The organism is Faecalibacterium sp. OF03-6AC (assembly GCF_003478175.1).
GTDB classification, from domain to species: Bacteria; Bacillota; Clostridia; order Oscillospirales; family Ruminococcaceae; genus Faecalibacterium; species Faecalibacterium taiwanense.
In genome coordinates this window covers 1-57,167 of sequence record NZ_QUEN01000008.1, presented here as the reverse complement: position 1 = coordinate 57,167, position 57,167 = coordinate 1, and the positions used below count along the sequence as shown (strand labels likewise).

50 protein-coding genes and 1 riboswitch are annotated in these 57,167 nt (G+C 59.1%); of the genes, 34 read left to right on the top strand and 16 right to left on the bottom strand.

Annotation, left to right across the window (positions count from 1 at the left end; all coding sequences use genetic code 11):
* Window positions 1-32: 32 nt before the first annotated feature.
* From DXA66_RS10175 to DXA66_RS10160, 4 genes are all read right to left on the bottom strand, one after another.
* Entirely contained in the window at window positions 33-872 is an 840-nt protein-coding gene (locus DXA66_RS10175; RefSeq protein WP_097777430.1) for a DUF5685 family protein, read from the bottom strand.
* A gap of 6 nt (window positions 873-878) precedes the next feature.
* Window positions 879-1,274, bottom strand: a complete 396-nt coding sequence (locus DXA66_RS10170; RefSeq protein WP_005944061.1) for a hypothetical protein — start codon at window positions 1,272-1,274, stop codon at window positions 879-881.
* Window positions 1,275-1,400: 126 nt separating this feature from the next.
* Window positions 1,401-3,788, bottom strand: a complete 2,388-nt coding sequence (locus tag DXA66_RS10165; RefSeq protein WP_118528663.1) for a glycoside hydrolase family 2 TIM barrel-domain containing protein — start codon at window positions 3,786-3,788, stop codon at window positions 1,401-1,403.
* A gap of 197 nt (window positions 3,789-3,985) precedes the next feature.
* A complete protein-coding gene (locus DXA66_RS10160; protein ID WP_005944067.1) occupies window positions 3,986-4,606 on the bottom strand; it encodes a flavodoxin family protein in 621 nt (206 codons plus the stop codon).
* A gap of 188 nt (window positions 4,607-4,794) precedes the next feature.
* On the opposite strand from DXA66_RS10160, the gene rsmD reads away from it, so the two are divergent.
* The 11 genes from rsmD (at window position 4,795) to DXA66_RS10105 (ending at window position 18,429) form a co-directional block, all read left to right on the top strand.
* Window positions 4,795-5,382 (top strand): 16S rRNA (guanine(966)-N(2))-methyltransferase RsmD, encoded by a 588-nt coding sequence (rsmD, locus tag DXA66_RS10155; RefSeq protein ID WP_118528661.1) that lies wholly within the window; start codon window positions 4,795-4,797, stop codon window positions 5,380-5,382.
* The gene (locus tag DXA66_RS10150; RefSeq protein ID WP_005944071.1) at window positions 5,379-5,840 is read left to right on the top strand and encodes a hypothetical protein; all 462 of its coding nucleotides are present in this window, start codon (window positions 5,379-5,381) and stop codon (window positions 5,838-5,840) included. The genes rsmD and DXA66_RS10150 overlap by 4 nt, the downstream gene beginning before the upstream one ends.
* A gap of 239 nt (window positions 5,841-6,079) precedes the next feature.
* Window positions 6,080-7,045 carry a 16S rRNA (cytosine(1402)-N(4))-methyltransferase RsmH gene (gene rsmH / locus DXA66_RS10145; RefSeq protein ID WP_118528659.1) on the top strand — a complete coding sequence of 322 codons (966 nt, stop codon included), beginning with the start codon at window positions 6,080-6,082 and terminating at the stop codon, window positions 7,043-7,045.
* A gap of 36 nt (window positions 7,046-7,081) precedes the next feature.
* Window positions 7,082-7,561, top strand: a complete 480-nt coding sequence (locus DXA66_RS10140) for a hypothetical protein (protein WP_005944079.1) — start codon at window positions 7,082-7,084, stop codon at window positions 7,559-7,561.
* Window positions 7,562-7,688: 127 nt separating this feature from the next.
* Window positions 7,689-10,172 (top strand): penicillin-binding protein 2, encoded by a 2,484-nt coding sequence (locus DXA66_RS10135; RefSeq protein WP_118528657.1) that lies wholly within the window; start codon window positions 7,689-7,691, stop codon window positions 10,170-10,172.
* 187 nt (window positions 10,173-10,359) lie between these two features.
* Complete coding sequence (murF, locus tag DXA66_RS10130; protein ID WP_118528655.1) at window positions 10,360-11,742, top strand: UDP-N-acetylmuramoyl-tripeptide--D-alanyl-D-alanine ligase; 1,383 nt, start codon at window positions 10,360-10,362, stop codon at window positions 11,740-11,742.
* 29 nt (window positions 11,743-11,771) lie between these two features.
* Window positions 11,772-12,782 (top strand): glycosyl transferase family 4, encoded by a 1,011-nt coding sequence (locus tag DXA66_RS10125; RefSeq protein ID WP_118528653.1) that lies wholly within the window; start codon window positions 11,772-11,774, stop codon window positions 12,780-12,782.
* Window positions 12,783-12,814: 32 nt separating this feature from the next.
* Window positions 12,815-14,143, top strand: a complete 1,329-nt coding sequence (locus DXA66_RS10120; RefSeq protein ID WP_118528651.1) for an FtsW/RodA/SpoVE family cell cycle protein — start codon at window positions 12,815-12,817, stop codon at window positions 14,141-14,143.
* 80 nt (window positions 14,144-14,223) lie between these two features.
* Window positions 14,224-15,348, top strand: a complete 1,125-nt coding sequence (gene murG, locus DXA66_RS10115) for an undecaprenyldiphospho-muramoylpentapeptide beta-N-acetylglucosaminyltransferase (RefSeq protein WP_118528649.1) — start codon at window positions 14,224-14,226, stop codon at window positions 15,346-15,348.
* Window positions 15,349-15,381: 33 nt separating this feature from the next.
* Window positions 15,382-16,923, top strand: coding sequence for a cell division protein FtsQ/DivIB (locus tag DXA66_RS10110; protein ID WP_118528647.1), 1,542 nt, complete (start codon window positions 15,382-15,384; stop codon window positions 16,921-16,923).
* 27 nt (window positions 16,924-16,950) lie between these two features.
* Window positions 16,951-18,429 carry a UDP-N-acetylmuramoyl-L-alanyl-D-glutamate--2,6-diaminopimelate ligase gene (locus DXA66_RS10105; RefSeq protein WP_097777439.1) on the top strand — a complete coding sequence of 493 codons (1,479 nt, stop codon included), beginning with the start codon at window positions 16,951-16,953 and terminating at the stop codon, window positions 18,427-18,429.
* Window positions 18,430-18,487: 58 nt separating this feature from the next.
* Here the strand turns inward: DXA66_RS10105 and DXA66_RS10100 are convergent, their stop codons facing one another.
* The 4 genes from DXA66_RS10100 to serC all read right to left on the bottom strand — a co-directional run bounded on the left by DXA66_RS10100 (window position 18,488) and on the right by serC (window position 23,723).
* Window positions 18,488-20,590, bottom strand: coding sequence for a heavy metal translocating P-type ATPase (locus DXA66_RS10100; RefSeq protein ID WP_187119397.1), 2,103 nt, complete (start codon window positions 20,588-20,590; stop codon window positions 18,488-18,490).
* 144 nt (window positions 20,591-20,734) lie between these two features.
* Window positions 20,735-21,016, bottom strand: coding sequence for a DUF6110 family protein (locus DXA66_RS10095; protein ID WP_005944105.1), 282 nt, complete (start codon window positions 21,014-21,016; stop codon window positions 20,735-20,737).
* Window positions 21,017-21,464: 448 nt separating this feature from the next.
* The gene (locus DXA66_RS10090) at window positions 21,465-22,625 is read right to left on the bottom strand and encodes a phosphoglycerate dehydrogenase (protein WP_118528645.1); all 1,161 of its coding nucleotides are present in this window, start codon (window positions 22,623-22,625) and stop codon (window positions 21,465-21,467) included.
* Between the two features lie 15 nt (window positions 22,626-22,640).
* Window positions 22,641-23,723, bottom strand: coding sequence for a 3-phosphoserine/phosphohydroxythreonine transaminase (serC, locus tag DXA66_RS10085; RefSeq protein WP_118528761.1), 1,083 nt, complete (start codon window positions 23,721-23,723; stop codon window positions 22,641-22,643).
* A gap of 330 nt (window positions 23,724-24,053) precedes the next feature.
* On the opposite strand from serC, the gene DXA66_RS10080 reads away from it, so the two are divergent.
* The 3 genes from DXA66_RS10080 (at window position 24,054) to DXA66_RS10070 (ending at window position 26,312) form a co-directional block, all read left to right on the top strand.
* Window positions 24,054-24,476 (top strand): BlaI/MecI/CopY family transcriptional regulator, encoded by a 423-nt coding sequence (locus DXA66_RS10080; protein ID WP_118528643.1) that lies wholly within the window; start codon window positions 24,054-24,056, stop codon window positions 24,474-24,476.
* Window positions 24,477-24,491: 15 nt separating this feature from the next.
* Window positions 24,492-25,652 (top strand): 23S rRNA (uracil(1939)-C(5))-methyltransferase RlmD, encoded by a 1,161-nt coding sequence (rlmD, locus tag DXA66_RS10075; RefSeq protein WP_118528641.1) that lies wholly within the window; start codon window positions 24,492-24,494, stop codon window positions 25,650-25,652.
* 144 nt (window positions 25,653-25,796) lie between these two features.
* Window positions 25,797-26,312: a hypothetical protein gene (locus DXA66_RS10070; RefSeq protein ID WP_118528639.1), complete on the top strand. Its 516-nt coding sequence runs from the start codon at window positions 25,797-25,799 to the stop codon at window positions 26,310-26,312.
* A 58-nt stretch (window positions 26,313-26,370) separates the two neighbouring features.
* On the opposite strand, the gene DXA66_RS10065 is transcribed toward DXA66_RS10070, so the two are convergent.
* The 4 genes from DXA66_RS10065 to DXA66_RS10055 all read right to left on the bottom strand — a co-directional run bounded on the left by DXA66_RS10065 (window position 26,371) and on the right by DXA66_RS10055 (window position 30,588).
* Entirely contained in the window at window positions 26,371-27,252 is an 882-nt protein-coding gene (locus DXA66_RS10065; RefSeq protein ID WP_005944142.1) for an aldose 1-epimerase, read from the bottom strand.
* 3 nt (window positions 27,253-27,255) lie between these two features.
* Window positions 27,256-27,420 (bottom strand): hypothetical protein, encoded by a 165-nt coding sequence (locus DXA66_RS14420; protein ID WP_005944144.1) that lies wholly within the window; start codon window positions 27,418-27,420, stop codon window positions 27,256-27,258.
* A 77-nt stretch (window positions 27,421-27,497) separates the two neighbouring features.
* On the bottom strand, window positions 27,498-28,988 hold the full coding sequence (locus DXA66_RS10060) for a UxaA family hydrolase (protein WP_005944146.1): 1,491 nt from the start codon (window positions 28,986-28,988) through the stop codon (window positions 27,498-27,500).
* 85 nt (window positions 28,989-29,073) lie between these two features.
* Window positions 29,074-30,588: a tagaturonate reductase gene (locus DXA66_RS10055; protein WP_118528637.1), complete on the bottom strand. Its 1,515-nt coding sequence runs from the start codon at window positions 30,586-30,588 to the stop codon at window positions 29,074-29,076.
* Window positions 30,589-30,915: 327 nt separating this feature from the next.
* Here DXA66_RS10055 and uxaC point away from each other — a divergent pair, with 327 nt between their 5' ends.
* Window positions 30,916-32,349, top strand: a complete 1,434-nt coding sequence (gene uxaC / locus DXA66_RS10050; protein ID WP_118528635.1) for a glucuronate isomerase — start codon at window positions 30,916-30,918, stop codon at window positions 32,347-32,349.
* A gap of 90 nt (window positions 32,350-32,439) precedes the next feature.
* On the opposite strand, the gene DXA66_RS10045 is transcribed toward uxaC, so the two are convergent.
* Together DXA66_RS10045 and DXA66_RS10040 are read right to left on the bottom strand one after the other, a co-directional pair.
* Window positions 32,440-33,114: a hypothetical protein gene (locus DXA66_RS10045; protein ID WP_243089087.1), complete on the bottom strand. Its 675-nt coding sequence runs from the start codon at window positions 33,112-33,114 to the stop codon at window positions 32,440-32,442.
* Between the two features lie 151 nt (window positions 33,115-33,265).
* Entirely contained in the window at window positions 33,266-34,957 is a 1,692-nt protein-coding gene (locus tag DXA66_RS10040) for a M3 family oligoendopeptidase (RefSeq protein WP_118528631.1), read from the bottom strand.
* Between the two features lie 202 nt (window positions 34,958-35,159).
* Window positions 35,160-35,255: riboswitch (THF riboswitch) on the top strand.
* 155 nt (window positions 35,256-35,410) lie between these two features.
* Here DXA66_RS10040 and DXA66_RS10035 point away from each other — a divergent pair.
* The gene (locus DXA66_RS10035) at window positions 35,411-35,923 is read left to right on the top strand and encodes a folate family ECF transporter S component (RefSeq protein WP_118528629.1); all 513 of its coding nucleotides are present in this window, start codon (window positions 35,411-35,413) and stop codon (window positions 35,921-35,923) included.
* Window positions 35,924-35,937: 14 nt separating this feature from the next.
* Window positions 35,938-37,212: a folylpolyglutamate synthase/dihydrofolate synthase family protein gene (locus DXA66_RS10030; protein ID WP_118528627.1), complete on the top strand. Its 1,275-nt coding sequence runs from the start codon at window positions 35,938-35,940 to the stop codon at window positions 37,210-37,212.
* A gap of 141 nt (window positions 37,213-37,353) precedes the next feature.
* Here the strand turns inward: DXA66_RS10030 and DXA66_RS10025 are convergent, their stop codons facing one another.
* The gene (locus tag DXA66_RS10025) at window positions 37,354-37,827 is read right to left on the bottom strand and encodes a hypothetical protein (protein ID WP_118528625.1); all 474 of its coding nucleotides are present in this window, start codon (window positions 37,825-37,827) and stop codon (window positions 37,354-37,356) included.
* 334 nt (window positions 37,828-38,161) lie between these two features.
* Between DXA66_RS10025 and DXA66_RS10020 the strand changes: the two genes are divergently transcribed.
* From DXA66_RS10020 to DXA66_RS10000, 5 genes are all read left to right on the top strand, one after another.
* Entirely contained in the window at window positions 38,162-39,538 is a 1,377-nt protein-coding gene (locus DXA66_RS10020) for an MATE family efflux transporter (protein ID WP_118528623.1), read from the top strand.
* 19 nt (window positions 39,539-39,557) lie between these two features.
* Window positions 39,558-40,310 carry an exodeoxyribonuclease III gene (locus DXA66_RS10015; RefSeq protein ID WP_118528621.1) on the top strand — a complete coding sequence of 251 codons (753 nt, stop codon included), beginning with the start codon at window positions 39,558-39,560 and terminating at the stop codon, window positions 40,308-40,310.
* Window positions 40,311-40,360: 50 nt separating this feature from the next.
* Window positions 40,361-40,846, top strand: a complete 486-nt coding sequence (locus DXA66_RS10010) for a small multi-drug export protein (protein WP_118528619.1) — start codon at window positions 40,361-40,363, stop codon at window positions 40,844-40,846.
* Window positions 40,847-40,975: 129 nt separating this feature from the next.
* Window positions 40,976-42,364, top strand: coding sequence for a Sapep family Mn(2+)-dependent dipeptidase (locus DXA66_RS10005; RefSeq protein ID WP_118528617.1), 1,389 nt, complete (start codon window positions 40,976-40,978; stop codon window positions 42,362-42,364).
* An 8-nt stretch (window positions 42,365-42,372) separates the two neighbouring features.
* On the top strand, window positions 42,373-42,807 hold the full coding sequence (locus tag DXA66_RS10000) for a DUF3842 family protein (RefSeq protein WP_118528759.1): 435 nt from the start codon (window positions 42,373-42,375) through the stop codon (window positions 42,805-42,807).
* Window positions 42,808-43,114: 307 nt separating this feature from the next.
* Here the strand turns inward: DXA66_RS10000 and epsC are convergent, their stop codons facing one another.
* A complete protein-coding gene (epsC, locus tag DXA66_RS09995) occupies window positions 43,115-43,786 on the bottom strand; it encodes a serine O-acetyltransferase EpsC (RefSeq protein ID WP_005944190.1) in 672 nt (223 codons plus the stop codon).
* Between the two features lie 495 nt (window positions 43,787-44,281).
* On the opposite strand from epsC, the gene DXA66_RS09990 reads away from it, so the two are divergent.
* From DXA66_RS09990 to DXA66_RS09935, 12 genes are all read left to right on the top strand, one after another.
* The gene (locus tag DXA66_RS09990; protein WP_118528615.1) at window positions 44,282-45,472 is read left to right on the top strand and encodes a dihydroorotase family protein; all 1,191 of its coding nucleotides are present in this window, start codon (window positions 44,282-44,284) and stop codon (window positions 45,470-45,472) included.
* A 57-nt stretch (window positions 45,473-45,529) separates the two neighbouring features.
* On the top strand, window positions 45,530-46,396 hold the full coding sequence (gene pyrF, locus DXA66_RS09985) for an orotidine-5'-phosphate decarboxylase (RefSeq protein ID WP_097774360.1): 867 nt from the start codon (window positions 45,530-45,532) through the stop codon (window positions 46,394-46,396).
* Complete coding sequence (locus DXA66_RS09980) at window positions 46,377-47,150, top strand: dihydroorotate dehydrogenase electron transfer subunit (protein ID WP_005944199.1); 774 nt, start codon at window positions 46,377-46,379, stop codon at window positions 47,148-47,150. Before pyrF ends, DXA66_RS09980 begins: the two co-directional genes overlap by 20 nt.
* Complete coding sequence (locus DXA66_RS09975) at window positions 47,150-48,076, top strand: dihydroorotate dehydrogenase (protein WP_118528613.1); 927 nt, start codon at window positions 47,150-47,152, stop codon at window positions 48,074-48,076. The genes DXA66_RS09980 and DXA66_RS09975 overlap by 1 nt, the downstream gene beginning before the upstream one ends.
* A gap of 134 nt (window positions 48,077-48,210) precedes the next feature.
* Window positions 48,211-48,804, top strand: coding sequence for an orotate phosphoribosyltransferase (gene pyrE, locus DXA66_RS09970; protein ID WP_118528611.1), 594 nt, complete (start codon window positions 48,211-48,213; stop codon window positions 48,802-48,804).
* A 21-nt stretch (window positions 48,805-48,825) separates the two neighbouring features.
* Window positions 48,826-49,935, top strand: coding sequence for a carbamoyl phosphate synthase small subunit (locus DXA66_RS09965; RefSeq protein ID WP_118528609.1), 1,110 nt, complete (start codon window positions 48,826-48,828; stop codon window positions 49,933-49,935).
* A gap of 1 nt (window position 49,936) precedes the next feature.
* A complete protein-coding gene (gene carB / locus DXA66_RS09960) occupies window positions 49,937-53,188 on the top strand; it encodes a carbamoyl-phosphate synthase large subunit (RefSeq protein ID WP_118528607.1) in 3,252 nt (1,083 codons plus the stop codon).
* A 219-nt stretch (window positions 53,189-53,407) separates the two neighbouring features.
* Window positions 53,408-53,710 (top strand): HU family DNA-binding protein, encoded by a 303-nt coding sequence (locus DXA66_RS09955; RefSeq protein ID WP_118528605.1) that lies wholly within the window; start codon window positions 53,408-53,410, stop codon window positions 53,708-53,710.
* A 126-nt stretch (window positions 53,711-53,836) separates the two neighbouring features.
* Window positions 53,837-55,024, top strand: coding sequence for a DEAD/DEAH box helicase (locus tag DXA66_RS09950; protein WP_005944218.1), 1,188 nt, complete (start codon window positions 53,837-53,839; stop codon window positions 55,022-55,024).
* 214 nt (window positions 55,025-55,238) lie between these two features.
* Window positions 55,239-55,892 carry a MerR family transcriptional regulator gene (locus DXA66_RS09945; RefSeq protein ID WP_005944220.1) on the top strand — a complete coding sequence of 218 codons (654 nt, stop codon included), beginning with the start codon at window positions 55,239-55,241 and terminating at the stop codon, window positions 55,890-55,892.
* On the top strand, window positions 55,873-56,184 hold the full coding sequence (locus DXA66_RS09940) for a heavy metal-binding domain-containing protein (RefSeq protein ID WP_005944222.1): 312 nt from the start codon (window positions 55,873-55,875) through the stop codon (window positions 56,182-56,184). The genes DXA66_RS09945 and DXA66_RS09940 overlap by 20 nt, the downstream gene beginning before the upstream one ends.
* Window positions 56,181-57,071 (top strand): CPBP family intramembrane glutamic endopeptidase, encoded by an 891-nt coding sequence (locus tag DXA66_RS09935; RefSeq protein WP_118528603.1) that lies wholly within the window; start codon window positions 56,181-56,183, stop codon window positions 57,069-57,071. Before DXA66_RS09940 ends, DXA66_RS09935 begins: the two co-directional genes overlap by 4 nt.
* The last annotated feature ends 96 nt before the right edge of the window (window positions 57,072-57,167 follow it).

Below are 57,167 nucleotides of genomic sequence, written 5' to 3'. Positions count from 1 at the left end.
TTGCCGTGGAAAAATCAAGACAAAGCCGCCATTCAGCCACGGCTGCGGGCCTGCTTGGCTGTTTTGCAGTTGTATTTGAGCCATACGCCGGAGTAAAGGATGTTGCGCAGCAGGTCTGCGTCCTCCACGCAGGGCAGGCGTTCAAAGCTCTGGGCACACTGCGCCAGCAGCAGCTCAAAGATCTCTTTCATCTCTTCCTCATAGCCGGGCTGCTGACTGAGTGCTTTCAGCGGATTGTAGGCCCCCTTGCGCTGGTCGTGCTCCAGATCGTCATAGGCATCCAGCAGGTAGATGAACTTGCCCAGATGGAAGCCGATGCTGCGCAGCTCCGGTGACCAGTGATCCTGTCGGTAGTCGAACAGCTCTGCCATCAGCTCGCCAAAGCAGCCGGACACGGCATCCAGATCTTCGCTCCCGGCAGCTTCATATTCTGCCAGCCTGTCCAGACAGGTGCGGATGGCGCTGCACTGACGGGGCCAGCGGCTCTCGGCAGCCTGCTTACAGCCGGTAAGCAGCTTTTCATATCCAAGGCCCAGCAGGCTGCGGTCGTCCTTCCACTTATCCTCGGCGTTGTAGTAGTGCAAGGCTACGCTCAGATCTGCACAGTAATCGGTGGGGGAGGCCGCCCGCCATTCCACACCGCCCAAGGGGTGGATGGGGCACCGGTCGTGGCCGGAAGAAGCTTCGGTCTCGCCCTCATACAGGCTGCACAGCAGCAGGTTCAGGAAGGTGAGGTCATAGCTCAGCGTAAAGCGGCCCCGCAGGCCGTGCAGTGCGTCGATGCGGCGGCACAGCCCGCAGTAGGCGGTGCGGTAGCGCTTTTGTGCTTCGTCCGAAAGCGCGGCCTGATTGGGCACAACATAACCAAACATGGCTGCTCAGCTCTTTTTGATGAACTGGGTGCCGCAGCGCGGGCAGGAGATCTGGATGCGGCCGCGGCCACGGGGCACACGCAGCTTCTGGCGGCACTTGGGGCAGCGGTAGTAGTGGTAGAGCTTGCGGTTGGCCCACTGATCCTTCAGACCGCGGAACTTACGGTCTACGCGGTCCTTCAGGGCATAGTACTGGTAGTTCTCCTCCGTGCGCTTGGAAATGTTGCGGCTGAGCGAGCGGTAGTAGCACAGCACCAGCAGCACCAGACCCAGCCATGTGAACAGGCTGAAGCGGGTGAGCAGCGAGATCAGCAGCAGCACGATGGACGCGATGCTCAAAAACTGGTTCAGGCCATCGGTACCGTAGCGGCCGATCATAAACTGACGGAATTTTTCTCTCATAACTCCTGCATCCTTTGTTTTGGAATCAAAGCGGGCGCGCCCGCCGTTATTTTACAGTTCTTAGGATACCAGTCAACCATGATGAAATTTTGAACAGAGTGCAAATCTATCATGAAGGGACGGAAATTAAGCTTCCCGGCAACGGATGGTCACCACGGCATCGGTATCCAGCGCACCCTCCATGCGACAGTGCAGCACGGCACGGCCCGCTTCGCCGGTGGTGGCAAGGTAGGTGCCCGCCATGCCGCCGCGCAGCGGCACCACGCTGGGACCAATGATCTTCAGCGGGCCGTCCACGCTCAGCTGAACGGCTTCGCCGCAGTAGGGCAGCAGGCTGCCGTTCTGGTCGATGGCGCGCAGGCTGACAGCGGCGCAGTCCCAGGTGGGGCCGTCGGTGAGGATGGGGTTGTGCACGGTGCATTCCAGCCGGACGCTCTGCACCGGTTCCCGCACCACGGTGCGCACGGCGCGGCCATGCCACACGGCTTCAAAACGGTAGGCTGCGCACGGTGTGCCAAGCACGCCGATGTATTTGTAATACATGCGGGCTACCTCATTCCAGCTCAGCCGCAGCGAAAGCATCCGCGCCTTGGAAAGCGGCGAAAGCTCCATGGCATCCCGGCGCATCTCGTTCAGGATAGCGGCTGTCATCTGGGCGGAGGCCTGGTCCATGCCCTCGTACTTTTCCAACAAAGAACCTACAAAATCGTTGATTTCAATGGGCGGATGCGTCATGGCGGCAAAACGGCCGTGCCGGTCAGGCGTGAACTCGGCAATGTAGTCGTTGCCGCGGTACAGCCGCACGCTTTCGGCGTTGGTGAACACCCAGCAGGCCGTGGGAACGCCGCCGGGCAGGTCGCCCAGTGCCATGCCGGAAGAGACTTCCAGCACGATGTCCGAGGGGGAACGCGGCGTTTTCTGGCTTGCATATACCGCCGCCGAAAGCTTCGGGTTGCGGAACATATCCATCACACCGTGGTAGCAGATGCGGTCGCCGCTGCCAAATTCCCGGTGGGTGTTGTAATCAGCCATGCACCAGCCAAAGCTGCCGGCCACACCCTGCTGCGCAATGGAATCGTTGATCCCGGCGGCATAGCGCAGAGCCTGCACCAGCCGGTGGGTCTCGTCGTCAAAGGGCTTGGTGGGCAGCTGCTGCCCGCCGAATTCGCTGATGAGGTAGCCCTTGCGGGGATCGGAAGTCACCGCGGCGCGGGCTTCGCAGGCGGCACCGCGCCCACGGTAAGAGTAATCGTTGTAGGCGTAAACATCCTCCAGCAGCTGGCTCTTGCGGTGGTTCCGCGCGCCTGCCGTGGGGCGGGTGGGGTCCAGCCGGTGGATGGCCTCGTTGGTGCGCTTATAAAACGCTTCGTCGTCGGCGCTGCCGTTCACACGGGCACCCCACAAAAAGATGCTGGGGTGGTTGCGGCACTGGCACACCATCTCGCGGCAGTTCTGCAGGGCCTGCGCCTTCCAGCTCTCGTCGCCGATGTACCGCCAGCCGGGCATCTCGGTGAACACCAGCAGGCCCAGCTCATCGCAGGCATCCAGAAACGCCGGGCTCTGGGGGGAATGGCTGGTGCGCACTGCGTTGCAGCCAAGGTCTTTTTTCAGGATCTGAGCATCCAGCCGCTGGATGCTGTCCGGCATGGCATAGCCCTGATAGGCGTAGCTCTGGTGGCGGTTCAAGCCCCGCAGCTCCACGCGCTGACCGTTCAGGTACAGCCCACCCGCCACGAACTGCACGGTGCGGAAACCGAAGCGGATGGTCTTTTCGTCCAGCACACGGTCCGGCAGACCGGCAGAGCCGGGGCGGATCAGCTGTACGGTGAGGGCGTACAGGGTGGGATGCTCGATGCTCCACGGGTGCACACCGTTCAGCACGCCGGTGATGGGCAGGGAAAGCTCGCCGCTGTAGGCGGCGCGGCTGCCGGAAGGGCTGCGGATCTCGGCCTGCAGTGTGCAGCCTACCGTCTCACCCACGGTGGAGGTATAGATGCGGAAATCGCCCTCGGCCTTTGCCTCGATGAACACATCCCGCAGGTAAGCGGGCTCCTTGATGTCCAGACTGACGGCACGGTAGATGCCGCCGTAGGTCAGGTGGTCGATCTGCCCGCCAAAGGGCGGAATGTTCAAATCTTCGCGGCTGTCGCAGCGCACAGCCACCACGTTTTTCTGGCCCAGATGCAAAGCGCTGGTCAGATCTACCGTGAAGGCGGTGTAGCCGCAGGCGTGGTGGAACAGCCGCCGCCCGTTGCAGAACACGGTCGCGTCATGGGCAACGGCACCAAAGGTGAGCAGAACAGTGCGGCCTGCCCACTCTCTGGGTGCAAAAAACTCCCGCCGGTAGCCGCACAGGCACTGGTATTCATTTTCGTTGCAGTAATTGTAGGGCAGCACCCGCACAGTGTGGGGGATGCGCACCGGTTCCAGTTCCAGTCCGCACTCCGGCCGCACCAGTGCCGGGTCGAACCGGGGCGTGAACAGCCAGCCTTCGTTCCAATCGTAGTGTTCCATACAAGGGTCTCCATCCTGCTAAAATCACTTTACATCTTATAGTAACACAAACTTATGAACGAAAAAAGAAGCGGAAGGCGCTTTGAAAAAGGTTTTTTGCTGTTTTTGGCACGAAATGGCGTGGACTGCAAAGAAAAAGAGGCTCAGAGCAGCTTACGGACTGTTCTGAGCCTCTGGATCAGAAATTGATTTTCCAATCAGCGGATAAAATTGGTCATGGGGCGCTTGGGGTTCTGCGGGTGTTCAAAGCCAGCGGCCCTGCCTGCTTCGATGCAGTGCAGCAGCCATGCCATGTTGCGGCCCAGCTCCTGCATTACGGCGCAGCCCTCGGCATCCTGCAGCACCTGCTCGGCATTGGAGCCGTGCACCATGGCCCAGTAGGAGCCGTTCACCAGCGGCATGTGGAAGAACTGCGGGTACTTTACCAGCTGGTCCAGCGTGGTGGTGGTGCCGGCGCGGCGGGCCGAGCAGCAGATGGCGGCGGGCTTGTAGGCCAGATATCTGCCGCCTGCGTAGGCAAGGCGGTCCATGAAGCTGGTCATGTTGCCGGATGCGGATGCATAGTGCACCGGGCTGCCGAACACGAAGCCATCGGCAGTTTTGGCCTTCTCGATGGCCTCGTTGACCACACCGCCAAACACGCAGCCATTGCCTGCGGCACAGCCGCCGCAGCCGATGCAGCCACCCACGGGTTTGCCGCCGACATGCAGGATCTCAGTGTCCACACCGGCATCGTTCAGTTCCTTTGCAATGAGCGAAAGGGCGGTATAGGTGCAGCCTTTTTCGTGCGGGCTGCCGTTGATGAGCAGAACTTTCATGGGAATACTCTCCTTTTATGCCAGAATGCGCCGCAAAAGCCCGGCGCTGCCGGTTTTATTGTAGCACAAACCGCCAGACGGCGCAACGCGCGGCCCTTGACAAGAATATGCAGTTGGGTGATAATAAAGTGATACAAAAAACGTGTTTGCAGCCACATCTTCCGGCTGCAAGGAGGAGGAAAGAGAACATGCGCGTGATCGCAGGAGAAGCCCGGGGCCGCAGTCTGGAGGCCCTGCCGGGGACCGACGTGACCCGGCCCACCCTTTCGCAGGTAAAGGAGGCGATGTTCAGCATCGTCCAGTTCGACCTGCCCGGCGCACGGGTGCTGGACCTGTATGCGGGCAGCGGCCAGCTTGGCATTGAAGCACTGAGCCGCGGCGCGGCGCGCTGCGTGTTTCTGGACGAGAACCGCGAGGCGGTGAACATCATCATGCGCAACTGCAAGGCCTGCGGCGTGTTCGACCGCAGCCGCGTCAATATCGGCGAGGCTGCGCGGTATCTTTCCGCCTGCCGCGAGCAGTTCGACATCGTACTGCTGGACCCGCCCTTCCGCAATGGTACACTGGAAAAGATCCTGCCTGTGGTGGATAAATGCACCGCGCCCGGCGGCATCGTGCTGTGCGAGAGCGAGACCGGCATCGTGCTGCCGGCCGAAGCTGGCGGCCTGACCCTGAAAAAACAGTACAAGTACGGCAGGGTGCTGCTGTGGAAATACACAAAGCCCATGCAGAACACAGACCCTGCCGAGAACGAACCGAAGGGAGAAGCACTATGAACGTGAACGAACTTTTGGATACCATTGAGGATGCTCTGGAGGAAGGTGCCAATGTGCCCCTTTCCGGCGGCAAAAAGATCGTGGATGTGGAGCAGATCCGGGATTATCTGGACGAGATCCGCGCAAACCTGCCCGGAGAGCTGCGGCAGGCCCAGCAGATCGTGAACGACCGCGCTCAGATCGTGGAGACGGCCAACGCACAGGCGCAGGCCATTGTGAAAAAGGCTGAGGAGCGGGCGCGCATTCTGGTGAGTGAAGCCGAGATCGTGAAGGCTGCACAGCAGCGCGCCGGGGAAATCACCACTGCAGCCCAGAACGAGGCCCGCACCCTGCGCCAGACCGTGACCGACTATTGCGACAACATGCTCAAGAACACCGAGGAAACAATGGTGGAAAATGCGGCACAGGTAAAGAATGTGCGCGCAAATCTGCGCCAGAACGCCAAGAAAAACGGCTGAAGACAGCCTTTTTCACACACAAATTACACATACGGCAAAAACCAAAGTTCCTGCAGGCAGAAATGACGGCCGACAGGGACTTTTTTTGTTGCATTTTGCGGCAAAAACGGGAGCACAAACCCTTGCAATCAGGGGCCTGATTTGTTAAAATAAAACTGTGTCATCGGGTAAAAGTGTGCGCTGTGTGCACAGTGCCCGGAACACGGAAAGCTTATGAACTGAGAAAGGAGGCCGCAGCGATGGAACTTGAAACACAAGCAGCCTTTGACCCGGCCTCGTTTGAGCATATCCCCGTTCTGCTGAACGAGTGTCTGGAGGGTCTTGCCATTGATTCGGCCGGCACCTACCTTGATGGCACCGCAGGCGGCGCGGGACATTCCCGCCAGATCGCCTTGCGGCTGGACGCAGAAAAGGGCGGCAGGCTGATCTCGCTGGATCAGGACCCGGACGCGGTGCAGACCGCGCGTGCCCGCCTTGCGGGCCTGCCTGCCACGGTGGTGCAGATCAACTTCCGCTATGCCGGACAAGCTCTGGAAAGCCTTGGCATCGACAAGGTCAACGGCGCGCTGCTGGATCTGGGCGTTTCCAGCCATCAGCTGGACGATGCGGCCCGCGGCTTTTCCTACCGTGCGGATGCACCGCTGGACATGCGGATGAGCCAGCAGGGCGAAACGGCAGCGGACCTTGTGAACACCGAGAGCCGCGAAGAGCTGGCACGCATCCTGCGGGATTACGGCGAAGAACCTTTCGCATGGCAGATCGCGGGCAGGATCGTGGAGGCAAGGGAGAATTCTCCCATCGAAACGACCCTGCAGCTGGCAGATATCGTGGCCAGCGCCATGCCGCCAGCAGAACGCCGCAAAAACAAGAACCCTTCCCGCCGCACCTTTCAGGCGCTGCGCATTGCAGTGAACCATGAACTGGATGCGCTGGAAGAAGGCCTGGATACCATTTTCGATCACCTTGCGCCGGGCGGCCGGCTGTGCGTGATCACCTTCCACTCGCTGGAGGACCGGCTGGTGAAGAACAAATTCCGCCGCTGGTCCACCGCGTGCACCTGCCCGCCGGAGTTTCCGGTGTGCGTATGCGGCGGCAAAGCCAAAGCGAAGCTGATCACCCGCAAACCCATTGAAGCAAACAGTCAGGAACTGGAAGAGAACCGGCGCAGCCGGTCCGCCCACCTGAGAGTTTTGGAAAAATGCTGAACGGCAGAAGCCGTTGTGTGAGGAGGAGAGCAAACCATGGGTCAGGCAGCATACGATTATAACGCGGTACGCCGCAGAAAAGCCCCGCAGACACAGCGCAAGGCAGATCTGCGGGTAGCAAAGGGCGGCAAGCGTCGGCTTTCACCGCTGCAGGCAGCGGTGCACAACGCCATGCATCTGGTAGCAGCAGCACTGCTGGTGGGGTTTGCCATCAGCCTGCTGTGGAGCGAGTCCAAGCTGGTGGAGCTGAACGACCAGATTCAGGACGCAAAGGCTCAGCTGGTCAGTGAGCAGAGCCAGTATACTTACTATAACAGCACCCTGAACAGCAAGACCAACATTACCAGCGTGGAAGAGACGGCCGGCAGGCTGGGCCTGATGAAAATTGATCAGAGCCAGATCACCTACATCCGTTTGGGCGAGAGCGACACGCTGGAGCGCACCCAGTCCGCTGTGCGGCAGTGGACCGACTTTATCTACAACGGTGCCGTGAACATTCTTGGCACTGTAAAGTGAACCAAATACGGGAAAGCGTGCGGCAGCGCACGCTTTTTCGGTTTATACACCCTGTTTGCAGGGCAGTTCCAAATTTGACAAAAGCGCGGCAGAAGGCAGCAAGTGCCCGCTGCCGCAGGAGCATACCATGTCGAAATTCTTCCGAAAATTCATCAAAAAAATAAAAGGCCCCTGGCCGGAAACCAGCACCGGTGCCCGCATGAACCCCAGAACCAGTCTGATCTGCGGCGGTCTGGCCCTTGTGGTCATGGGCCTTGCTGCGGCCCGTGTGACCTACAGCCTGTATGATATCCAGATCAAAAACGGTGACACCTACCGCCAGCTGGCCGCAAAGCAGCAGCTGCTGGATACCACCATCAAGGCCACCCGCGGCGAGATCTACGATACCTCCGGCATCACGCTGGCCTCCACCAGCGTGGTGTGGACCATCTGGGCCGACCCGGACAACAGCAAAATCTTATATACCACCACCGGCAAGGATGAGGAGACGGTGCGCACGCTGGACACTGCCATGTGCGCCGAGGTCAGCCGGGAACTGACCCTGCGCCTGCTTTCCGGCGACGGCGAAAGTCTGGACGCGGTGGACACTTCCTCGGAAGCGTACCAGACCCAGTACCAGAAGGTTTACGATGCACTTTCCAAGACGGACACCAAGTATCAGGTGCTGGCCACCAAGGTGAACAACGCTGTCAAGCTGTCCATCGAATCCTACGTTTCCCAGTTCAACAAGGCACACAAGCGTGCCACTGAGACCTCCCGCAAGGGTAATATCTCGGTCGGCAGCGAGAAGAGCTTCCAGCGCAATTACCCCTACGGAGCGTTTGCAGCGGCAGTGCTGGGCTTTACCGATGCGGACGGCATTGGTACTTACGGTCTGGAAAAATCCTATCAGTCCACGCTGGCCGGTGTGGATGGCCGCACCATTACCCAGCGCAATGCCTACGGCAACGCCATTGCGGACGAGAATGCCACCACCTTTGCAGCCAAGGATGGCTCCAATCTGGTGCTTTCGCTGGATGTGAATGTTCAGGAGATCGTGGAACGGTATCTGAACGAAGCCATTGCAGCCAACACGGTGGAGAACCGCGGCTGCGCCATCGTGATGAACGTCAAGACCGGTGCCATCCTTGCCATGGCGTCCAAGCCGGATTTTGACCCCAACGACCCGCTGGACTACAGCGCAAATCTGGATTACCTCAACGAGCTGGTGCGCGCTGAGCCGGAGCTGTACGGCATCTACAAAAAGGATGAGAACGGCAACGAGCTGAAGGATGCAAACGGCAACCGCATTCTGGACGAGGAGGCCGATTACTCCGGCTACTTCCGCGATATCCAGTGGAAAAACAAGGCCATCACCGAGTTGTACTACCCCGGCAGTGTGTTCAAGGTGATCACCTCGGCCATGGGCGTGGACTCCGGCCTTGCAAACATCAACACCACCTTTACCTGCGCCGGTGCTTACGGCGTGGCAAAGGAGACCTACCACTGCGCAGGCCACAAAGCCCACGGCACCATCACACTGGCCGAAGCTCTGCGTCAGAGCTGCAATATCTACTATATCCAGCTGGGCCAGCGCGTTGGCTCCCAGACCTTCTATAACTACTTCGATGCCTTTGGCTTTACCAGCCGCACCGGCGTGGACCTGCCCAGTGAGACGGGCTTCATGCAGTATTATAAGGCCAACCAGCTGGGCGAAGTGCAGCTGGCTTCCTCGGCCTTTGGTCAGGCAATGGCCATCACCCCGCTGCAGATGTGCACCGCTGTGGCCGCAGCCGTCAACGGCGGCTATCTGGTCACGCCCCATGTGGTGGATAAGATCACCGATGCAAATGGCAACGTGATCGAGGAGATCGGTGCCAATGTGCGCCGTCAGGTCATCAGCGAGAGCACCAGCAATGTGATCCGCCAGATCATGGAATATGAGGTGGGCGCCGGTACCGGCGGCGGCAAGTATGCCTATGTGTCCGGCTACCGTATCGGCGGCAAGTCCGGCACTTCCGAACAGTTGAACATGGACCGCCGCGCTGACGGCGACTACAAGAAGGTGGCATCCTTTGCCGCTGTCCTGCCCGCCGACGACCCGGAGATCATCGTCTATGTGATGCTGGATGACCCCAACAACGCCAGAACGGACTACTCGTCCCTGCTGGCAGCGCCCGTTGTGGGCAACATCATCAGCGAGATCGCACCCTACCTTGGCATTGCCGCCGACGGCGAGGATCGCAGCCAGACTGTGGTCACTGTGCCGAATCTGGTGGGCACCGAGTGGAGCAGTGCGCAGGTGCAGCTGAACATCAAGGGCCTCAGGCATCAGCTGGCCGAAAGCACCACCAGTCAGGCGGCAGCAGCTGTCACTTACCAGTATCCGCACGCGGGTGCAAAGGTGGCCTACGGCACCACCGTGTACCTGTATACCGATACCTATGAGGGCAGCCATACCGATGTGCCGGATGTGACCGGCAAGAGCGCGGACTTTGCCCGCCAGATGCTGTCTGCCGCCGGATTGAACTGTGTGGTGGAGGGCAATGCGAACGGCACCGTGCAGGCCCAGAGTGCAGACCCCGGTTCCAGTGTGCAGCGCGGCACCGTCGTGACCATTACCTGTGGATGAAAAGAGATAAACATGCTCGCCCTCTCAGGCTGCTTCGCGTCCAGCTCCCCCAAAGGGGGATCCTTGGCAAAAAGATGAAGCCTGCGTGGCCTGCAAAGGCCTCTTACTTTGAGAGAGGTGGCACGGCGTAAGCCGCGTGACGGAGAGGGCGAACCAGCTGATAAAATAACGAGAGGGGACATGAACAATGGAAAAAATTTCTGCAAGCAAGCTTCTGGCAGGGCTGGTGCCCGCAGACTTCATCCGGGAAGAGGTGCAGGTGGAACTGGTGACCACCGACAGCCGCGAGGTGCGGCCCGGCTGCATTTTTGTAGCGTTCCCGGGTGAAAAATTTGACGGCCACGATTTTGCGGCCAAAGCACTGGAGAACGGTGCTGTTTATGTGGTGGTGAACCACCCGGTGGAGGGCGTGCCTGCGGAAAAGGCCATCCTCTGCCCGGACAGCTACCACGCCATGATGGTGATGGGCGCGAACTACCGCAGCCAGTATCACCCCAAGATGGTGGGTGTGACCGGCAGCGTGGGCAAGACCACCACCAAGCAGATGACCTACGCCGCCCTTGCAGGCTTTGGCGAGACCATCAAGACCGAGGGCAACCAGAACAATGAACTGGGCATGCCCCGCACCCTGATGCGGCTGGAAAGCAGCACTGAGTATGCCGTGATCGAGATGGGCATGAGCCATGCGGGCGAGATCGACCGTCTGGCCCGGGCCGCACGCCCGGATGTGGGCATCATTACCTGCATCGGTGTGTCCCACATCGGCAATCTGGGGAGTCAGGAGAACATCTGCAAGGCAAAGCTGGAGATCTGCAACGGCCTGCCGGAGGGTGCACCGCTGGTGCTGAACTATGATGATAAGTTCCTGCGCGCCGCAAAGCTGCCCGCCCACGTGAAGCCGGTATGGTTCAGTCTGGCAGATGAGAACGCTGATGTGTGTGCACTGTCCATCCGGCAGGAAGAGGACGGCATGAGCTTTGTGCTGGAAGATCAGGAAGAGGGCACCTTTGTGGTCAAGATCCCGGCCATGGGCAAGCACAATGTGGCAAACGCTCTGGCTGCCTACTGCGCCGCCACCCGCTTGGGCTGCGACCCGCGCGGTGTCATCAAGGGGCTTTCCAATTTTGAGCAGACCGGCCGCCGCCAGAAGGTGGTGCACAGCAAGGGCGTTACCGTCATTGAGGATTGCTACAATGCAAACCCCGACAGCATGAAGGCCGCGCTTGCCATGTTCAAGGAATTCCCCTGCAAGCGCCGCTTTGCCCTGCTGGGCGATATGCTGGAGCTGGGCGAGCTGTCCCGCGAAGCCCACGAGGAGCTGGGCCGTCTGGCTGCGGAGAGTGATCTGTACTGCCTTGTGACCTACGGCGAAAACGCAAAGCGCACGGCTGTGGTGGCTGCGGCCAAGGGGGTCAAGACCCTCCATGCCAACAACTACCGCGAGGCAGCGGATGCTCTGCTGAACCGGATAGAGCCGGGCGATGCCCTGCTGGTGAAGGCAAGCCGCGGCATGGCGCTGGAAAAAGTGCTGGAAATTTTCTACGCAGAGCAGAAAGATGCCGAAGAATAACCCTTTGGCATGAATTTGGAGATTGAAAAATGATTCGTTTCGCCTTGGTCGTCGCGTCGGTGCTGGGTTTTGTGCTGACTGCGGCGCTCGGCAATATGATGGTGCCGCTGCTGCGGGAGCTGCAGCGTGCGGCACGCGGTACACAGCCGGACAGCGATGCCCCGGACAGCCCGGTGCCTACCATGGGCGGGCTGTGCCTGATGGTGGGCACCCTTGCCGCTGTGGGCGTGGGCTGGCTGGCCGCATGTGCTGCACAGCCTTCCCTGCTTGGCAGCGACCGGCAGATGACCTCCCGCCTGCTCATTGCACTGCTGGGGTCGCTGGCCTTTGGCGCAGTGGGGCTGGCCGATGATCTGGCCCGCATCCGCGGCCGCTACCCGAACGGTTTAGGCCTTGGCCTGCGCCGCACACAGCGCCTTGCACTGGAATGCATCGCTGCAGTGCTGGTGCTGGGTCTGCTGGCACTGAACGGGTGCCTGCCCACAGGGCTGATCCTGCCGGGAGCAGGCTATGTGGAATGTGCGCTGGCACCGCTGCTGTGGGCTGTGCTGCTGGTGGCGCTGGCCGAGGCGGCCCGCGTGGCCGATGGTGCCGACGGCACGGTGTGCGGCGCGGCCTTTGCGGCCATGCTGGGCCTGATGATGCTGGAAACGCAGCTGGGCTGGTTCCCGCTGGCAGTATTCCCGGCGGCACTGGCCGGTGCACTGATGGCCTTTCTGCTGTGGGATTTTCCACCGGCAAAGCTGCACCCCGGCCGGTGCGGCTGCTTGTATGCAGCGGGAGCCATTGGCTGCATCCCGCTGTGCATTGGCTACGCAGAGCTGAGCATCCCGCTGGCACTGCCCTTCTGGGTGGAGGGCGGCATGGTGGTGCTGCAGGTCCTGTTCTGCCGCTGGAAGGGCAGGCCGCTGTTTGCGGCGGCGCCGCTGCACCGCTGGCTGGAAAAGCGCGGCATGAGTGCAGTGAATATTTTTTACAGCCTGTGCGCACTGAGCGTGTGCGGGCTGGCGCTGGCCGTGCGTCTGGCACGCTGGGCCTGAGCGCCTGATTCTGAAAATAAGGGGGCGTGGCAATGGCAGCCACCCGCAGACAACATAAAAACCAAAAAGAAAGTGCATGGACGCCGCCGCTGCAGCGGGACCCGGGACCGTGGAACCGGCTGCTGCTCAACTGGCTGGCAACGCTGGCCATTATCATGGTGTTCGGCCTTGTAATGCTGTACAGCGCAAGCTATACCACCGGCTACCTGCGCATGGGCGACAGCCTGCACTACATCAAGCAGCAGGCTATCTGCATGGCCATTGGCATTGGCTGTATGGTAGTCATGAGCTATGTGGATCACCGCTTCCTGCGCTGGGCGAGCAAGCCGCTGTACTGGGTGGTGCTGGCCATGCTGGCCGTCACGCTGACCTTTGCACCGCTGAACGGCTGCCGCCGCTGGATCCGTCTGGGCGGCCTGACTCTGCAAACCTCTGAGGTGGCAAAGTTTGAGATGATCCTGCTCTCGTCCCATCTGGCGGCAAGTGCGCCGCAGATCGGCCGGTTCAGCCCGTCGCTGAGAGAAAAGATCAAGCCAAAGGATTGGTTGTTCATCCGCATCGTAAGGCAGCTGGTCGTGCCGGTGCTGCCGCTGGTACCGGTGGTGGTGCTGCTGTTTTTAGAGCCGCACATGTCCGGCATCCTGCTGACCACCGCCATCGTGGGCACCATCCTCATGCTGACCGGCTGCGGCGGTGTATTGACATGGTGCGGGGCCACAGCGGCGGCTCTGCTGCTGAAACCGGCCCTGACGCTGGTGGAATCCATTGGATATCTGCAGGACCGCCTGAACACATGGTCCGATGATCTGGAAGCGCTGAACGACCAGACCAAGCAAAGCTTGTACGCCATCGGCTCCGGCGGACTGAAGGGCCTTGGCCTTGGCAACAGCGTGGAAAAGCAGCTCTGGCTGCCGGAAAGCACCAACGACTTCATCTTCAGTGTGGTGTGCGAAGAGTTGGGCTTCATCGGTGCGGTGCTCATCATCGTGCTGTTCATACTGCTCATAGCGCAGGGCCTGATGATCGCCTATAAGGCCGAGAACCAGTTCTGCACCATGGTGGGGATTGGCATTATGGCGCAGATCGCCTGGCAGGTGTTCTGCAACATCGCCGTGGTCACCAACACCATCCCGAATACCGGCATCAGCCTGCCGTTTTTCTCGTCCGGCGGCACCAGTCTGATCTTGCTGCTGGCAGAAATGGGCGTGATGGTGAACATTGGGCGCAACGGAGAGCGGGCGGCGCAGCAGAGGGCAGCGGCCCACGCACAGCGGCAGGCTGCAAAGGCTCAGCGTGATGCTGAGCTGAAGGACCGTACCATCAATCTGGACGATGCCCGCCGTGCGCGCAATGAACTGTAACGACTGTTTTGAGGGCGCAGGCCAGTGGGAAGCTCCCCGATGACCTGCCCAGATGCACTAATAATAGAGGAGGAATCGTCATGCGAGTTCTGATCGCTGCCGGCGGCACTGCCGGCCATATCAACCCGGCACTTGCCATTGCAGGTGCTATCAAAAAGGCAGACCCTTCTGCCGAGATCCACTTTGCCGGCCGCAAGGAGGGCATGGAGTACCGTCTGGTAGGACAGGCGGGCTATCCCTTCCACCATATCGAGATCACCGGTTTCCAGCGCAGGCTGTCGCTGAACAACATCAAGCGCAACATCGTTACGCTGTGGAATCTGGCTCTCTCTGGCCCCAAGGCAAAGGCCATTATGAAGGAGGTCAAACCTGATCTTGTGATCGGCTGCGGCGGCTATGTGTCCGGCCCGGTGGTGCGCTGTGCCGCCAAAATGGGCATCCACACCGCCATTCATGAGCAGAACGCCTTCCCCGGCGTGACCAACAAGCTGCTGGCACCGGATGTGGATCTCGTGTTTGCCGCCGTGCCTGCTGCTGTGGAAAAGCTGGGCGCACCTGATAAGACCATCGTGGTGGGCAATCCGGTGCGCCCGGAGGTGTTCACCAAGGTAAAGGACCGCGATGCCATCCGCGCTGAGCTGGGCGCGGGCGACCGCACGGTGATCCTTTCCTTCGGCGGCAGCCTTGGCGCACGCCGCGTCAACGAGGTGGTGGCTGACCTGTGTGCATGGGAACAGCACGAGAAGAAGCCGGTGCTGCATCTCCACGCTACCGGCCAGTACGGTGTGCAGCTGTTCAAGGATCTGGAAAAGGAAAAGAACTTCGCGGAGGGCGACGGCCTTGTGGTGAAGGAATACATCAACAATATGCCGGAACTGCTGGCTGCGGCAGACCTTGTCATCAGCCGCGCCGGTGCGCTGACGCTGGCCGAGCTGGAAGCTGTTGGCCGTGCAGCCGTGCTCATCCCCAGCCCCAATGTGGCTGAGAACCACCAGTACTTCAATGCCATGGAACTGCAGAAGTCCGATGCCGCTGTGGTGATCGAGGAAAAAGACCTGACCGGCGAAAAGCTGGTGAGCACGGTGTCCGACATGCTGGCACAGCCCGGCAAGCTGGCTGAGATGGGCAAAAATGCCCGCAGCCTGTCGGTGGATGACAGCCTTGACCGTATTGCAGACGCTTTGATGAAACTGGTGCAGAAGTAAAACAAAACCTAAACCGGAAAGGAGGTGTGCGCCATGCAGCAATACCGCAATAACAGAAACAACGGCAATATCTACGACCTGCGGAAAGACCTGCAGCATACTCCGCCGCCTTCACAACAAAAAGGATCTTCCGGCAGTGCGGACGGGCGCTATGGCTTCAACGGGGAACCGCTGAGCTTTGCGCCGGATCGCACCGCCAATGGTACGGTGCGCCGCACCCGTACCGATAACAGCATCGAGTTCCCTTCGCAGCCGCGCCGCACCGAACAGAGCGGCACCCGGCGCACCAGCGGTCAGAACCGGAACCGCACCGCGCAGCGAAGCCGCACGGCCCAGCCGGAACAGCGTGCATCCGGCACGGCCCGCAAGCCGCAGCAGCGCCGTTCACAGGGGCAGAAGCCGCGCAAGGCAGCGGCTCAGGCAGCGCAGCAGCGCTACAAAAACCAGCGTCTGCGTCCGGCACAACAGCAGCCACGCGACCCGGTACAGCGGGAAAAACGCAAGAAGCGCCGCCTGACCCGCGCTGCACTGAAGCGGCGGCGGATGCTGCGGCGGCTGATGGCCTTTGTGACCCTGCTGGCCGTGATCGCCGCCGGTGTTTACCTGACCATGACCATGCTGTTTAAGATTGGCACCATTCAGGTGCAGACGGCGGACGGCACCGTAGTGCAGGAGGTGGGCGGCTATTCCAGCAGCCAGATCCTGCAGGCACTGGGTGTGCAGACCGAAGAGAACATTTTCAGCTTTGACCCCGCCGCCAAGGAAGCGGAACTGGAAAAGCAGTTCCCGCTGCTGGAATCCATCAGGGTAGTTCGGGATTACCCCAACACGGTGGTGGTGCAGGTGACCGAGGCGGTGCCTACCTATGCCATGCAGACGAAGAGCGGCTGGCTGACCCTCTCGGATCAGTTCAAGATCCTGGCCTGCGAGTCTGCTCAGCCGGAAGAACTCAAGACCCTATACGGCGGCGAGCCGGTGTCGGTGACACCCGGCGACCAGCTGACCTTTGCAGCGCAGGCAGACCCGGCGGCATCGGATGCATCCGGTTCGGCAGCAGCTTCGGCAGCGGTGCAGACGGACGACCGTCTGGATGCGCTGAATGAGCTGCAGGCAAAGTTGGAAGAGTATGGGATGCTGGACGATGTGACCCGCATGGAATTTGCGGACACCGACCAGATGGCATTTTTGTATCAGGATCGTGTCAGTGTGCTTCTGGGTACACGGAACGATCTGGATTATAAGCTGGACCGCGCACGCTATGTGCTGACCAATGCCGACGGCAAGGGTTGTGCCCCTACCGACACCGGCAGACTGGATTTCAGCCATGTCAGCGCGGGCAGCACCCGTAAAATTTACTTTGCACAGGGCCAGCCGACCCTGCCCTCCGGTTATGTTGTGCCGGAAAAGACCGTGCCGGAAGAGCCTGACACCTCTGCTGCCGAGGATACTGCGGCAGACGGTGCAGAGGATGCCGCTGCGGCCCAGCCTGCGGACGATACGGCGGCAGCTGCGGAAGAAACACCGCTGACCGACCCCGCCCGCATGACCGCAAATAACGAAGAAAACCCCATGTGACAAAATGTTTTGAGGAGCGTGTGCAGTATGAAACTGGAACAGTTACTGGAAGGCGTGCCCTTTACCCTTGCGCAGGGCAGTCTGGACACCGAGATCTCGGATATCATCTACGACAGCCGCAAGGCGGCACCGGGCCTTTTGTTCGTGTGCATCGTGGGCACCCAGCGTGACAGCCATGAGTTTGCCGCCGACTGCGCGGCAAAGGGTGTCAGCGCACTGGTCATCCAGCACGACATCGACCTTTCCGCCATGCCGGGCGTGACCGTGGTCAAGGTGGAAAGCAGCCGCTATGCCATGGCTCTGATGAGCGCGAACCTTTTCGGCAACCCGTCCCGCCAGATGACCATGATCGGTGTGACCGGCACCAAGGGCAAGACCACTACCACCCACATGATCAAGAGCGTGCTGGAAGCTGCAGGCCGCAAGGTGGGCATGATCGGCACCAACGGCATTTATTATATGGGCCGCCACAAGGATACTGCCAACACCACTCCGGAAAGCTACGAACTGCAGAAGACCTTTCGGGAATTTCTGGATGCAGGCTGCGACACCGCGCTGATGGAGGTTTCCAGCCAGGGCCTGATGATGGACCGCGTGGCCGGTGTGCACTACAATGTGGGCGTGTTCACCAACCTTTCGCCGGATCACATCGGCCCCGGCGAGCACAAGACTTTTGAGGAGTACCGCAGCTGGAAGGGCCAGCTGTTCAAGCGCTGCGACGTGGGCGTGGTGAACATTGACGATGAGAATACCGAAGCACTTCTGGAAGGCCACACCTGCCGCCTTGTCACCTATGGCCGCGCTGAGCAGGCGGACTACCGCGAGACCGGCTTTGAACTGCTGCGCACCCACGATTTTCTGGGCGTGAAGTTCCATGTGACCGGCAAGGACGAGATGGATGTGAAGGTGAACATGCCCGGTGAGTTCAGCGTGTACAACGCGCTGGCAGCTCTGGCGGTGGGCAAGGTGCTGGGCCTGCCGGATCAGGCCATCCACGACGGCCTTGGCAAGTGCGTGGTCAAGGGCCGCGTGGAGCTGGTGCCCATCAGCAAAAAGTTCACCATCCTGCTGGACTACGCCCACAACGAGGTGTCCACAGAAAGCCTGCTCACCACTCTGCGGGCCTACAAGCCCCACCGTCTGGTGGTGGTGTTCGGCTGCGGCGGCAACCGCTCCAAGCTGCGCCGCTACGGCATGGGCGAGATCTGCGCCAAGATGGCGGATTTCTCCATCCTTACCGAGGACAACAACCGCTTTGAAAAGGTGGAGGACATCCTTGCTGATATCCGCGTGGGCATGAACAAGGGCAACCCGGATGCAAAGTTCGTGGAGATCCCCGACCGTCTGGATGCACTGCACTACGCAGTGGATCACGCGCAGGAGGGCGACCTGATCGCCGTCATTGGCAAGGGCCACGAGACCTACCGTGACCGCGAGGGTGTCAAGACCCCGTTCCTGGAGCGGGAGCTGCTGGAAGAGTATGCACAGCAGATCGGGCTGGAATAACAGATAAAAAAATAACGCCGTGTCGAATGTTCAGACACGGCGTTATTTTTTGCGGTAATTATGCTTTCAGCTGCAGAGCCTTGTTCTCCGGCAGGAGATTGGTCATGCTCTTCAGGCTGATGCCGATGGTGGAGAGATTATGCAGCATGGCAGAGGAGGCCGGCTGCAGGATGCCCAGAGCACCCAGCGCGATGAGGGCCGAGTTGAAGGTGAGCACGAAACGGTAGTTTGCATGCACGCGCTTTTGCAGAGAGTTGGCGATGGCCTTGAGGGCCACCAGCTCCTCCAGACTGTCGGCTTTGATGGTCACGTCTGCGATCTCGCGGGCGATGGCAGCGCCGGAGTTGATGGCAATGCCAATGTCGGCAGCGGACAGGGCGGGGGAGTCGTTGATGCCGTCGCCGATCATCACAACGGTGTGGCCCTCGGCCTTGGCCTGCTGGACGAAGTTTGCCTTGTCCTCGGGCAGCACCTCGGCAAAGAAGCGGTCCACGCCCACCTGCTTTGCAATGGCGGCAGCGGTGCGCTCGCTGTCGCCGGTCATCATGACGGTGTTCCGGATGCCCAGCGCACGCAGTCCGTTCAGCACAGCGGCGGCTTCCGGGCGCAGCGGGTCGGAAATGCAGATCACGCCCACCAGCTGGCCGCTGGCTGCCATGTACAGGTGCGAATGCTCCGGCTTGAGAGCATCAAACTTTGCCTGCTCGTCGGCGGGCACGATGCACTTTTCGTCCTCAAAGACGAAGTGGTGGCTGCCAATGACCACGCGCTCGCCGCCCACGCGGCTTGCAATGCCGTGGGCCACGATGTATTCCACCTCGGAGTGCATCTCCTCATGGGAAATGCCGCGCTCCTTGGCGGCACGCACCACGGCGTTGGCCATGGAGTGGGGAAAATGCTCCTCCAGACATGCGGCCAGCTGCAGAACTTCGCGCTCGTTGCAGCCGGAGAAGGGAACCACATCCACCACCTGCGGGGTAGCGCGGGTGAGTGTGCCGGTCTTATCAAACACGATAGTGTCGGCCTGAGACAGCGCTTCCAGATATTTGCCGCCCTTGACGGTGATGTGATAGCTGCCGCACTCGCGCATGGCGGAGAGGACGGCCAGCGGCATGGACAACTTGAGCGCACAGGAGAAGTCCACCATCAGGCAGGAGATGGCGCGGGTGGCGTTGCGGGTGAGCAGATAGGTGACCACCGTTGCGCCCAGACACCAGGGCACCAGCTTGTCGGCCAGCACCAGCGCACGGTTCTCGGTGCTGGACTTGAGCTTTTCGGATTCCTCGATCATGGAAACGATCTTGTCGTAGCGGTTGGAGCCGCCCTCGGCCTTTGCCACAAAGACGCATTCGCCCTCTTCCACGACGGTGCCGGCATAGAGGGTGGAGCCCTCTGCCTTGCGCACCGGCATGGACTCGCCGGTCAAAGCAGCCTGATTCACCATGGCTTCGCCTTCCAGAACGGTGCCGTCCAGCGGGATCATGTTGCCGCTGCGCACGACCACCTCATCGCCGGAGCGCACCTTGGTGAGCGGTACCAGCACTTCGGTGCCCTGACTGCGCACCCACACCTTGTCCACGTTCAGGGCCATGCTGCGGGCCAGATCGTCCAGACTCTTCTTGCGGGTCCACTCTTCCAGCAGAGAACCGAGGTTCAGCAGGAACATCACGGAGCCTGCGGTGGCAAAGTCGCCGCGCAGCAGCGAGACGCCGATGGACAAAGCATCCAGCACTTCCACTTCCAGTTTGCGGTGCAGCGCGCAGCGCACACCCTTCCAGAGAAAGCGGATGGAGCGGAAGGCGGTGTAGGCAGCGTCAAGGGGCGCGGGCAGGAACAGCTTGCGCAGGGCGCGGCCTGCCACAAGATCAAACATCTTATCCTGATATTCACGGTTCAGCCTGCGGCTGTCGGCGGAGGTGACCAAAGCGTCATACTCGGCCACATCGAACTTGTAGCTCGCCAGTACAGCAATGGCAGCGGTGCGCTTGCCGGTATAGGTAATGACCACATCGCCGGTGCGCTCGTAAACGGCGGCATGGACGATGGCATCTTTGTGGTTCAGATATGCTTCCAGCACATCGGCACGGTGCAAAGTCATGCGGACGTTTTCCACATGCACACGCATCCGGCCTTTGCCTTCATGCAGAATGGTACATTTCATATATCAAATATCCTTCTCTATCTTTTTGCCGCAGCGTCAGGCTGCTATACCCTGCACGCCTGCGGCCCCACTCTCACAAAAAAGAGCCGCCCGAAGGCGGCTCGAAAGCCACGTTGGGGCTTTCAGTGCTTTACGAACCGAAAATTACTCAGCGGTCTCTTCGGTGGTCTCCTCGGCGGCATCTTCGATCACAGCAGCCTCGGCTTCAACAGCACGAGCCTCGTTGATGGCCTTTGCATCGGCCAGAATGTCACCAGCCTGCTCCTGAACCTTGCTGACGGTTTCCATGGTGGAGTCCTTCATGCGCAGCACGGCAGCAGTGGTCTGGGTGTAGACCTTCTTGGCATCCTTGCTGGACAGCAGCTTGAAACCGGCAGAGCCGAACAGAGTACCGGCGGCGAACAGTGCGATCTTCTTGATATCCATAGTAACTTCCCTACCTTTTCTATTTCCTGTCAGAGGCCCTGCACCGCAGGACCTGTAAGATGAATATACCGGCCCAAAAGCCGGAGAACAGGGTGAACATTTCCCTTCTGTCGAGCCTATTGTAGCACAGAATTTACCATTTTCAAGCTTTTTCTTGAATGTTAATACGTGTAAACTTTTTACGATGTGTAGTTAGAAAAAGCTATCTTTAACGCGTTTTTCAAGACAAACTACAGTTTGTAAATGGAAACTAACCGGCAGATGAGACGAGAAAGAATTTCCAGTTTGTAAAAAATCTTGGTTTGGAAATGCGGTTTGCCGCCACGGCCCTTCTCTGTGAAAAAGCAACCCGGAAAAATCCGCAGATTTTTCCGGGTTGCTAAAATAAAAATCGTTTTCCGCTGAAGATGCCAAGAGCGACGCGGCGGGCATTTTAAACCGTTTTGCTTTACAGGATGCGCACCCGGACCACGGCGGGGATGGCAGCCAGCTTTTCGGCCAGCTTCTTGTCCACAGCACCGGTAGCATCCAGCATGGTGTAGGCCATGTTCTTCTTGCTCTTGTTCACCATGTTCTCGATGTTCAGGCCGGCTTCGGTGGTCAGGGCGGTGATCTGGCTGATCATGCCCGGCTCGTTTTTGTGGATGATGCAGATGCGCTTGCCGCCGGCTCTGGGCTGGTTGACCTCCGGCATGTTCACCGAGTGGATGATGTTGCCGTTCTTCAGGTAGTCGCTCAGCTCCTTTGCAGCCATCACGGCGCAGTTGTCCTCGGCTTCCGGGGTGGAAGCGCCCAGATGGGGGGTGCACACGATGCCGGGCTTGCCCAGAATGGCCTCAGACGGGAAGTCGGTCATGTAGCCAGACACCTTGCCGGTCTCCATGGCTTCCAGCAGGGCTTCGGTGTTCACCAGTTCGCCGCGGGCGTAGTTCAGGATCTTCACGCCGTCCTTGCACAGGGCAAGGGTCTGGGTGTTGATGGTGTCCCTGGTGGTGGGCAGGTAGGGCACATGGATGGTGATGTAGTCGCACAGGGGCAGCATGTCGTTCAGGTTCACGCAGTGGTGTACCTGACTGCTCAGGTTCCAGGCGGCGTCAATGGAGATGTAGGGGTCGTAGCCGTAGACCTCCATGCCCAGCTCAATGGCGCAGTTGGCCACGCGGGAGCCGATGGAACCCAGACCGATGACACCCAGCGTCTTGCCCTTGATCTCGTTGCCCACGAACTGCTTCTTGCCCTTTTCCACGGTCTTTGCCATGGCGGGGTCGCCGGCAAGGCCCTGACACCACTGGGCAGCAACAGCCACATTGCGGCTGCCGGCGATCAGCATGCCGATCACCAGCTCGGCCACAGCGTTGGCGTTGGCACCGGGGGTGTTGAACACCACGATGCCCTGCTCACTGCAGCGGTCCAGCGGGATGTTGTTCACGCCGGCACCGGCGCGGGCGATGGCCAGAAGATTGTCGTTGAAGGCGGTATTCAGCATGTCGGCGCTGCGAACGAGGATGCCGTCCGGGGCATCGGTGTCCACAGCCACCTCAAACTGCTTGTTGTTCAGCTTTGCCAGACCCACCGGGCTGATGGCGTTCAAAGTTTTGATCGTATACATATCTGAATTCCCCTCTTATGCATTTGCCTTGCGGAACTTCTCCATGAAGTCCACCAGCTTGTCCACGCCCTCGGCGGGCATTGCGTTGTAAATGGAAGCGCGCATACCGCCTACCAGACGGTGGCCCTTCAGGTTCACGAAGCCTGCTTCTGCAGCTTCGGCGCAGAACTTCTTGTCCAGATCTGCATTGGGGCTGGTGAAGGTGACATTCATGGTGCTGCGGTAGCGGTGCTCCACAGGATTCGTGAAGAAGCCCTGACCATCCAGATAGTCGTACAGCACTTTGGCCTTGGCTTCGTTGATCTTCTGCATGTTGGCAAGACCGCCGATGTCGTTTTCCAGATACTTGAGCACCAGACCGGTCATATAGATGCACCAGCAGGGGGGCGTGTTGTACATGCTGTCCTTGCCCAGCAGGGTGGTGTAGTTCATCATGGTGGGCACATTGTCGGCGGCATGGCCCAGCAGGTCGTCGCGGACGATGGCAATTGCCATGCCGGCGGGAGCTACATTCTTCTGCACGCCGAAGTAGATGCAGCCGTACTTGGTCACATCCACGGGCTTGGAGAGGATCATGGAGCTCATGTCGGCTACCAGAGGCACACCCTCCACCTGCGGCACCTCCACGAACTGAGTGCCGAAGATGGTGTTGTTCTGGCAGATGTGGATGTAGCTGGCATCCTTATCATAGTTGATGGCATTCACGTCCGGGATGTAGGTGAAGTTCTTGTCCTTGCTGGAAGCAACGATGTTCACCTCGCCGAACTTGGCGGCTTCCTTGGCGGCAAGGTTCGAGAAATTGCCGGTGACAAGGTAATCTGCCTTGCCGGTGGTCATGAAATTCAGCGGGACCATGGCGAACTGCTGGGTCGCACCGCCCTGAAAGAAACCGACCTTGTAGTTGTCGGGAATGTTCATTACCCGGCGCAGGGTGGCCTCGGTGTCCTTGATGATGGCATCGAACCACTTGCTGCGGTGGCTCATCTCCATCACGCTCTGACCGCTGTCGCCATACTCGAGCAGCTCTGCCTGTGCCTGCTTGAGCACCTTCTCGGGCAGCATGCTGGGGCCTGCGCTGAAGTTGTAAACTCGTGCCATAATGAACTCTCCCTTTCCTGTATCGCACAGCACCGCGGTTTTTTGCGGTGCGTTCTGTTGATTGCTGTAGCCGTAGTATACCGGTTTTGCAGGGATGAAAACAAGAGCATCTTTGCACAAAGATACGGCGCAAAAGCCCCTGTGCGGGCACAAAGCACACAAATGTCCTTGATAGAAAAACAAAAACAAAGACAAATGTAAAATAGAGCTGAAAAACCTGATTCCATCGGCGTTTCCGGCTCTTGCACTTTGGCGCAGAAATTGGTATAATCATAAAACAAAGACAAACGTAAAAGTAAAAAAGATGCCAAAAGGAGGGAGAACAGCAGGATGTATGGCATCCCGGATAGTGTAAAGCCGCTTTCGGCGGCAGAGGAGCAGGTGATGCTGGCGGTGTGGGCCTGCCGTGCGCCCGTCACCCGGCGGGACATCGACGCAAAGCTGCGCGCAAAGGGCTGGGCACCGGCGACCGTGCTCAACTTTCTCTACCGGCTGGAAGAAAAGGGCTGGGTGAAAAGCGGCAAGGATGGCAACCGCAATACCTACACTCCGGTCATCACCCAGCGCGCCTACAACGTGTGGAGTATGAGGGAACGGCTGGATACCCTTTTTGGAAATGATCTGGCCGCGGCGGTGCGCGCGCTGGTCAGCGAGAGCGGCTGCGGCCAGAGCGAGCTGGAACAGGCCATGAAGGTGCTGGAGGAAAAGCATCTGGAAGCGGAAGAATATGATCTGTATGACCCTTATGGGTAAAAAGGAGAGCGGAAGATGGATTGCAAACTGCGTGCCAAAAACTGCGGCGGCTGCCCGATGCTAGGCATGGACTACGCCGCACAGCTGAAACAGAAAGAAGAGACCGTGAAAAAGCTGCTGGGCAGATTCGGCCCGGTGGAGCACATCCGGGGCATGGAAACGCCGTACCACTATCGGAACAAGGTGATCTCCACCTTTACCACCGGCTGGGGTGGAAAACTTACCTCCGGCATCTACGCGGCAAACAGCCACAAGGTGCTGCCGGTGGAAAGCTGCCTTTTGCAGGACGAAGTGCTGGATAAGACCATGCTGGCTGTGCGTGCGGTAGCGGGCACCTGCCATTACCAGCCTTTTAATGAGGATAAGGGCACCGGCCTTCTGCGTCACTGCCTGCTGCGGCGCGGTGTTATGACCGGGCAGGTGATGGTGGTGCTGGTGACGGCTCAGCCGGTGCTGCCGGGTGCCAAGAACTTTGTCAAAGCCCTGCTGACCGAGGCAGAAAAGCAGGGTGTGACCATCACCACCATCGTTCAGAACGTGAACGACCGCAAAACCAGCGTGGTGCTGGGCGATATGGAAAAGGTGCTGTATGGCAAGGGATTCATTCTGGACGAGCTTTGCGGCAAGACGTATGCGCTCAGCCCGCGCAGCTTTTATCAGATCAATCATACCCAGACCGAAGTGCTGTACGGCCTTGCAGTGGACGCGGCGCATCTCACCGGCAAAGAAGTGGTGCTGGATGCCTACTGCGGCATCGGAACCATCGGCCTGACCGCCGCCGACCATGCAAAGCAGGTAGTGGGCGTGGAGGTGAACCGCGAAGCGGTGCACGATGCCATAGGCAATGCAAAGCACAATGGCGTGAAGAACGCCCGCTTCTTTGCCGCAGATGCCACCCGGTGGATCGGCGAAGCCGCTGCGGCTGGTGAACGCGCAGACGTGATCTTTATGGACCCGCCGCGGGAGGGCTCTACGCCGCAGTTTATCGAAAGCGTAGCCCGCATGGCCCCGAAACGTGTGGTCTACGTGAGCTGCAACCCGGTCACGCTGGCCCGGGATCTTGAGCTGCTGACCCGGAAGGGATACAAAGTGGAGAGCAGCACGCCGGTGGATATGTTCCCCCACAGTGAGCATATCGAGGTCGTGTGTTCGATGGTTAGATTCAAAAAGCATTGATCTAATGTGAAGTAGGGTGAACCGTTTTATGTATTCTGTTACACAGCGTATAAAAATGATCCGGCAATATGAAGGAAAATAAGAAGACCTGTGCAGTCTGGTGAAAAATAACAACACAAATAGCACAGAGAAAAGGAGCATCCCATGAACGCAAATATCAATTATGATGAGATCCCGGATACCAGTGCCGTGCAGGAGGACCTGCTTGCGGCGCTGAGCAGCCAGCATGTGACCGTGCACACGAATGAGGAGCCGGACTTCGACTACATGGAAAACGGGGATGTGGCTTTTGTGGTCAAGAACCCGCACAATGATGAGAATTTGCTCATTGAACTGGGCGGCGAGTTCTCGCTCTTCTTCGGCCTGTGGCATGGGCAGTACAAGGCCGTGGAGTACGACTACGACCGCATGAAGAAGGACATTGCAACCATTCTGGCGGGCAATGCCGGTGTGCTGAGCCTGTATGTCGACGGCAGGTGGCAGGGCAGCACCCTCAGCCCGGAGAAGGTGTCTGCCGATGCTGACATGGAAAAGCTGCTGGAACGCTGCTGGCAAAAGCAGGAGCCAAAGGAAAAACTGCTGGCACAGGGCGGCAGGATGGAACTGCTTTATTGGGACCCGGCGGAAAATAAGAGCTTTATGATTCCGGCAAAGAACTGAATTATAACAAAAAGGACACACCACAACGGTGTGTCCTTTTTGTTATAGGATATGAAGCTTAGACCTTCTCGATGGTGATGCTCCAATCAGCGGTCATGGCCTCGTCCGGCTCCAGCACTTCGTGCTTGCCTTCCTCATTGACGCTGTTGGCCCAGCCGTTCCACGGCTCCATGCACACAAAGCTCTCGGCATCCTGCTGCCACAGCACGGCGTGGTCGAAGCTGTCGTCTGCATCCACAGTCACCTTGTGGCCGCTGCCGCTGTCGGTGAGGGTCATGGGGAACTGCACGCCGGTCAGCAGGCGCACGCTGTTGTCAGCACCTTCCTTGCGGGTGAGGGTGATCTTTTCAGGAGCAGCGGGCTGCTCGCCCTTGGCGCTCTCGGAACAGGTGGCGCACTTGATATCGAAGTCCACATTCTCCAGCTTGGAAGCCTTGAAGTAGGGGTGGAAGCCGAAGCTGAAGGGCATGTTGGTGTCGCCCTCGTTGATCACGGTCATGTTGATGGCGGCAGTGTTGCCCTCGAGGTTATAGTTCATCAGCACGGTGAAATCGAAGGGATAGAGGAACTTGGTCAGCGGGGTGGACTCCAAAATCAGGGTCACGCCGTCCGGGCCGACGCTTTCCACATCCCATGCGCACAGGTCGGCAAAGCCGTGGTTCTCCATGGGGTATGCCTTGCCGTCAAAGATGTGCACGCCGTTATCCGGCAGGCCGCAGTTGGGGAACAGCACCGGCACGCCGAAGCGGGGGCGGTTGCACTCGGAAAAATTGGGGTGGCGGGTCCAGATGTACTCCTCGCCGTTCAGCGAGAAGCCGGTGATCATGCCGCCGCGCTCCGGGGTGATGACCAGCTCGGTCTTTGCCTCGGCATCGGTGATAACGTACTGCTCATAGCAGGCACCGTTTTCGGTGACATAACGGGTGGTGATCTGATTCATAGTTCAGTCCTCCTTATGTTTCTGGTTCTGTGCCAGTTTTTCAAAATAATAATCAATGCCATAGCGGATGAGATATTTTATGACCCTTGCAATAACGGCCACGATAGCGGCAAAAATGCCGCCGTAAAGCAGAAACGCATAGATCATCATGCGAGTGGTCATAGCCATAAAAACACTTCCCTTCCGTTTTCATGCACAAAGAGGCTGCCGTACAGCCAAAGTGCCATACAGCAGCCTCGAAACGATTACAGAACGACACCGTCCTTGAAGATGGAGATCTCGCGGAAGCCGTGCTTCTCGGCCTTGGTCTGCTCACCGCTTGCAACGCGGATGACCAGATCCAGCAGGTCCTTTGCAGCCTCGTCGATGGTCTTTTCGCCATCGGCGATCACGCCGGTGTTGAAGTCGATCCAGCCGGATTTCTTCTGGGCCAGCGGGGTGTTGGTGGAGATCTTCAAGGTGGGAGCCGGGGCCGAGAACGGAGTGCCGCGGCCGGTGGAGAACAGGATCAGGTGTGCGCCTGCGGCGGTCATGGCCGTGGCAGAGACCAGATCGTTGCCGGGGCCGTACAGCATGTTCAGGCCCTTGGTGACAACGGGATCACCGTAGCCGATCACGTCCATGATGGGGGCGGTGCCGCCCTTCTGCACGCAGCCGCAGCTCTTGTCTTCCAGCGTGGTGATACCGCCCTGTTTGTTGCCCGGAGAGGGGTTATCGTAGACCACCTCGTTGTGGCTGATGAAGTAATCCTTGAAGCCGTTGATCATGTGCTCAGCCTTGACAAAGACGTCATGGTTGATGCAGCGATCCATCAGGAAGCCCTCGGCACCGAACATCTCGGGTACCTCGGTCAGCACGGTGGAACCGCCGCGCTGGCCCATCATGTCGGAGAAGCGGCCGATGGTGGGGTTGGCGGTGATGCCGGACAGGCCGTCCGAGCCGCCGCACTTCATGCCCACCACCAGATCGGACACGGGGATAGGCTCGCGCTTGAACTGCCCGGCATAGGCAGCCAGTTCCTTGAGGATATCGCGGGCAGCGGTGAACTCGTCGTCCACCTCCTGACAGGTCAGGAACTTCACACGGTCGTGGTCATACTCGCCCAGCTCTTCCACGAACTGATCGTGCTGCAGGTTCTCGCAGCCCAGATGCAGCACCAGAACGGCGGCAGCATTGGGGTGGCGCACCAGCGCAGCCAGCAGCTTGCGGGTCTGTGCATGGTCGTGGCCGGTCTGGCTGCAGCCGAAGGGATGGGTGAAGGTGTACAGGCCCTCGATGGAGCCGGTGACCAGATCCTGATTGTCGGCAACGATCTTCTTGGCGATGTCGTTGACGCAGCCCACGGTGGGGATGATCCAGATCTCATTGCGGATGGCGGCACGGCCGTCCTTGCGGCGGAAGCCCATAAAGGTCTCCGGCTCGACCTTGGGCAGGGGAGCCAGATCCGGGGCGGGGTTGTAGCTGTACTCTACCTCACCGGACAGGTTGGTGTGCACGTTGTGGGTGTGCATCCAGCTGCCGGGAGCGGCATCTGCGGTGGCGTGGCCGATGGGAAAGCCGTACTTGATCACGTTCTCACCGTTCTTGATGGGCTTCACGGCCATCTTGTGGCCCTGCGGAATGTCCTCCAGAGCAGTCACAGAAAGACCGTCCACTTCCACCAGCGTGCCCTTGGCAATGGGGTGCAGAGCAACGACCACGTTGTCGATGGGGCTGATATGAATTGCCTGCGGCATAGTAGTTCTCCTTATCGTATCGCACAAAAGGGCTGCTGCCCAAAGCAGCAGCCCTTTGTTGTGCGGGTGGGTTGGTTTTTCAGGCTTACAGGCAGCTCTTGTAAGCAGCCTCGGCACCCTCGGTGCGGATCATTTCCAGATCAGCCAGCACAGCGGCCTCCAGACCCTCGATCTTGGTCAGATCCTGATCCCACATCTGGGTGTTGGTCAGCACGGCGTGCACCAGCTGAGCAGCGGTGTCGTCCTTGTGTGCATAGTAGAAGTCCAGAGCCCATGCGTCATCCTGGATCTTGTAGGTGTTGCCGGCAGGACGCTTGCAGATCAGGCCGTCCTCGGTGCGCTCCTGAATGTCGCTGGAATAGAAGGCAATGTAGGCTGCCAGAGACATGGTCAGGCACTTGGGCAGCTGCTTCTGCTCCTCGATGTAAGCCAGGAAGGAAGGCATGTTGCGGGCCTTCCACTTGGAGGTGGAGTTCAGGGAGATGCTCATCAGCTCGTGGTTGACGAAGGGGTTGTTGAAGCGATCCTCAACAGCGGAAGCAAACTCTTCCAGATCCTTCTTGTCCAGCGGCAGGGTGGGGATGATCTCCTCGTGCAGCATCTTGTTCATGAAGCCGCGGATGGTGTCGTTGTGCATGCAGTCACGCACGATGTCGAAGCCGGCCAGATATGCGCCCAGAACGAAGCCGGTGTGTGCACCGTTCAGGATGCGGACCTTGCGCTTCTTGTAGGGGGTAACATCAGGCACGACCATGACGTTGACACCGGCCTTCTTGAACGGCAGCTTGTCCTCCAGCTCAGCGGGACCCTCGATGACCCACACGCCGAACACTTCGCCCACGTCCAGAGCGGCATCATGGTAGCCGTTGGCCTCTTCCATGGCAGCCAGTTCCTTGGGATCGCGGATGCGGCCCGGAACGATGCGGTCCACCAGAGTGGAGCAGAAGGTGTTTGCGTTGTTCATCCAGTCGATGAATGCAGGCTCCAGATCCCAGTCCTTGGCGTAGTTGTTGCAGCACTTCTGCAGCTCCTTGCCGTTGTTGTCGATCAGTTCGCAGGACAGGATGGTCAGACCCTTGTCAGCAGCGCCATTGAATGCCTTGTAGCGCTCGAACAGCACGCGGGTCAGCTTTGCGGGGAAGCTGTTGGGAGGAACCTGATCGAACTGGCTGTCACCCTGCGTGTAGGCGATGCCGGCTTCAGTGGTATTGGAAACGATGGTCTCGAGATCCTCAGAGCGTGCCAGCTCCAGCACTTCGTCCCACTTGCCGTCGATGTAGGGGCACACACAGTCGGACACGCAGGAGATCACGCGCTTTGCATCGACCTTCTGGCCCTTCTCACTGCCGCGCAGGTACAGGGTGTACAGGCCTTCCTGCTCGTTGATCCAGTCTGCCATCTGGGGGAAGTTGCCAATGGGCTGCACCAGCTTGACCTTGCCGTTGTAGCCAGCCTTCTCGTTTGCAATATCGTAGAAGTAGTCCACGAAAGCACGCAGGAAGTTGCCCTCGCCAAACTGCATGACCTTGACGGGTGCATCCTTCAGGATGTAGCCGTTATAGCCGGTGCCTTCCAGAACCTTGTAGTTCAAAGTTTCCATCTTGTTGATCTCCTTTATAAACTTGCTTTGCTCACCAGAAGGCCGCTTTGCCTGCCCTCTGTTCCTTACCCCTATTTTATGCTGTTGTATACAAATAAGTCAAGAGCTTTGTGCAATATTTTTAGCCCTAAGGTGACGATTTGGGGCATTTCCAGCGAAAAGCACAATTGTGTGCTAGAAAATTTGTCACTTTTTCAGTTGTATACATGCGCATTTTCCGTTATACTAAAGGTAAGACAAACCTGCCCGTGCAGGCGGGTGTCCCGTTGTACACAAGGTTTGACGGATTTTTAACAAAAACCATCAGAGAAAAGGAGTTATCGACCCATGAAAGCATTTATGGATAAGGACTTCATGCTCCAGTCTCCCACTGCTCAGCATCTGTACCACGACTACGCTGCGGATATGCCTATCTGCGACTACCACTGCCACATCCCTCCCCGTGAGATCTACGAGAACCGCCGCTTTGAGAACATCGCTCAGGTATGGCTGGGCGGCCGCAACCCGGACGGCAGCTACTTTGGCGACCACTACAAGTGGCGCGTGATGCGTTCCAACGGTGTGCCTGAGGAGTACATCACCGGTGATAAGCCCGACCGCGAGCGCTTCCAGAAGTTTGCAGAGGCTCTGCCCATGGCCATCGGCAACCCGATGTACCACTGGACCAACCTCGAGCTGCATGTGTTCTTTGGCTACGAGGGCGTGCTGAACGGCGACACCGCTGAGGAAGTGTGGAACCTGTGCAACGACAAGCTGCAGCACGATCCCAAGCTGACTGTCCGCGGCCTGATCGAGCAGTCCAACGTGGCCTTCATCGGCACCACCGATGACCCCATCGATGATCTGTACTGGCACAAGAAGATCAAGGAAGATCCCACCATCAAGTTCACCGTGGCTCCTTCCTTCCGCCCCGATAAGGCCATCAACATCAACAAGCCCGGTTTTGCCGAGTACATGGGCAAGCTGGCCGCTGTTGTGGGCAAGGAAAAGCTGGCCTGCATCGACTGCGTCACCGACGCTCTGACCAAGCGCATCGAGTTCTTTGCAGAGATGGGCTGCCGCGCTTCGGACCACGGTCTGGATTACATCCCCTACCGCGAGGCCACCAAGGAAGAGGTCAACGCTATCTACCAGAAGGTGATGGCCGGCGAGACCTGCACCACCGAAGAGGCTGAGAAGTACCAGACCTACATCCTGATCCATCTGGGCAAGCAGTATCACCGTCTGGGCATTGCCATGCAGATCCACTACAACTGCCTGCGTGGTGTGAACCGCAAGATGAACGCTCTGCTGGGACCCGACACCGGCTATGATATGATCAACACCGCTACCTGCGGCGGCGAGATCGCAAGCCTGCTGAGCGCCCTGAACGACACCGACGAGTGCCCCAAGACCATCATCTACAGCCTGAACCCGGCCGACAACGAGCAGATCGGCACCATTCTGGGCTGCTTCCAGAGCACCGAGGTGCCGGGCAAGATCCAGCACGGTTCTGCATGGTGGTTCAATGACCAGAAGATCGGCATGGAGAACCAGATGAAGAGTCTGGCAAATCTGGGCCTGCTGGGCAACTTCGTCGGTATGCTGACCGACAGCCGCAGCTTCCTGAGCTACACCCGCCACGATTACTTCCGCCGCATCCTGTGCAACCTGATCGGCCAGTGGGTCGAGGATGGCGAGTATCCCAACGACGAGAAGGCTCTGGAGAAGATCGTCAAGGGCATCTGCTTCGACAACGCAAAGCGCTACTTCAACCTGTAAGAGAAGCGCCTGAACCTGAATAAGGCATAACACAAAGCCCCCTGAACGTTTCACACCGTTCCGGGGGCTTTTGCTGTAAGCAGATAATGTTTACTTTACAAGGCTGCGCAGCACGACACGTGCAGTGGAAACGTCGGAACCAAGCAGGGTGTCGTAGGCGTTCAGGATGTCGCGGATGGCCTGCAGGTTGTCCTTGGTCAGGGTGTAGGTCTTGGTGGAGCCGTCCCTGCCGGTAAAGGTGGCAGTGACGCTCTTGGCGGCAAGCCACTCGTTCAGCCAGCTGGTGCTGTCGTCCATGTCGAACAGCTCATAGGCGAACCATGCCTTGAGGTCGTTGTCGTAGCCGCCGATGAACTCTTCATCACAGGTGAAGTCGTAGTAGTTATCCTCGGTCTCTACCCGAACAGATTTCATGTCCAGCTTTTTATTGCCGAAGTAGGTCATGCCCAGACTGAGATACACGGTGGGATCATCGTTGGTAACGAACAGGTAGGGGTACAGACCGCAGGAGGCCTTTTCCATGCTGGCCTCCTCGTAGGGAGAGTCGATCTGCCAGCCTTCGGCCTCGCTGTCATAGGTGACGGTGAGCTGGGACAGGGCAGAGCGCAGCTGCGCTTCCGACACCGCATTGGTCACAGAAAGCTCTGCTGGGGCAGGCTCGTCCGGAAGGGCGGGGCTCAGGGCAAAGGCGGAGATGCCGCCCATCAGGATGGCGGCGGTGCACAGGCAGGCAGCACCGCGCTTGAACAGTCCGGTCAGTTTCATAGGAATCTCCTTTCGCTTCACAGAAACGCTTTTTCTCTGTCCAGAGCATACCAGATTTTACGGCCTCTGACAAGCAAAACGGCATGAATCGCCCTTCAGATGCATCAAAACGACCGTTCAGATGGTGTGCAGTGCGGATGAAAACGGCTTCTTACACCTGATGGTTTTCCAGCCAGTCGGTCATCTGCTGGGCGATGCCCTTGATGCTGCCCTCCTCAAAGGGAACTTTCAGCCCGGCAGTCTCCAGCAGCTCGGTATAGCTGGCCGTACCGGCGCGGCGCACAAGGCGCAGATAGCGCTCCCATGCATCCTTGTGGTCGGTCAGGCTCAGCAGGAAGAACTGCAGTGCGGCCATGGTGGACAGGCAGTAGTCGATATAGTAGAAGGGGCACTCATAAATGTGCAGCTGACGCTGCCAGCCTGCACCGCGGCCATAGAAGGGCAGATTGTCAAAATCGATCCACGGGCGGTATTTCTTTTCCAGCTTGAGCCACTCGGCATTGCGTTCATCGGGGGTCAGATCCGGGTTCTGGTACATGATGTGCTGGAACTCGTCCACCTCACAGCCGTAGGCAAGGAACACAAAACTGTCCTCAGCGTGGAGCAGGGCGTATTTGTCGGTATCCCGGCCGAAGAGCAGATGATGCCACGGTGCGGTCAGAAACTCCATGGCCATGGAGTGGATCTCGGCGCTCTCCATGCCTGGGCATTCCAGATCGGCGGGCACTTCGGGATCACGCTCGGCCACATAGCCCTCAAAGGCGTGGCCGCACTCGTGGGTCAGCACGTCCACATCGCCGGAGGTGTTGTTCCAGTTGGCAAAAATGAAGGGGGCCTTGTAGCTGGGCAGGCTGGTCATGTAGCCGCCGGACATCTTGCCGGGGCGGCTCTCCACATCGAACAGCTCGTTGTCCTGCATAAAGTCGATGAACTCGGCGGTTTCCGGGCTAAGCTCATGGTACATGGTGCGGGCGGCATCCATGCGGGCTTTGTAGCCGGGAATGGGCTTGGGATTGCCGTCCTTGAACATGATGGGCAGATCGGTGAAGGTGGGGCGGGCGATGCCGGTGCGCTTTGCACGCAGGGCCATCACCTTCTGCAGCTGGGGCACCACATCGTTTGCCACCTGATCGCGGAATTTCCGGATCTCCTCCGGGCCGTAGCCGATGCGGTTCATGCGCACATAGGAAAGCTCACTGTAGTCGTGATAGCCCATCACCCGGGCCTGTGCATTCAGGTTCTTCACGATCTCGCCGTACAGCTCGTCCAGCTCGGCACGGTGGGCGTCAAAATAACCGGCCTCGGCCTCGTAGGCGGCGCGGCGCACGGCAGGGTCCAGATCCTCCTTGTAAGGGCCCAGCTGCGGGATGGTGAGCTGTTTGCCGTCCAGCTCCACCAGTGCGCCGCCGTAGATCTGCTGGTAGCGGCTCACCAGAGCATTGAACTGCTGCTGTAGCTCCACGGTGCGGTCATCCATGCCCAGAACGGCATTCTTCATACCGGCCACACAGGTGGTGCCGAACTTCGCGGTCAGGACATCCACATGCGGGTTCGCAAGGAAAGCGCGGCTGATCTCCACGCTGGCGTTGGTCACGGCGGGGCCGTTGGCATCAAAGAAGTCCTGTTCGGCCTTCCAGTAAGCGTCGCGGGTGTCGCAGGTGTAGTGGATGTTGGCAAGGTTCGCGGCGGTGTTGTACTCTGCAAAGGCTTCGCTCTGCTCATAGTAGAGCCGGACAAGGGCATCGCCGTCCGGTGCGGCAGCGGCCTTTGCGGCCAGCTCTTTGCACCGGGCCAGCAGGGCACCGATGTCCGGGCGGGTATAGGTCATTTCGTTGAATTTCATCGGGAAACATTCCTTTCCGGGAGAAGACTCCATATTTAAGGTTAAACCCATCTTACCACGTTATGCATCAAATGAAAAGGGGACACAGGCCAAAACCCGGCAGATGCTATGCACAACTGCTAAAATTTGACGAGGTGGTTTGGCAAAGTTGTCTGTGCAGGCGGTTGCATGGCTGCGGCAAAAGGACTATAATAAAACCATCAACAGAGTAAGACCATGTGCGTTAAGTGCCGCATCAACGGGGAGTTGTGCTGTGGACGAAGGTGTACCCGCGGTGCATGGTCTGCATCCCGCTGCTGCATGGACTTGGGTGCAGGCGAGACGGCTTGCGTCCCGCCCGGAAGTGAAAGTTGTTGGATTCACGCCCTCCTTTGTGCGGTTTGTCACAGGGAGGGCGTTTTTGTTTGTGCAGACCGCCCGCCCGGTATTCCTTTTGCAAGGAGGACAGTTGATATGAACAACTCGAAAAATTCCGTCCGCACGCTCACCATGCTGGCCTTGCTGGTGGCAATGAGCATCGTGTTCAGCCGGGTGCTGAGCATCTCCACCGGCTTTGTGCGGTTCAATCTGGGCAGCCTGCCGGTGCTGCTGGCAGCGCTGCTGTTCGGCCCCGGTGCCGGCTTTGCCGTGGGCGCTGTGGCCGATATGATCGGCGGCGTGCTGGCAGGCTACGCCATCAACCCGCTCATCACGCTGGGCGCGGGTGCCATTGGTCTGGTGGCGGGGCTTGCATGGCGGAAGCTGCCCGGGCTGCGCACCGGACTGCGGCTGCAGATCAGCGTGCTGCTGGGACACTTTGTGGGTTCCATGGTCATCACCTCGCTGGCACTGCGCATCTTCTACGGCTACCCGTGGGCAACGCTGGCAGTGCGCATCCCCAATGCACTGATCCTGGCTGCGGTGAACACTGTGCTGCTGCGCATCCTGCTGGAGAACCGTACCCTGATGAAGATGGTGAAAAAGTAAAAAGAGGCATTACAATGAATTACGAACAGGCAATGGAATACATCCATGCGGTCCAGTGGGCCGGCCACAAGCCCGGTCTGACGCGCACCCGCACCCTGCTGGCCGCACTGGGCGACCCGCACAAACAGCTCAGATTCGTGCATGTTGCAGGCACCAACGGCAAGGGCAGCACCGCCGCCATGATGGCATCCTGCCTGCAGGCCGCGGGCTATCGGGTGGGCCTGTACACCTCGCCCTTCATCAACCGCTTCAACGAGCGCATCCAGATCAACGGCGTGCAGATCCCGGACGAAGAGCTGGTGAAACTGGTGGAGCAGGTAAAGCCCGCCGCCGATGCCATGGAAGATGTGCCCACCGAGTTTGAGATCATCACGGCGCTGGGAATGCTCTATTTTGCCCAGCAGAAATGTGAGATCGTGGTGCTGGAGGTGGGCCTTGGCGGCACGCTGGATTCCACCAACGTCATTGATGCCCCGGAGTGCGCAGTCATCACGGCACTGGGTATGGATCATGTGAAGGAGCTTGGTCCTACCCTTGCGGACATTGCCGCCGCCAAGGCGGGGATCATCAAGGAAGAGTGCCCGGTGGTGAGCTACGGCGGCGTGCCGGAGGCAGATATTGTTATCCGCCGCGCGGCAGCGGAAAAGCACGCCGAGCTGACCGAGGTGGATTTCAGCAGGCTGAAATACGAGGGCGGCAGCCTTGACGCGGTGGAGTTCGACTTTGACGGCCTGACGGATGTGCACCTGCCCCTGATCGGCAGCTACCAGCCGCGCAATGCGGCGCTGGCTATCACGGCTCTGCGGGTGATGCGCACCCATGGCTGGAACATCCCGGAAAATGCCATCCGTACCGGTCTTGAAACGGTCAGCTGGCCGGGCCGCTTTGAACTGCTGCGGCACGCGCCCGCCTTCCTGCTGGACGGCAGCCACAATGCCCACGGAATGCGTGCCACGGTGCAGAGCCTGAGAGACCGCTTCCCCGGGCAGAAGTTCGTTTTTCTGGTCAGCATCATGGCAGACAAGGATGTGGACCAGATGCTCAGCCTGCTGGCACCGCTGGCGGTGCGGTTCGTCACGGTGGCGGCGCACACGCCGCGCGCCATGCCTGCCGAAACGCTGGCAGAACACACCCGGGCCTATGGCTGCAGGGCGGAAGCGGCAGCTTCCATTGAAGCGGGCGTGGCCCGGGCGGTGGAGCTGGGCGGCGAAGGCCCGGTGTGCGCACTGGGCACGCTGTATTTCTCTGGCGATGTGCGGAAAGCGTTTGCGGAACTTGTGAAGGGCTGAAGATTTAAAATGGCTCGGTGTGCGCTGCGCCATCATCAGCGGAAAAATATTTTTATATTTGCAAATCAGGAAGATCTGCGGATCTTCCTGATTTGCTTTTTCACGGTAAGGGCCGTAACGGCTGACGGCATCTTGCTGCTGTCAGCCTGCGGCTGTCGCGCAGCGGATAAAGAGAAAGCTTGCCCGCACGGCTTGTCGCGTAAGCGACTTCAAATCGGCGGAACACAAAAAATCCTTTAGCGAAGCGACTTGGATTTTTTGTATGGAGCCCAACAGCTTTGGGGTCACTAGGGGCGAGCAGCCCCTAGTTCGTGCCTCCCGCGCCTCGAAAGTAGCGGGTGCTTTTCTGGTTCTCTTTTGGCACGCAAAAGAGAACGTATCCGGCGGCGATGCCTTTTGCAAAAGGAGCAAAATTTCAGACACGCGACTACGCTCTGCGCGGGAAGCATCTTCCGCAGACAAAAAGAAAAAGCGGTGACTCGTGCAGGTTGAGTCATCGCTTTTCTTGCCCCTTGCGGGGCAGGCAGGGTAAATGATAAGAAGGTAAATGAAGAAAATAGCAATTTTAAGAACAAAGGTTTTGTGCTGAGCGAAGAACCGCTCGTAGAAGTCCATGTATCCAACGTAACACCTTTGTTGGATACAACATACCACTTTTTTGGAAGAATTACAAGCCCTTTTTTCGATTTTTCACCAATAAACGTGCGAAAAATCGCATTTTTGGAGAAACGCACAAATTCAACGAAAAGTTCCCGGCAAACTGACGAACAAGCATAAAAATGAGCCGGTGCGGCCCGGAACGGCGGAAAAAAAGACGCAGAATGCGACAGTTCTTTACAAGAACCGGTCTGTGTGCTAAGATGAATACATTCAATGGGAAGTCTGCCCTGCGAAGGGCGGGCGTATGTGTCCGGGCAGGATGGCCCGGAACGGGGAAAGGAGCATATCAATGGAAAGTCAGGCGGTGAGCGGAACAAAAAAGCCGCTCTTCGGAGGGCGGAAGCCGCTGTTCACACAAAAGGAACTGCTGCTGCTGACCGGCCCGCTGCTGGTGGAGCAGTTGCTGGAAGTGACCGTGGGTATGGCCGATACCATGATGGTGTCCCGCTGCGGCGAAGCGGCCATTTCCGGTGTCAGCCTTGTGGACATGATCAACAACCTCATCATCGTGCTGTTTGCGGCGCTGGCCACTGGCGGCGCAGTGGTGGTAAGCCAGTTTTTGGGTGCGCGGGATCAGAAGGATGCCGATGCAAGCTCTGGCCAGCTGCTTTTGCTCAGCGGCGTATTCGGTTTGCTGGTGGGGGCATTCTGTTTTGTTTTTGCAAGGCCGATGATCCGGCTGTTCTACGGTGCCATCGATGCCGATGTGCTGGATGCCAGCGTGCTGTACCTGAAGGTGATCGCCCTCAGCTATCCGTTTCTGGCACTGTATAACGGCGGCGCGGCTCTGTTCCGCAGCATGGGCAACTCCAAGATCTCCATGCAGATCAGCTTTTTGATGAACGTGATCAACATTGTGGGCAACGCAGTGTGCATCTTCGGATTTAAAATGGGCGTAGACGGTGTTGCATGGCCCAGCGTGCTGTCTCGTGTGGTGGCAGCGGCCCTTATCCTGCGCAAGTGCTACCAGAAGGGCAATGCCATCACGGTGCCCAAGACCACCCGGCTGGATGCAAAGATGACAAAGCGCATTCTTGGCATCGGCATCCCGTCCGCCTTTGAGAACAGCCTGTTCGAGGCCGGACGCATTCTGGTGGTGAGCATGATCTCCACCTTCGGCACAGCGCAGATCGCAGCAAACGCCGTGGCAAACAATCTGGACGGCATGGGCGTGATCCCCGGCAAGGCACTGAGCCTTGCCATGATCACGGTGGTGGGCCGCTGCATCGGTGCGCGGGACGACGAGCAGGCTGTTTATTATACCCGCAAGCTGACGGTGTGGTCTTACATCGCAATGGGTCTTTCCAACGGTGCCATCCTGCTGTTTTTGCACAAGCTCATCGGCATCTACGCGCTGTCCGGTGAGACGATGGTGCTTTCTGAGCTGCTGGTACGTATCCATGCAGGCTTTGCCATCCTGCTGTGGACCCTGTCCTTCGTGCTGCCCAACGCCCTGCGTGCAGCCAACGATGTGAAGTTCACCATGATCGTGTCCATCCTGAGCATGGCGGTGTGGCGGCTGGGCTTCAGCTACCTGCTGTGCGTGCGCATGGGCTGGGGCGCTGTGGGCGTGTGGATCGCAATGATCATTGACTGGGTTTGCCGCGTGACATGCTTTGTGCTCCGCTTCCGCAGCGGTGTATGGAAAACCAAATATCAGGCATAACATAAAGAGGAGTATACCTATGAAACTAATCAGCTGGAACGTCAACGGCCTGCGCGCCTGCCTAACCCATGGCTTTGCCGAGAGCTTTGCGGCTCTGGATGCCGATATCTTTTCGGTGCAGGAGACCAAGATGCAGCCCGGTCAGGCGGATTTTGCGCCGGATGGCTACACCGAGTATACCTATTCTGCCGAGAAGAAGGGCTACTCCGGCACGGCCTGCTGGTGCCGTGAGCAGCCGCTGGCCGTGACCACCGGCATCGGCATTGAGCAGCACGACCACGAGGGCCGTGTGCTCACGCTGGAATACCCGGAGTTCTGGCTGGTGAACTGCTATACCCCCAACAGTCAGGACGGGCTGAAGCGTCTGGACTACCGCATGGAGTGGGAGGATGCCTTCCGTGCCTACCTGCTGGCACTGGACGCAAAAAAGCCGGTGATCCTGTGCGGCGATCTGAATGTTGCCCATAGGGAGATCGACATCAAGAACGACAAGACCAACCACATGAGCGCAGGCTTTACCGATCAGGAGCGCGGTAAAATGACCGAACTGCTGGACGCAGGCTTTGCCGACAGCTTCCGCGTGCTGCACCCGGATGAGGTGAAGTACAGCTGGTGGAGCTACCGCTTCCACGCCCGCGAGAAGAATGCGGGCTGGCGCATCGATTACTTCATCGTGTCCCGCCGCATTGCCGATAAGATCCGCGCGGCGGAGATCCACAACGAGATCTTCGGCTCAGACCACTGCCCGGTGGAGCTGGACATTGACCTGTAACCTGTAAAAAATGCCTGCTCTCCCGGAAAGAGCAGGAAAAAGGAGACTCTATGCTCAAAAGCTATCTGCTGGTATTTTTTGTTTCCATGGTGCCGCTCATTGAACTGCGCGGAGCCATCCCCATCGGGCTTGGCATGGGCCTGCCCATCCTGCCCACCTATCTGGTGTGCGTGGTGGGCAACATGATCCCGGTGCCGTTCATCTATCTGTTTGCACGCAAATTCCTGATCTGGGGCTACCACAAGCCCCTTATCGGGCCCATCTGCAAGTTCTGCATCGTCAAAGGCGAGAAAGGCGGCCGCGCACTGGAAGCCAAGGCGGGCCGCGGCCTTGTGGTGGCGCTGCTGCTGTTCGTGGGTATCCCGCTGCCGGGCACCGGCGCGTGGACCGGCACGCTGGCGGGCTCGATCTTGGATATGAAGTTCAAGGATGTGGTCAGGGCCTGCATGGGCGGCGTGCTGCTGGCGGGCATCATCATGGGTCTGGCCAGTGCGGGCCTGCTGGGTGCGCTGAGCACCCTGTTCTCGGTGGGCTGAGGAAAAAAGACCATGTTCCGGCAAAGAACAACAATTGACAATGGTATTTTGCCGCTGAGTATGCTAAAATAAAAAGGTGTTTTGGAACCGGCAACGCAAAGCTGCCGGACGGAAAGGAACGATAAGATCATGGATCAGGCACTGAATCAGAAAATCGACGCATATATTGCGCAAAACAAGGAACAGCTGCTGAAGGATATCGCCGCTCTGGTGGCAGTCAACAGCGTAGAGGGCACCCCGGAAGAGGGTGCACCCTTCGGCGCAGGCCCCCGTGCAGCGCTGGACAAGACGCTGGAGCTGGCTGCGGGCATGGGCTTTGCCACCCGCAACTGCGAAAACTACATCGGCTATGCAGAGCTGGCCGGCAAGGACCCTGAAAAGTATCTGGCGACCATCTGCCATGTGGACGTGGTGCCCGTGGGCAACGGCTGGACGGCCGACCCCTTCACCATGCGCATTCAGGACGGCTGGCTGCTGGGCCGCGGCGTTGCCGACGACAAAGGCCCCATGGTGGCTACCCTGTATGCCCTGAAGTTCCTCAAGGAGCAGGGCTATGAGCTGCGCTACCCCATCCGCGCACTGGCAGGCACCAATGAGGAGACCCACATGCAGGATGTGGACTACTACCTCAAAAACTACCCGGCTCCGGCCTTCTGCTTCACCCCGGATGCCGAGTTCCCGGTGTGCAACGGCGAGAAGGGCCAGTTCGGCGCCAAGATCGTCAGCCCGGTGTGTAACGGTGTCATCGTGGAGATCGAGGGCGGCGTGGCAAACAACGCCGTGCCCGACCGTGCAAGTGCGCTGGTCAGGACCGACATCTCCAAGCTGAAGAATGCCCCCAACATCACGCTGGAACCGGAAGGCGACGGCGTGCGCATCCGCGGCTGGGGCAAGTCCGGCCACGCAGCCATGCCGCAGGGCACCGTGAACGCCATTGGTCTGGTGGTGAACTACCTGCTGGACAACGGCCTGTGCAATGAGACCGAGCGCACCTATCTGGAGGCTGTGCGCAAGCTGCACGCTTCTACTGCCGGTGAGGGTCTGGGCATCAACTGCGCCGACGGCCCCTTTGGCCCGCTGACCGTGATCGGCGGACGCATCTACATGGAAGATGGCCGCATTTTCCAGACCATGGACAGCCGCTTCCCCACCTGCACCAACGGCGAGAAGATGACCGAGCAGATCCGTGCCGCACTGGGCGATGGCGCTGAGCTGCGCGATGTGACCGTTGCCAAGCCCTTCTATATTGAAGCAGACAGCCCCGCCATTCTGGCCTGCATCAACACCTACAACGAAGTGACCGGCGAGAACGCCAAGCCCTTCACCATGGGCGGCGGCACCTATGCCCGCCACTTCCCCTATGCGGTCAGCTTTGGCCCCGAGCATGTGGACCTGCCGCTGCCGGAATTTGGCGGCCCGATGCACGGTGCAAACGAAGCGGCACCCATCGACAAGCTGCTGGAAGCCGTGAAGATCTATATCATCGCGCTGCTGCGCCTTGAGGAAATCGACTTCTGATGCAGCCGATGAATGTGCTCGTCATCGACGGGCAGGGCGGGGGCCTTGGCAAACAGCTGGTGGCAGCCCTGAGCACGCAGTGTCCGGAGGCCCGGCTCACTGCGGTGGGCACCAACAGTCTGGCGGCAAACGCCATGCGCAAGGCCGGTGCCCCGCGTGCCGCCACCGGCGAGAACGCCGTGGTGGTGAACTGCCGCAGCGCGGATATCATCGTGGGGCCCATCGGCATCGTCATTGCGGATGCACTGCTGGGCGAGATCACGCCCGCCATGGCCACAGCCGTGTGCCAGAGCCATGCGACGCGGGTGCTCATCCCGGTGAACCACTGTGAAAACTATATCGTGGGTGTGCCGGAACAGCCCATCAGTGATCTGGTGGCCGCTGCGGTGCAGAAGGTGAAAGCTCTCTGCGCCGGGGAAGGCTGCGGAAAAAGGGTTTATTGAAAATGCCCTCCGCTTGCGCTCTGGGCATCTTCAGCGGAAAAATATCTTATAATAGAGCAACAGCGGACAGCCTGCGGGCTGTCCGCTGTTGCATTTTCACGGAAAGGGTCCAAGAGGGAAACTTGATCTGTCTGTGCTTGTTTCCTGCGGAAACAGCCGCACAGCTGGGAAACAGGCCACTTCTTCATTGTGCCCGCTCCAGTGAAAAGACAAGTCGGAAAATCCCGCAGGATTTTCCGACTTGCTTTTAAAGAATATAAATTCCTTGAATAATGCCCAGAGCGCAAGCGGAGGGCATTCTGAATCGTTACGACTTCTGTCGTGCGGCGATCTGCGCTGCCGTGGGCGGGGTGTCGCCCTGCGCAGCGTTTTCCAGCGCGCCGAGACGGCGGTCCAGATCGGTCAGGCGCTGGGCTACGATATCCGGCAGATCCTGCTGGTCCAGATCGTCCGCCGGGTTCACGGCCTTGTTGTTGATGCGCACCACCTCGGCGGGCACGCCCACGGCGGTGCAGTTGGCGGGCAGATTGCGCAGCACCACGCTGCCTGCGCCGATGCGGGAGTTGTCCCCGATATACACCGGGCCAAGGACCTTGGTGCCCGCACCGATCAGCACGTTGTTGCCCAGAGTGGGGTGGCGCTTGCCGGTGTCCTTGCCGGTGCCGCCCAGAGTGACACCGTGGTAGATGGTGCAGTTGTCCCCGATCTCGCAGGTCTCGCCGAACACGATGCCCATGCCGTGGTCGATAAACAGGCATCTGCCGATGGTGGCACCGGGGTGGATCTCGATGCCGGTGCGGCGGCGTCCGTGCTGGCTGACCCACCGGGCCAGAAAGAACCGCTTGTGCTGGTACAGCCAGTGCGCAATGCGGTGATACACCAGAATGTGAAAGCCCGGATACAGCAAAATGACCTCCAGCACGTTGCGTGCAGCGGGGTCCTTGCGCTGGATGTTCCGCGCGTCCTCCAACAAACCCATGGGAAAACCCTCTCTTTCCTGATTCCGATGAAGCTGCTCTGAATAAAAATCACGCCTCTGCCATGAAAACAGCCTCTGACTCTTTTGACCATATTATAATAGCACACCCGGACGGGAATGTACAGCAATATGCTAGGAATTGATGTGACTAACCCTGAATCTGGCGGGGAAAAACTGCTTTTGGGTAGAGTAGCTAAAATTCCGAGAGGGAAGCGGCAAACCTTTTTGCAACAAAATATATGCGGAAGCATTGACACATTTCGCGCTTCTATGCTAAAATATTATGAAAAGATTCCAGACTTATAAAAGGAGACAGCACCATGCAGAAAAGCGCGATGTGCACCAAACTGAACAAGCAGTTCGCATCCGGTTTTGCCGTGGGTTCGTTGTTTCCTTTTTTTGTGGAATGAGCTTTTCCCTTTGCGGGGAAAAGTTTTTTTTTGCCCGTAAGCCGGAAAGCCGAACCAGACAAACGCAAATCAGGAGGGAACTGCGATGCTGCTTGTAAATGCTGTGAACACCGAAGGAAGACCGCTTGAGATTTTTGTAAAGGACGGCAGGATCGCTGCTGTAGGTCAGGAGCTGGAGGCACTGGCCGGGGAGAACGAAACGGTCATTGATGCCGGCGGGCTGACCGTGCTGCCCGCCTTTGTGGACCTGCACTGCCACTGGCGCACCCCGGGCTTTGAGTACAAGGAGGACATCGAGACCGGCAGCCGCGCCGCAGCCGCCGGCGGTTACACCTTCGTGAACCTGATGCCCAACACAAAGCCGGTGTGCTCTTCTGCGGCACAGGCGTTCATGGTGGAGCAGAAGGCTGCCGAAGCAGGCCTGTGCGATGTGAACCAGACCGTCTCCATCACCGAGAACTTTGACGGTGTGAGCATCGACCACCTCAAGACTCTGCCTGCCGGTGTGAAGTTCATCACCGAGGACGGCCACGGCGTGCAGGACAATGCCACCATGGCAAAGGCTTTCGCCATCTGCACCCAGAAGGATATCACCGTGATGAGCCACGCCGAGGATATGGAGATCAGCCCGTGGGACTACCGTCTGGCTGAGGACATCGAGACGGTGCGCAACTGCTGGCTGAGCGAATACTACCAGACCAAGCTGCACATGTGCCACGTGTCCACCCGCGGTGCGCTGGATGCCATCCAGATGGCAAAGCTGCGGGGGGCACCCGTCACCTGCGAGGTGACCCCGCACCACCTGTGGTTCACCAATGATACCTGCGATTACCGTGTGAACCCGCCTATCCGCACCGCCGACGATGTGCAGGCGCTGGTGGACGGCATCCGCACCGGCATCGTGGATGCCATTGCAACCGACCACGCGCCCCACTCCGAAGAGGACAAGCTCAAGGGCATGGCCGGTATGGTGGGCAGCGAGACCGCTTTCGGCGTCTGCTACACCAAGCTCTGCAAGCAGGAAGGCCTGCCGCTGGAAGTGCTGGTGCACCTGATGAGCACCCGCCCGGCAGAAATTCTGGGCCTTGCCAAGGGCCAGCTGGAGCCGGGCTATGATGCCGACATGGTGCTGGTGGATCTGGATACCCCCTACACCGTGGACAAGGACAAGCTGCACTCCAAATCTCACAACACCCCGTTCGACGGTGCCCAGCTGTTTGGTAAGGTCTGCGCCACCATCAAGGGCGGCAAGCTGACCTATCAGGCAGAGGATTAAAAAAACAACACTATATAAGATGAGAATCGATAAGAGAGCAAACAGGAGGAACCCACAATGACCAACATGGATAAGCTTTACGAAGCAGTGGAAGCCCGCGGCCCGGTGTGCGTAGGTCTGGATACCGATTTCAGCTACCTGCCCGCCGACTTCGTGGACAGCACCCTGACGAAGGGCGAGAACATCGTGCGCTTCAACAGGAAGCTCATCGATGCCACCAAGGCAGTGGCTGGCTGCTACAAGGTGCAGATCGCTTACTACGAGTCTCTGGGCCTTGAGGGCATGAAGGCCTACGCCGACACCCTGAAGGCTGTGCGTGAGGCCGGTGTGCCGGTGATCGCCGACATCAAGCGCGGCGACATTGCCAAGACCGCCGAGATGTACGCCATGGGTCACTTTACTGGCGATTTCGAGAGCGATTTCGTCACGCTGGCACCCTATATGGGTCTGGACTCCATCAGCCCCTACCTGCCCTACGCCGAAAAGCAGGGCAAGGGCATGTTCGTGCTCTGCCGCACCTCCAACGGCGGTGCCAAGGACTTTGAGTATGAGAAGCTGGCCGACGGCCGCCACGTCTACGATCTGGTGGGCGACAAGCTGAACGCTCTGGGCAAGGACTACATGGGCGAGCACGGCTACTCCTCCATCGGTCTGGTCATCGGTGGCACCCACATCGAGGAGGCCACCGAGATCCGTGCAAAGTATCAGGACAGCTTCTTCCTGATCCCCGGCTACGGCGCACAGGGCGGCAAGGCTGAGGATATTGCTCAGTACCTCACCAAGGGCAACGGCGGCGTGGTCAACTCCAGCCGCGGCATCCTGCTGGCCTATAAGAAGCAGCCGGGCACTGCCTTTGACGAAGCCGCTTACAACGAATGTGTGAATATGAAGGAGGCCATTGCTCATGCGTGCAGCCTGCTGTGAAGCCACTGTCCTGCGCAATGAGGTCATTGCCCCGGACATCCGTCTGCTGACGGTGGTCTGGCCGGACCGCGACCACGCACCCCACGCAGGCCAGTTCTTTACCCTGCGTGCATGGGGCGCAGACGAAGCCCCCTTCCTGTCCCGGCCCATCAGCGTGCACCGCTGGAACCCGGACAGCAGCACCATCGAGTTTCTGTATCAGGTGGTGGGCGAGGGCACGGAAAAGATCGCGCAGCTCAAAATGAAGGATACCTTCCAGCTCACCGGCCCTATGGGCAACGGCTTTGATGTGCCGGACATCCTGAGCAAGTACAAAAAGATCGCTGTGGTGGGCGGCGGCATCGGCACCGCGCCCATGTTCCAGCTCACCCGTGAACTGGCAGCGGCAGGTGTGAAGCCGGATGTGTTCTTCGGCTTCCGGGATGCCCCCTACTGCATGGAGGAGTACCGCGAGATTGCAAACCTCGTCAAGGTGTCCACCGACACCGGCGCGGTGGGCTTCCACGGCTTTGTCACCCAGCTGTACGACCCCGCCGACTACGATGTGGTGCTGGTGTGCGGCCCCACGGTCATGATGAAGAACGCCGCCCGCCTGTGTGCCGAGAAGGGTACCCCCTGCTTTGTGAGCATGGAAAAGAAGATGGCCTGCGGCATTGGTGCCTGCCTTGGCTGCACCTGCGAGACCAGAGGCGGCGAGGGCAAGAGCGTGTGCAAGAACGGCCCGGTATTTGATGCAACGGAGGTGTTCTTCTGATGGCTGACCTGAAAACCAACCTGCTGGGCTTTGTGATGAACAGCCCGGTCATCGGCGCATCCGGTACTGTGGGCTACGGTGTGGAGTACGAAGAGCTGGCAGACTTTGCCAAGATCGGCGGCATCTCCGGCAAGGGCCTGACCCTGCACGGCCAGTACGGCAACAAGGGCGAGCGCCTGTGGGAGACCCCCTCCGGCCTCATCAACAGCATCGGCCTGCAGAACCCCGGCGTGCAGCACTTCATTGACGTGGAGCTGCCCGAGATGCTGGAACTGAAGCAGAAGTACGGCACGGTGGCCATTGCCAACCTTGGCGGCCACAGCGAGGAAGAGTATGTGGAAGGTGCCGCGATGCTGAGCGACAGCGCAGTGGACATCGTGGAGCTGAACATCTCCTGCCCCAACGTCAAGGTGGGCGGCATGGCCTACGGCGTGAAAGCCGAAGCTGCCGGTGAGGTGGTGCGCATGGTGCGCGCTGCCTGCAAAAAGCCCCTGATGGTCAAGCTGAGCCCGCAGGCCGAGAACATCCCTGAGATGTGCAAGGCTGTGGAAGCCGCCGGCGCGGACGCCATCAGCCTGACCAACACCTTCCAGGCCTGCGCCATTGATCTGGAAAAGCGCCGCCCGGTGTTCAACAACATCTTTGCGGGCCTGTCCGGCCCGGCGGTGCGGCCCATCGCCCTGCGCATGGTGTGGCAGGCCGTGGGCGCTGTGAACATCCCGGTGGTGGGTCTGGGCGGCATCGCCACGGGCCGTGACGCACTGGAGTTCATCATGGCCGGTGCTGCGGCGGTGCAGGTGGGTGCCGCAAACTTTGCCACCCCCCGCGCCATGGAGACCATTGCCGACGAGATGGCTGCATGGATGGACAAGAACGGCGTGAAAACGCTGGACGAGATCCGCGGATGTGCCCGGAATGCTGAATAATCCAATTGATGTACCAGCATAAACACTGATTTATACGTATAAAAACAAAGCTACTGCATAAATTTGCAAATCACGCAAAAGCGTGGTACAATACCGTTCAAAAGACATTTTTATAAAAGAGAGGGAGAAGTACAATGAGTGAAGCACTTGAGATCCTGAAGAGCTGTGACGCGTTCCTGGAAGGTCACTTCCTGCTGTCCTCCGGCCGCCATTCCAGCGCATACTGCCAGATGGCTTATCTGCAGCAGTACCCCGACCGCTGCGCCGAGGTCATGAAGAGCGTGGCAGATAAGGTCAAGGAAATGGACGTGGATGTGATCGTCGGCCCGGCCATGGGCGGCATCGTGTACGCCTACGAGCTGGCCCGCCAGACCGGCAAGCGCGCCATCTTTACCGAGCGCGTGGACAATGTGATGACCCTGAAGCGCTTCGCCATCCACCCGGGTGAGAAGTGCCTCATCGCTGAGGACGTGGTCACCACCGGCATCTCCTCTCTGGAGACCAAGCGCGTGATCGAAGAGAACGGCGGCATCTGCGTGGGCATCACCTGCGTGGTGGACCGCACCAAGCCCGAGGCTCCGTCTCCCATTCCCATCGTGGCAAGCGCCCTCAAGCTGGATCTGCCCAACTACGCACCGGAAGAGTGCCCCATCTGCAAGGAAGGCAAGCTGCCGCTGGTGCATCTGGGCAGCCGCAAGATGAAGCAGGAAGCAAAGCAGACCCTGTAATGTGTTGAAACGAGGAAAACTATGAACGCATATCTTCTTTTGGCAAATGGCATGGTCTTTGCCGGCCAGTCGGTGGGTGCCGAGGGCGTCACCGTGGGCGAGGTGGTCTTTGCCACCGGCATGGTGGGCTTTCAGGAGACCCTGACCGACCCCAGCTACTATGGCCAGATCATCACCCAGACCTACCCCCTTATCGGCAACTACGGCATGAATAAGGACGACATGGAGTCCGACCGCATCTGGGCAAAGGGCTACATCGTGCGCGAGGCCTGCACCACCCCCTCCAACTGGCGCTGCGAGGAAACGCTGGACAGCTTTTTGAAAAAGAACAACACCATCGGCATTGAGGGCATCGATACCCGCCACCTGACCCGCATCATCCGCGAGAGCGGTGTGATGAACGGTGCCATCCTGACCACCTTTGATCCCGCCGACCCGGCCAACAAGGCCGAGACCGAGGCTCTGCTGGCTCAGATCCGCGCCTACGCCGTCACCGATGCGGTGAAGAATGTTACCTGTGAAAAGCCCGAGGTGTTCAACCCGCAGGGCGAGACCCATATCGTGCTGATGCACTACGGCTGCAAGCGCAACATCGTGCGCTGCCTTGTCAAGCGCGGCTGCAAGGTGACGGTCATGCCCGCCTTTGCAACGGCAGAGGAAATCAAGGCCCTTGCTCCGGACGGCATCATGCTGTCCAATGGTCCCGGCGACCCGGCGGAACCCGTGGAGGTCATCGAGAACCTCAAGTACATCTTTGAGCTGAACATCCCCACCTTCGGCATCTGTCTGGGCCACCAGCTGAGTGCTCTGTCAGCCGGTGCCAAGACCATGAAGCTCAAATACGGCCACCGCGGTGCCAACCAGCCTGTGACCGACTTTGAGTCCGGCCGCACCTTCATCACCAGCCAGAACCACGGCTACGCTGTGGTGGGCGACGAGCTGCCCGCCGAGATGGGCGAGGTGGCACAGGTGAACGCCAACGACGGCACCTGTGAGGGCATCAAGTACAAGAAGTGGAACTGCTTTACCGTGCAGTTCCACCCGGAAGCAAACGGCGGCCCCAAGGATACCGAGTTTCTGTTCGACCGCTTCCTGAACAACGTCAAAGCAGCAAAAAAGGAGGCACGCTGAAATGCCGAAGGACCCTAGAATCAAGAAGGTGCTGGTCATTGGCTCCGGCCCCATCATCATTGGCCAGGCTGCGGAGTTCGACTACTCCGGCACGCAGGCCTGCCGCGCCCTGAAGGCAGAGGGCATCGAGACCGTTCTGCTGAACTCCAACCCCGCAACCATCATGACCGACCCGGATGTGGCCGACCATGTTTACATCGAGCCCATGACGCTGGAAGTCGTGGAGCGCATTCTGGACATCGAAAAGCCGGACTCCGTGCTGCCGAACCTCGGCGGTCAGATGGGCCTGAATCTGTCCATGGAGCTGGCCCGCTCCGGCTATCTGGACCGCACCGGTATCCGTCTGCTGGCCTGCAAGCCCGAGACCATCGACCGTGCCGAGGACCGCGAGCTGTTCAAGGAGACGATGGAAAAGCTGCATCAGCCCATCATTCCCTCTGAGGTGGTGGAGACGCTGCAGGACGCTCTGGCCTGCGCCGACCGCATCGGATACCCGGTCATCGTGCGCCCGGCCTTTACCATGGGCGGCACCGGCGGCGGCATCTGCGAGACCCGCGAAAAGCTCATCGAGATCGGCACCAACGGCCTGCGCCTTTCCCCCATCCATCAGATCCTTGTGGAAAAGTGCATCGCCGGCTGGAAAGAGATCGAGTATGAGGTCATGCGCGACCACAAGGGCAACGTGATCACCGTGTGTAACATGGAGAACCTGGACCCTGTGGGCATCCACACCGGCGACTCGGTGGTCGTGGCTCCCTCCCAGACCCTGACCGACCACGAATACCAGATGCTGCGCACCGCTGCTCTGGACATCATTACCGAGCTGGGCATCGAAGGCGGCTGCAACTGCCAGTTCGCCCTCAAGCCGGACAGCTTTGACTATGCGGTCATCGAGGTCAACCCCCGTGTGTCCCGCTCTTCCGCACTGGCTTCCAAGGCAACCGGTTATCCCATTGCCAAGGTGGCTACCAAGATCGCCATTGGCTACACGCTGGACGAGATCACCAACGATGTCACCGGCAAGACCTGCGCCTGCTTTGAGCCTGCTCTGGACTACATCGTGGTCAAGTACCCGAAGTGGCCCTTTGATAAGTTCGTCTACGCCGACAAGTCTCTGGGCACCCAGATGATGGCCACCGGCGAGGTGATGAGCATTGGAAACAGCTTCGAGGCTGCCATGATGAAGGCGGTCTCCTCCATCGAGCTGGGTATGGACACCCTGACCCACAAGCCCTTTGAAGAGCTGACCGATGACGAGATCGTGGCTCACATGCATGTTCAGGACGCGGAGCGCGTGTTCTGCGTGTACGAGGCCCTCAAGCGCGGCATCGACCACCAGACCATCTACCGCATCACCAAGATCGACTGGTGGTTCCTGGACAAGATGCAGCATCTGGCAGATCTGGAAAATGGTCTTGCCAAGTGCAACGGCGTGCTGACCGAAGAACAGTACAAGACTGCCAAGAAGTACGGCTTCCAGGATAAGACCATCAAGCGTCTGGCTCAGGTGGACACCCTGCCCGTGGAGAACTACCGCGCCGGCTTCAAGATGGTGGATACCTGTGCTGCCGAGTTCTCGGCCAACACCCCCTATTTCTACTCCACCTACGACGGCGACAACGAAGCTGCTGAGTTCATTGCCGAGAAGGAAGCCGAAGCATCTGCCAAGGGCGAGCCCAGGAAAAAGAAGGTTCTGGTCTTTGGTTCCGGCCCCATCCGCATCGGTCAGGGCATCGAATTCGACTACTGCTCGGTGCACTGTGTGTGGACCCTGAAGAAGCACGGCTGCGAAGCCATCCTGGTAAACAACAACCCCGAGACCGTCTCCACCGACTTTGACACCGGCGACCGTCTGTACTTCGACCCGCTGAACCCGGAGAGCGTGGACAACATCATTGCCACCGAGAAGCCGGATGCCTGCGTGGTGCAGTTCGGCGGCCAGACCGCCATCAAGCTGGCAAAGCACATGGACGAGATCGGCCTGCCCATTCTGGGCACCCCGGCAGATGCCATCGATGAAGCGGAGGACCGTGAGCGCTTCGATGAGCTGCTGGAGCGCTGCAAGATCCCCCGCGCACCGGGCCGCACTGTCTTTAATCTGGACGAGGCTCTGGCTGCCGCCGACGAGATCGGCCTGCCGGTGCTGATGCGTCCCTCCTACGTGCTGGGCGGTCAGAACATGATCGTGGCCTACACCAAGGCGGACGTGATCGAGTACATGGGCGTTATCACCGAGCATGTGGACATGGATCACCCTGTGCTGCTGGATAAGTATATTCTGGGCACCGAGTGCGAAGTGGATGCCATCTGCGATGGCGAGAACTTCCTGATCCCCGGCATCATGGAGCAGGTGGAGCGCACCGGCGTGCACTCCGGCGACTCCATCTGCGTCTACCCGGCACAGCACCTGACTCAGGCCGAGATCGACACCATGGTGGATTACACCGGCCGCTTTGCCCGCGAGCTGCATGTCACCGGTCTGGTGAACGTGCAGTACGCAGTTTCCAACGGCAAGGTGTACGTTATTGAGGTGAACCCCCGTTCCTCCCGTACCGTGCCGTATATCTCCAAGGTCACCGGCGTGCCCATGGTGGATCTGGCGGTGCGCTGTTGTCTGGGCGAAAAGCTGGCAGATATGGGCTACGGCACCGGCCTGCACCCCAACGCACCCTATGTGGCCGTCAAGGTGCCTGTGTTCAGCTTTGAAAAGCTGCACGGTGTGGATACCCAGTTTGGCCCCGAGATGAAGTCCACCGGCGAAGTGCTGGGCATTGCCCCCAACTACCACGATGCCCTGCTCAAGGGCCTCATCGGCGCGGGCTACACCTTCAAGACCCCCGGCCCTGCAAGCTGCTGCATCTTTACCGTGAAGGACAGCGACAAGCCGGAGTTCGTGGATATCGCATGGAAGCTCAAGAGCATGGGCTACAAGCTGTACGGTACCTCCGGCACCTGCGCATGGCTCAACAAGCACATGGTGCCCTGCAACGAGGTGCGCAATATGTCCGGCGAGTCGCCCAACATCGTGGACCTGCTGCAGAGCGGTCTGGTGGATTATGTGTTCTCTACCAGCGCTAAGGGCCGTGACCCCAAGCGCGACTCCGTCCGCCTGCGCCGCAAGGCTGTGGAACTGAGCATCCCCTGCATCACCGCAGTGGATACCGCCAACGCTCTGGTGAACTGCCTGCGCAGTGATCACAGTCTGGAAAATATCCCGCTGGTGGATATTGCCACCCTGTATCACCGCAAATAATTACCTCACGAATTACCCGTAAAATGCTTTTTTGCAGCGCCCGCCAAAACAGCGGGCGCTGTATTTGTGAAGGACGGATAGAGATTACATAAGTTCGTGCGCAATAAATGACGTTTTGTGCGCAATCTGTCGCAAACAGTGTGTGAATTATGTTATACTCAACAACGCAAAATTTGCCAAAAGACGTTACTTTTGGACACTCCAGGAGGATATAGATACATGACCCGTTCCCAGATGATCGAGACTGTGGCACGCAAGACCGGCTTCACCGAAGCACAGGTCGAGACCACGATGGATGCAATGTTTGACCAGATCGCCGACTGCCTGCGCGCAGACGAGAAGGTGACCATCGCAGGCTTTGGCCGTTTTGAGATGCGTCCCCGCAAGCCCAAGGCCTACACCAACCCCAAGACCAAGGTTTCCAGCCGTCTGGAGTCCACCTCCATCCCCGGCTTCAAGGCCAGCGGCCGCTTCAAGCAGAAGCTGGAAGCAGGCAAGAAGAGCGTGGAAGAGACCGCCTGATCTTTGTGCATTGAGGACCGTACCCGTGACCCCGGGTGCGGTTCTTTTTGTTTCTCTGCTGACAAGTGCGGCATTTCATGCTATACTGGGTTCAGAATATAAAACGACAAAGGAACGGAGAATCAGATGCTTTACAGTGAGTTGCAGTGCAGCGATGCCATCCACAAGGCCGTGGAGCGCATGGGCTTTGCCGAAATGACCGAAATTCAGGAAAAGACCATCCCCGTCATGATGGCGGGCTATGACGTGATCGCAAAAGCCCCCACCGGCACCGGCAAGACTTGTGCCTTCGGCATCCCGGTGGCGGAGCATATCCTCCCGGAAAACAAGTACCCGCAGGCTGTGATCATGGCCCCCACCCGGGAGCTGGCCCAGCAGATCGCGCAGGAGCTGGAAGAGCTGACCTATTTCATGCCCGAAGTGCAGGTGGCCTGCGTGTACGGCGGTGCCAACATGGAAAAGCAGGCAAAGCGCCTTGCCGAGGGCTGCCAGATCGTGGTGGCAACGCCGGGCCGTCTGATGGACCACTACAAGCACCATTCCATTGATATCTCCCATGTGACCCAGATCGTGCTGGACGAGGCCGACGAAATGCTGAACATGGGCTTCTATAAGGATGTGCGGCATATCATTGAAATGATGAAGGCCCGCAAGTCCCTCTCCATGTTCTCAGCCACCATCAGCCGCGAGGTAATGGACATCGGCTGGCTGTACCAGCACAACGCCGAGGAGATCACCGTCCAGCCCAAGGAAGAAAGCCAGCCCAAGATCACCCAGTATATGCTGGAGACCTCCGGCCGCAACAAGCTTTCCGACCTTGCACAGATCATCATTGGTGAGAACTACAAGCGGGTGATGGTGTTCTGCGATACCAAGTTCAACACTGCCACTCTGGCCAACCAGCTGGCACGGCTGGGCTTCTCGGTAGACTGCCTCCACGGCGACCTCTCCCAGAAGGAGCGCAACCAGATCATGCAGAACTTCCGGGACGGCAAGCTGGCCATTCTGGTAGCCACCGACGTTGCCGCCCGCGGTATCGATGTTTCGGATGTGGATGCTGTGATCAACTACGATGTGCCCAGCGAGAACGAACATTACACCCACCGTATCGGCCGCACCGGTCGTGCTAAAAAGGAAGGCGTGAGCTACCTGTTCTATGTGCCGGAGGAGAAAAAGCGGGTGCAGGAGCTGCTGCGCCTGACCCGCAATACCGACCTGTGCACCCCGGTGCACTTCGACTTCAACCATGAGCACATTGTGGTGGAGAAAAAGCAGGACAGCGCCGACCGGTTCCAGATCAAGTGCTATTTTTAAAGGAAGAAACTCCCTCAGTCTCGCATTCGCTCGCCAGCTCCCTCAAGGAGGGAGCCTTTGGCAGTGCGGCAAAGTTTTATGTTTTGCCAAAGGCCCCATCTCCGAGGGGGCTGTCTGCGAAGCAGACTGGGGGAGTCTCACTTTTCTATTAAAATCTATTGACCTTCCCCTTTCTGGAAGGTGTAACATAGGCACGTAAGGAGGCACCGGAACCATGAAGATCAACGAAGTGGAAGCCGCTGTGGGCGTGACCAAAAAGAACATCCGCTTTTACGAGGAGGAGGGGCTCATTACCCCCAGCCGCGAGCCGGGCAACGGCTACCGCAGCTACTCGCAGGCGGACGTGGAACGCCTGCGCCGCATCAAGCTGCTGCGCAAGCTGGATGTGCCGCTGGCCGAGATCCGGGAAATGCTGGAAGGGCAGAAGACGCTGGCCGAGGGAATGGCCCAGCAGCTGGAACGTCTGAGCACCCGCCGCAAGGATCTGGACGAAGCCATCGGCTTCTGTACCGTATTGGAAAAGGCTTCCGGAAACCTTGAAGAACTGGATGTGGAGCAGACGCTTGCGCGCCTTGCTGCACGGGAGGAACAGGGAGTGACCTTTGTGAACATTGAACGCACAGACCGAAAAGGCGAGCGCATCCGCGGTGCCTGTATCGGCGCTGCCCTTTTTGTGGCGCTGATGGCTTTTGTGATCGCAACGATGGCGTGGGCCTTTTACAGCGACCCGCAGGAAGCGCCGCCGCTGCCGCTGCTCATCGTATTGTTCGGCATCCCGGTGGGGTGCATCGTGGGCACGCTGAAGGTGCTGCTGGAACGCATTGAAGAGATCGGAAAGGGAGAAGAAGATGCTTATCGTAACTATTAACGAAGTGCCCGGCAAAAAGCTGGAAGCGCTGGGCGTGGTGCGCGGCAGCACGGTGCAGAGCCGCAATCTGGGCCACGATCTGATGGCGGGGTTCCGCACGCTGGTGGGCGGTGAAGTGACCGATTACGCGGATATGCTCACCGAAGCCCGGCAGATCGCCACAGGACGCATGGTCAAGGATGCAGAGGCCCTTGGAGCGGATGCAGTTGTAGGGATGCGCTACGCTTCCGCCAGCGTCATGCAGGGCGCGGCAGAGGTCATTGCTTATGGAACGGCGGTGAAGTTCGTATGACCACAAAAGAAAAGCAGGGCTTCGGCCTTTATTTCCTGTTAGCATTTGGTCTGGCATGGCTGTGTCAGGTCGGCGGCTGCATGGCGCTGCTGCAAAAGCAGAATGCCGTGCTGTATCAGTTGGCGCTGGTCGCCACCATGCTCTGCCCGCTTCTGGCGGTGCTGCTGGTGCAAAAGGTCTTTCTGCGCCAGCCCACCGGCATCGGCTGGAAGGTGCAGGGCAAGCGGCGCTACTGGCTGGCGGCGTGGTTCGGCCCGGCGGTATTCACGGTGCTGGCCGCAGTGCTCTATTTTGCGGTGTTCCCGCATCGACTGGACCTCTCCGGCAGCTGGCTGGCAGCGGCCTACGGCGGCGAGATGGACGCTCAGACCCTGCGCAGGGAGCTGGGCGTATCCAACCTCAGCTACATGCTGGAAACAGGTCTGTTCGCGGTCACGCTGGCTCCGGTCATCAATATGTTCGCAGCTTTGGGCGAGGAAGCCGGCTGGCGCGGGTATATGATGCCTCACCTGAAGGAGCGGCTCGGCCTGCTCAACGGCCGCCTGCTGGGCGGCGTGATCTGGGGTGTCTGGCACTGGCCGCTGATGCTGCTGGTGGGCTACGAATACGGCACCAACTACTTGGGTGCGCCAGTGCTGGGCCTTTTCGTGTGGTGCATAGTCTGTTTTGCGCTCAATACCCTGTTGGACTGGCTCTATGAAAAGACCGGGTGCATCTGGGTTCCGTCCATCGCACACGGCGCATTCAATGCGGTGGCAGCGCTGTTTGTGGTTTTGACGAACCCGGCAGACAGCTATTACAATGTATTGGGCCCGGCACCCATTGGCCTGATCGGAATGCTGCCCATGCTGGCTGCTGCAGTCTGGCTGACCCTGCGAAGATCCTGAAAACCTGAATAGTTCCGGGAGAGGACTCTTCCGCTTTTGCCGCCGCAGCTGCAATGCAGCTGCGGCGCATATACCTCACGGTCAGATGCCGTTTCC

Bases quoted from the DNA above. Each gene is read 5' to 3' on its own strand.
- DXA66_RS10175 (WP_097777430.1), bottom strand. From the start codon at position 872: ATGTTTGGTTATGTTGTGCCCAATCAGGCCGCGCTTTCGGACGAAGCA.
- DXA66_RS10170 (WP_005944061.1), bottom strand. From the start codon at position 1,274: ATGAGAGAAAAATTCCGTCAGTTTATGATCGGCCGCTACGGTACCGAT.
- DXA66_RS10165 (WP_118528663.1), bottom strand. From the start codon at position 3,788: ATGGAACACTACGATTGGAACGAAGGCTGGCTGTTCACGCCCCGGTTC.
- DXA66_RS10160 (WP_005944067.1), bottom strand. From the start codon at position 4,606: ATGAAAGTTCTGCTCATCAACGGCAGCCCGCACGAAAAAGGCTGCACC.
- rsmD (WP_118528661.1), top strand. From the start codon at position 4,795: ATGCGCGTGATCGCAGGAGAAGCCCGGGGCCGCAGTCTGGAGGCCCTG.
- DXA66_RS10150 (WP_005944071.1), top strand. From the start codon at position 5,379: ATGAACGTGAACGAACTTTTGGATACCATTGAGGATGCTCTGGAGGAA.
- rsmH (WP_118528659.1), top strand. From the start codon at position 6,080: ATGGAACTTGAAACACAAGCAGCCTTTGACCCGGCCTCGTTTGAGCAT.
- DXA66_RS10140 (WP_005944079.1), top strand. From the start codon at position 7,082: ATGGGTCAGGCAGCATACGATTATAACGCGGTACGCCGCAGAAAAGCC.
- DXA66_RS10135 (WP_118528657.1), top strand. From the start codon at position 7,689: ATGTCGAAATTCTTCCGAAAATTCATCAAAAAAATAAAAGGCCCCTGG.
- murF (WP_118528655.1), top strand. From the start codon at position 10,360: ATGGAAAAAATTTCTGCAAGCAAGCTTCTGGCAGGGCTGGTGCCCGCA.
- DXA66_RS10125 (WP_118528653.1), top strand. From the start codon at position 11,772: ATGATTCGTTTCGCCTTGGTCGTCGCGTCGGTGCTGGGTTTTGTGCTG.
- DXA66_RS10120 (WP_118528651.1), top strand. From the start codon at position 12,815: ATGGCAGCCACCCGCAGACAACATAAAAACCAAAAAGAAAGTGCATGG.
- murG (WP_118528649.1), top strand. From the start codon at position 14,224: ATGCGAGTTCTGATCGCTGCCGGCGGCACTGCCGGCCATATCAACCCG.
- DXA66_RS10110 (WP_118528647.1), top strand. From the start codon at position 15,382: ATGCAGCAATACCGCAATAACAGAAACAACGGCAATATCTACGACCTG.
- DXA66_RS10105 (WP_097777439.1), top strand. From the start codon at position 16,951: ATGAAACTGGAACAGTTACTGGAAGGCGTGCCCTTTACCCTTGCGCAG.
- DXA66_RS10100 (WP_187119397.1), bottom strand. From the start codon at position 20,590: ATGAAATGTACCATTCTGCATGAAGGCAAAGGCCGGATGCGTGTGCAT.
- DXA66_RS10095 (WP_005944105.1), bottom strand. From the start codon at position 21,016: ATGGATATCAAGAAGATCGCACTGTTCGCCGCCGGTACTCTGTTCGGC.
- DXA66_RS10090 (WP_118528645.1), bottom strand. From the start codon at position 22,625: ATGTATACGATCAAAACTTTGAACGCCATCAGCCCGGTGGGTCTGGCA.
- serC (WP_118528761.1), bottom strand. From the start codon at position 23,723: ATGGCACGAGTTTACAACTTCAGCGCAGGCCCCAGCATGCTGCCCGAG.
- DXA66_RS10080 (WP_118528643.1), top strand. From the start codon at position 24,054: ATGTATGGCATCCCGGATAGTGTAAAGCCGCTTTCGGCGGCAGAGGAG.
- rlmD (WP_118528641.1), top strand. From the start codon at position 24,492: ATGGATTGCAAACTGCGTGCCAAAAACTGCGGCGGCTGCCCGATGCTA.
- DXA66_RS10070 (WP_118528639.1), top strand. From the start codon at position 25,797: ATGAACGCAAATATCAATTATGATGAGATCCCGGATACCAGTGCCGTG.
- DXA66_RS10065 (WP_005944142.1), bottom strand. From the start codon at position 27,252: ATGAATCAGATCACCACCCGTTATGTCACCGAAAACGGTGCCTGCTAT.
- DXA66_RS14420 (WP_005944144.1), bottom strand. From the start codon at position 27,420: ATGGCTATGACCACTCGCATGATGATCTATGCGTTTCTGCTTTACGGC.
- DXA66_RS10060 (WP_005944146.1), bottom strand. From the start codon at position 28,988: ATGCCGCAGGCAATTCATATCAGCCCCATCGACAACGTGGTCGTTGCT.
- DXA66_RS10055 (WP_118528637.1), bottom strand. From the start codon at position 30,588: ATGGAAACTTTGAACTACAAGGTTCTGGAAGGCACCGGCTATAACGGC.
- uxaC (WP_118528635.1), top strand. From the start codon at position 30,916: ATGAAAGCATTTATGGATAAGGACTTCATGCTCCAGTCTCCCACTGCT.
- DXA66_RS10045 (WP_243089087.1), bottom strand. From the start codon at position 33,114: ATGAAACTGACCGGACTGTTCAAGCGCGGTGCTGCCTGCCTGTGCACC.
- DXA66_RS10040 (WP_118528631.1), bottom strand. From the start codon at position 34,957: ATGAAATTCAACGAAATGACCTATACCCGCCCGGACATCGGTGCCCTG.
- DXA66_RS10035 (WP_118528629.1), top strand. From the start codon at position 35,411: ATGAACAACTCGAAAAATTCCGTCCGCACGCTCACCATGCTGGCCTTG.
- DXA66_RS10030 (WP_118528627.1), top strand. From the start codon at position 35,938: ATGAATTACGAACAGGCAATGGAATACATCCATGCGGTCCAGTGGGCC.
- DXA66_RS10025 (WP_118528625.1), bottom strand. From the start codon at position 37,827: ATGGACTTCTACGAGCGGTTCTTCGCTCAGCACAAAACCTTTGTTCTT.
- DXA66_RS10020 (WP_118528623.1), top strand. From the start codon at position 38,162: ATGGAAAGTCAGGCGGTGAGCGGAACAAAAAAGCCGCTCTTCGGAGGG.
- DXA66_RS10015 (WP_118528621.1), top strand. From the start codon at position 39,558: ATGAAACTAATCAGCTGGAACGTCAACGGCCTGCGCGCCTGCCTAACC.
- DXA66_RS10010 (WP_118528619.1), top strand. From the start codon at position 40,361: ATGCTCAAAAGCTATCTGCTGGTATTTTTTGTTTCCATGGTGCCGCTC.
- DXA66_RS10005 (WP_118528617.1), top strand. From the start codon at position 40,976: ATGGATCAGGCACTGAATCAGAAAATCGACGCATATATTGCGCAAAAC.
- DXA66_RS10000 (WP_118528759.1), top strand. From the start codon at position 42,373: ATGAATGTGCTCGTCATCGACGGGCAGGGCGGGGGCCTTGGCAAACAG.
- epsC (WP_005944190.1), bottom strand. From the start codon at position 43,786: ATGGGTTTGTTGGAGGACGCGCGGAACATCCAGCGCAAGGACCCCGCT.
- DXA66_RS09990 (WP_118528615.1), top strand. From the start codon at position 44,282: ATGCTGCTTGTAAATGCTGTGAACACCGAAGGAAGACCGCTTGAGATT.
- pyrF (WP_097774360.1), top strand. From the start codon at position 45,530: ATGACCAACATGGATAAGCTTTACGAAGCAGTGGAAGCCCGCGGCCCG.
- DXA66_RS09980 (WP_005944199.1), top strand. From the start codon at position 46,377: ATGCGTGCAGCCTGCTGTGAAGCCACTGTCCTGCGCAATGAGGTCATT.
- DXA66_RS09975 (WP_118528613.1), top strand. From the start codon at position 47,150: ATGGCTGACCTGAAAACCAACCTGCTGGGCTTTGTGATGAACAGCCCG.
- pyrE (WP_118528611.1), top strand. From the start codon at position 48,211: ATGAGTGAAGCACTTGAGATCCTGAAGAGCTGTGACGCGTTCCTGGAA.
- DXA66_RS09965 (WP_118528609.1), top strand. From the start codon at position 48,826: ATGAACGCATATCTTCTTTTGGCAAATGGCATGGTCTTTGCCGGCCAG.
- carB (WP_118528607.1), top strand. From the start codon at position 49,937: ATGCCGAAGGACCCTAGAATCAAGAAGGTGCTGGTCATTGGCTCCGGC.
- DXA66_RS09955 (WP_118528605.1), top strand. From the start codon at position 53,408: ATGACCCGTTCCCAGATGATCGAGACTGTGGCACGCAAGACCGGCTTC.
- DXA66_RS09950 (WP_005944218.1), top strand. From the start codon at position 53,837: ATGCTTTACAGTGAGTTGCAGTGCAGCGATGCCATCCACAAGGCCGTG.
- DXA66_RS09945 (WP_005944220.1), top strand. From the start codon at position 55,239: ATGAAGATCAACGAAGTGGAAGCCGCTGTGGGCGTGACCAAAAAGAAC.
- DXA66_RS09940 (WP_005944222.1), top strand. From the start codon at position 55,873: ATGCTTATCGTAACTATTAACGAAGTGCCCGGCAAAAAGCTGGAAGCG.
- DXA66_RS09935 (WP_118528603.1), top strand. From the start codon at position 56,181: ATGACCACAAAAGAAAAGCAGGGCTTCGGCCTTTATTTCCTGTTAGCA.